We start from the raw sequence: 57671 nt of genomic DNA, 5'->3' as shown, positions 1-57671 counted from the left end.
TTATTCTTGGTTAATACACGCTAAAATGAACCGTTTATTAACCCTAAACCAGTATGAGCATTATATTAATTACTTCAATGAAAAATATGAAGAAGAATTTAGAAAGTATCTATTAAATGAATTAAATTGTCAAGAAATAAATGCTTATTCAAATTTCTACAATGACGCAAATATAAAAGATAATGAACAAACCGAAGAACTTGGAGATAATGAATTAAAAGTACTTTTTGAACAATTAGAGTATAATATAATACTTTCAGAACTTTTAAAGCATAAGGATAGGATAATAGGAGTTTCTAAAACTTCTAAAATGAATATCTACTTTAAAGATAGCCTAAGGTCTGATATGGCGATATTTTCAAGATGTGAACCAGGATATTCAATTCCTTTAAATTTAGCGGAGGAAGATTTAAAATCTAAAAGTACTATTGATGAACTTAGAAAATTTGATATACACATCGATACATTAAATTATCAATTTTTAAAGTTCAAAAAAGGAGCTATGGGTATAACATCGTTTAAAAAATTGGATGAAGAGGTTTTTGACGCTCTTTATAAAATAACAGATACAAATTACCCCTACATATTAAAAAAATGTCACGAAAAAGTAAAGATATCTGAAGTAGAAATGGATAAATATGTTAAATACCTTGGAATTTATGAAGATACTGAAAGAGGTGTTTATTTAGATTAATTTAATAAATAAATTAATAAATAAACTAATAAATAAACTAATAAAAATATAATTCCTATTTTTAAATACTTTAAATACTTTAAATATTCAATTAATTCCTATTTTATGAATTTTCTTTGTCATTCAATTTATATATGAGAATTTAATATATCTATATGAAAAAATATATAATCTTAGAATAGATATACCAACCAATAAGTGGTAAAATGAACTCAGAAAATGAATTAAACAATGATTTAAATAACGAAGAAATAATATTAAAAAATTATGCAACAAATGAAGAAATAAGATATAACAAAAAAGATGTCGAAAAATGGGATAAAACCTTAGTATGGCACCCATTCACGCAAATGCAGGAATACGAAGAAGGAAAACCCATATTAATTGAAAAAGGCGAAGGAAATTACCTAATAGATGTAAATGGCAAAAAATATTTTGATGGCGTTTCATCAGTATGGTGCAACTTCTTTGGACACTCCGAAGATAGGATAGCCAAAGCAATATCGGAACAAGCGTTTAAAATAGCTCATTCAACACAATTGGGTTGCGGAAACACCACTTCAGCAATACTTGCAAAAAGATTTGCAGATTTTGCACCAAAACACCTTAACAAAGTATTCTTTTCGGAAGATGGTGCAGAGGCTGTGGAAATAGCTGTAAAAATGGCTTTTGAATATTGTCTTTTAAAGGATAAAAAGATTAAAAATAGTAAATGCAATGATAATAACAATACAAATAAAGATAACGATAATAATAATAACGAATTTAAGAGAACTAAGTTTGTATCCGTTAAGGAAGGATATCACGGTGATACTGTCGGTGCAATGAGTGTAGGCGGTAGTGAATTATTCCACGGCTGTTTTAGACCGTTATTATTTGATGGTTACTTTGCAGAAGCTCCTTACTGTTACAGATGCAGGCACAACCCTCAATTTAAAGATACTGATGATCGAAACGAGCAAGGCTGTAATATGCAGTGTCTTGAAAACATTAAAAAGCTCATATCCGAGAAAAAAGACGAATTATTTTGCGTAATTCTTGAAGCAGGTGTTATGGGCTCAGCTGGTATGATACCTTATCCAAAAAACTATATCGAAGAAGTCGCAAAAACCTGTAAAGAACACGATATAATACTAATTCTCGATGAAATAGCAACATTCGGGCGTTTAGGTAGTGCATTTTTCTCCGAACGAGAAGAATTAACAAGTATCGAAAAGCCAGATATCATATGTATGGGAAAAGCAATAACTGGCGGTTATTTGCCATTAGCATTAACAATTGCAACCGATGAAATATACAACGAATTTTTAGGGACTTACGGAGAATGTAAACAATTATTCCATGGTCATACCTATGCAGGAAACCAAATAATATGTGCAGCATCTCACGCTACATTGGATATACTCGAAAATGATAAACCTTTTGAAAAAATCGGAGAAACTATAAATTACTTGCATGAAAAGCTCGATAAATTGAAAGAGCTTTCAAAAGTTGGAGATGTTAGAAAATCTGGTTTAATGGTAGCAATTGAGATTGTAAAAGACAAGGAAACTAAGGAAATATACGATTACGGCGATAAAGTAGGTTATAAAATAACCGATAAATTACTTGAAAAAGGTATTTATATCAGACCGATTGCGAATAAATTAATTTATGTATTGCCATTATCTTTAACAAAAGACGAAATCGACTTTATATGTGAAAAAACTTACGAAGCAATTGACGAATCAATAAAAGAAAAAATATTGTACTAATTATAATATCAATAATCATAATATTAATGATATTACTTTTTTTTATTTTTTATCCATTATTTATTTTTTATATATTATTTATTTTTTTAGCTTTTAGTTTTTAGTTTTTAAATAACAATACTATTTTATTTTTTACAAATCTATATATAGTAAATTCTTTTTATACTACTTTAAATTTTACAAATTAGACATCTAGCAAGTATATGAGGGAAATTTTGGAAAATAATAAAAATAATAATAAAAATAATAATCAAATAAAAAACGTTATATTTTTAGAATATACCGTAGCTACAGGTGTACCTGACGAAAATCTTTTAAATGAAGGTAAACTGATGTTCGATACACTTTTAAAACAATTTTTAAATTCAGATTCAAAATATAATGTCACTTGCTTTTTAGATGAAAACATCTATAAAAAACATGCTAAGGACTACAATGTAATTAATAACTCGTCACAAAATCGGTTAAATATTGTTATAACCCATAATAACTGGTCAAAAGATGAAAATAAATCCCTAACTTCAGATTACAAAGAAAAATTAGCCGAAATTTTAAGAAAACATAACGAAAACAGTAAAAATCACAAAAATCACAAAATTGAAACAGCAGGTTTTGTAATTGGCCCTGAAAATGACTGCGAATTAGAACAACTTACAAAAATAATTGAAGAAAATGAGATGGTATTAAATATTGGATGCAGTAGCGAAGGTGTAATGATTGCAGGGGATAAATATCTTACTTATTTGGCAATAAGGGATAATGTACCTACGCCTCATACATTACCGCTTAAAAAATACATTGTAAAAGAAAATCTGGGCTGTGATGGAATACATGAGGTTGTTGGCGATAATTTAATCGTTCAAGAGTATTTTGAGGGCATTCCTTACTCTTATGTATTTATAGTATCGAATAATTCAAATTCAAACGATAATTATGATGAATACGAATTATATCCTATTTGCATGAATAAACAGTATATAACAGACTGTTACTGTGGCGGGGAAATAAATATTAATCATAAATTAAAGGAAACGGCAAAAGAGCTATGTGCTGAAACTCTACGATGTATCAAAGGATTAAATGGATACGTCGGAGTAGATTTCATGATTAACGAAGAAACTGAAGAAATAACTGTAATTGAGGTAAATCCACGTATAACAACTTCAATACATGGTATAAATACTGAACCGCCATTATGTGACCTTTTAATTGGTAATATATCAAATAATAAGCTAAATTATAAAATCAATAAGGGTTTAAAATTCTACAGAGACGGCAGAGGATTTAAATTCGAGGAATTAGACTAATTTAAAAATAAGAATAATATATAAAAAATAATAAATAAAAAGTAAATAAAAAGTAAATAAAAAGTAAATAAAATAAAAAATTAAAGCAATTCTTTATATTTTTTAGCACTTTCTTTTGGATTTTCATTTAAATAAATTGCTCTACCTACAATTACATAATCATTTTCATCCAAAACTTTTAAAACTTCTTCTAAATCTCCACCTTGTGCACCAACACCTGGAGAAATTACAAAGGCATTATTTGCAATCTCTTTTAATTCTTTAAGCCTCGCAGGTCTAGTTGACGGGGCAACAATACCATTTACTTTTAAGTCGCCTGCCATTTTTGCAATTTCATTTGCAATAGGTTGCATAAATGATGTAGCGCCACCGTGGGACATTTCAGTGACCATAATAACTTTTTTAGGATTTTTAGGGTTGTTTTTGTTGTATTCTTCTGCTACATCCATAATGGCTTTAACACTATCTGGACCAACAAAACCTTGGCAAATAATCCCGTCTGCATAATTTAAAGTTAATTTTGCTATTTTTTCATTAGTTGCAGGTATATCAGCTACTTTAAAATCACAAATAACTTCTTTACCGGTTTTATCCTTAATTCTTTTTACTATACCTAAATCTGTGGCAAGTACTAAGGGATACCCTATTTTAATACAATCTACGTATTCTGAAGTCTCTTCAGATATTTTTATAGCTTCGAACTCGTCTAATACATCTAATGCAAGCATTAATTTAGGCATAATTTCACCTTTATCTATAAATCTAAAATATAATTATAAAATCTAATTTAATTTAGTTTAATTTAGTTTAATTTTAATTAATAATTAATTGTGTTATCGATTATTTCGAGAGCTTTTTCAATATCCTCATAACTTGTAGCATATGAAAATCTAACGTTATTATCACCATTGGAACCAAAAGCACGACCTGGGACGCATAAAACACCGTTTTCAATTAATTTTTGAGCAACGTCCATTCCAGTACCGTATTCGCTAACGTCTGGGAAAATATAGAAAGCCCCTTCAGGTTTAATAACTTTAAATTTATCTTTCAATCCATTGTATATTAAATTTCTTCTTCTTTCAAACTCTTTTACCATATCTTTAACACATTGTTGGCTACCTTGTAAAGCCTCTAAGGCACCATATTGCGCAAAAGAGGTCGCACAAGCAAACCCAAACTGGTGAATTTTTAAAACATTGTCTATGATATTGTATTTTGAGTCAAGGTTTTCATTTACTGCCATATATCCAAGTCTCCAGCCGGTCATAGCATATGCTTTTGAAAATCCATTTATAACAATGCAGTTGTCCGTATAACTCGCAGGAGAGTAGTGTTTTTTACCATAGATGATTTTTTCATAAATTTCATCGGAAATAATAATAACTTCATTATCTTCTGCAATTTGCGCAAGTCCTTTAACTTCTTCTTTTGAAGCAACTGTTCCCAATGGATTTGAAGGACTATTGTGGACAATACATTTTGTATTTTTATTTACCTTCTCGTTTAAATCGTCAAGATCTATTTTGAAGTCATTTTCATACTTTAAATCCATGCTAATTGGCTTACCTTCGGATAATTGAACCATATTTTTGTAGGTTACGAATCCAGGATTTGGTATGATTACTTCGTCTCCTTTTTCGGTAAAAGCCATAATAGAAAGCATAATAGCTTCAGAAGCTCCACAAGTTACCATTACTTTATTTTGAGGAATATCTAATTTGTTATCCTTTTTTAATTTTTCAGATATGGCTTCCGTTAATTCCGGGATTCCCATATTTGGCACATAACTAGTAATTCCTTTGTCTAGTGCAGTTTTACAGGCATCAATAATGTTTTGTGGCGTATTAAAATCTGGTTCGCCGATACCCAAATTTATGGAGTCTTTTGAGGCCATATTAAATATTTTCCTAATTTCTGATTGTTCTGTGTTTAATAATTTTTTGGTTATCATTTTTACACCATATTTGCGCATATCACTTATTTTTCGTTATTCGCTATTATCGATTATTATTAAGTCGCAAATGATTAAATAACTATATTAACATAATTTATCATATAATATTGTATGATAAAATAGCATATGATAATAAATTGTTAGTAAATTGTTATTATTTAATATATATTCCATATAAAAATATATGCAACTTTGATATGTTTAAAGTTAATTAAATCATAGAAAACTGATAATTAAATTAAATTTAAATTAAATTTAAATTAAACTAAAATTAAATAAAGTTCTAACTCTAAAAATTAAGTGTGTGTGAAAAAAATGAGAAAATTCCAAATAAACCGGGAAACCAAAGAAACTAAGATTGGATTAGAATTAAATGTCGATGGGACGGGAGTATATAGCATTGTAACAGGTATACCATTTTTTGACCACGTTTTAAATTCCTTTTCAAAACATGGCGCATTCGATTTAAACTTAAGGGCAAACGGGGATTTGGAAGTCGATGATCACCACACTGTGGAAGATGTGGGGATTGTTTTAGGTCAAGCGTTCAATAACATAGAAAAAGCCAATATAAAGCGATTTGGTTGGGCAATGATACCAATGGACGAAGCAAAAGCAACATTTTGTATTGATATAGGTGGTAGGCCTTACGTTGTGGGTGACTACGTACCAAACACTGAAAAAATAGGTAATTTCTCCACTGAAAATGTTGTTCACTTCTTTGAATCATTTGCAAATCACGCAAAAGTTAATATTCACTTTGAAGTGACGGGTAAAAATGAACATCATAAAGTGGAAGCCTTATTTAAAGCGTTTGGGATAGCAATGGATATGGCTACACAAAATGACAGTAGAAAAGGGTTAATTAGTACAAAAGGTACTATTTAACAGAAAAATAAAGAAATAAAGAAATAAAAATAATAATTAAAAAAATAAAAAATAAAAAATAGAATAAGTAAAAACCTAAAAATAAAAAATAAAAAATAAAAATAAAAGAAATAATTATTTAATTTATATTATTTTTATACGTGTATTAATTTTTTATGCCATAACATACAAATCTATGTTTGTTTTGTTAGTCTTATCGTCCCAATAGGTGTTTAGAGAATAATTGCCCTTGTTTTTATTCACTAATACGACGTGGGACATGGTTATATCGTCAATATAATAATCTGGGAATTTGTGGAGAATATCCCCATATGAATATTGCAATTTAGTTATATTTTTATTATTAATATTGTTATTGCCATTATTTGATGTTATATTGCCCATAGTAGTCATATTGGATAAATTTATAATATTATACCCATTATTTGCCAATTTTTTTGCCAAGCTGTTATTTAATTTTATTAAATCACTTTCTAAAGGTTTTTGAACGTTTAATTTTGAAATATTATATTCATAATTAAATTCGTAGGTTCCAAACTCTTCATTTTCAGTTAGTTTCATCACTTTGACTATATTATCTTCACCAGGTTTACTTATTTTCTGCAAATAAGGGGCGAGATAATCTACGTCAGAACCTTTGTCAACTGCCAATAATTGACTATTTCCGCCTTCATTTATTTCCGTAGCTACGAAAAGATGACTATTTTTATCATCGTATATCATGTATATGAAATAAACAGGGTATCCATTTTTTAGCAATTGTGATGCTGTAAATGTTGCAAAATCTCTGCAAACACCTTCTTTTAAGTCCAATAGCTGATTAGGGGAAAGTATATCAAAATATTGACCTTCGTATTTCAAAGTGTTACGATTATAGGTGTAATCAAGATTTTGATTCTGCCATTTTGAAAGTAAGTATAGATAACGATATTTGTCGTCTGCTGAAATAATATTTGGGGTGTTGTTCAATCTGTATTTATTATAATAGGGGGCTATATAATAATTGTACGATTGTAACGATAATTTATTACTATAGTAGTTATTAATTGTAAATAATTCGTCACTATTCAATGCGTTTTCGTTATAATAATCGAGGGGATTAGTATAAACACTCTGAGCGCTTACTGTATTAGTGGACGTTATAAGTATAAAACCTATAATTAGACATAATGTCGTAATCATTACGTTTTTTATTAGGTTGGGGGAATCTAATCTAATGCGTTTGATAATTTCACCAAAATGTCCAAAATATAATAAAAAAGGTATGTTGCAGTTCAATTTTTTTAATTTTAATTATATTTTAAGGGGTGTCATATTTTATTGTATGGTGGACTACACGGGGGAGTATAATCCACACCAGTATAGTATCGTAAAAACTATATATATTTATCTTATTGCAATGGTCAAATAGTTAATAGTCTAATCAGTTGTTATTATCGTGAAGAATTCAAAATATTTATATATAATAAAGTTAAATATAACAATGTGAATTTTTATTTAACTTAACTTTAATAATATCGTAATATTATTAAGCCATTGACAGTCTAGTAATAAAAAAGTCACAAATAATATTATTAAAATATGGTTATTATCTTAAAAATGGGGATTTATATGAGAATAATCGGTCGCGGATATAGATTAAGATTTATAAGATAAAGTTAGTACTATTGTAGTATTGATGGTCTTGTAATTGGGGAATTACGCAGATATATATGCTAGATAGGAAAATAACAAATAAAACGAAATAATCTTACAAAATAATAATGTATCTATCAATATGTAATTATTAATGACATATTTATACTTATATTTGTATTTACATTTATAAATTAAAATACTAAATTATCTAATGCCTCAAATTTATTTTAATATAACATTAACTTTCACATTAATTTTTTTTGTATTTTTAAACCAATATTATCAATTATAATTTAATTATTCTTAAGAATTTACAATTAAGACGTATTTTACTAAAAAAAAGGTATAGTATAAAAATTAAAAATTACATAATATACAATAGGTAATTATATGTTAGCTATCTGAGGGTTATAATATAGATAGTTACAATGTAATTACGTTACTTATATTCTCAAAAATTTGCTATTGTGATATTATGGTAAAAAAAGATAAATGTAAGGCATTATTTCTGTTATTTCTGTTATTTGCAATTACAATAAATGCAGTACCTGCCTATAGTATGGATGTTACTGCGCCGGATGACTTACAAATCGAACGAGGAAGTTCTGAGGAAATATCTATTAAAGTATACTTGCCAAATTCATTTCCTGTAGCTAATGATATAAACGTTTCCCTTAAAGTAGTGAATTGTTCGGAAACCCTATATTCTACAGTTATATCTGCAATGGGTTCCGATAGTACGGTAGATTACGATAAATATATCAATATATCTCCGGATGTTAGAAACATATATCAAATAATGCCTGGTTCTTCAAGATTTGCATATTTTAAGATCTGTACAGCGGGGAATACTCCTAAAAGAACTTACGAAATAGATACTACTGTAAAGTATATGATGGTTAATAAAGATAATGACGCCAAATGCACTGATGACGAATTTATCTACGATACACAGACCAAAAAATTTCATATGACTATTGTCGAAGGAAAAGGTAATATAGAGGTTATAAATGATATAACTCCTTCAATATTACGTAGTTTGAATATTTCAACTTCAAATTCAACTTCAACTTCAACTTCTATTTCAAATGGTACTCAATCAAACGTGGATTCAAAAATAAACCCAAATATTGTTATATATGTGGATGGGGAAAAAATAAGCAATGTTTCATTTAATAAAACTTTAAATGAAGGTATTCATTTCATCGGAATTGATGGATTAGATATTAACCATTCAGATAAACGTACAATAAAAGTTTCAGCAGGAGCGACTGAAAAAATTTATTTATCGAAATTTTTTGAAGATCACTTTGAAAAATACGCTAGTGAACACAATTTAATCGTTGAACACGACTGTGACTCTGAATCCAGTTCAAATGGAATAGTTATTAAAACTACATCTGGGGTAAACAAATCAAGTTCAGATATTTCGTCAGATACTGCGTTAGATGCAGAGCGTGTTTTAATAGGTACTGTAGCAGATAAGGAAGTTACCGTATACATGACCCCGGAGCGTTATTACTTACTAATTGCATTATTGATATTATTTGCAGGAGTTTTGGTAACGGTAGTCATCGTAAATTTATTGAAATCTAAAAAGGAAGAAAAAGATGAATAATTTAAAATAACTAAAAATAACTAAAAATAACTAAAAATAAATTATAATAACTTAAAATAAATTATAATAAATTATAATACTATATAATCTGATAAAATAATTTAGCATTTTACGGTATTGTATAATATATTTACGCTAGTTGTTCAAATATTAAAAACATTGCAAATTTGACTTAATTAGCTATAAATACTTAATAATACATATTAAATGTATAAATATACGTATATCGACAAAAAACGAATCAATATTACATTTATGTAGTATATTTTGATAAATTAGCTATATTTAAGTGTAATCGTTCAATTGTAAAAAATCAAATTTATAAATTGGTGAATTTATGTGGAAAAGATTAGGAACTTTAACAAAATTTTATGTAAAAACCCCAAATCCTAAAAAAGGGACTAACAAGATGGCCTTGTTAATCGATGGGCCGAATATGCTTAGAAAAGAGTTCAACGTGGATTTGGATAAAATAAGAGATGCAGTAGAACAATTTGGTACTATTGTCGTGGGTAGAGTTTACCTAAACCAATATGCTTCCGATAAATTGATTGAAGCAATTGCAAATCAAGGTTTTGAGCCCAGAATATCTGCAGGCGACGTCGATGTAGAAATGGCAGTTGACGGAACCGATTTAGTGCACAATAAAAACATAGACACCATTGTTTATATGACAAGAGATGCCGATTTTTTACCTGCAATGCGTAAAGCTAAGGAAAATGGGGTTGGTATTATCGTAGTCGGTGCAGAACCTGGTTTTAGTATGGCAATTCAAAATATTGCAGACCACGTGATTAAAGTAGAAGAAGATTTCGAGTTAAATAAACAGCAGTTGGAGCAAAAAAAGCGAGAGAGAAATCCTGCAATGGCTGAACTTCACGAATCAACTTTTGAAGAAGAACCTACTGGGGAATTATCTATAAATGTACCCGATAAAACTTCAAACGGAGATTCTGAAGATTTAAAGGATAAATCTGGTAAAAATTTTGAAAAAAGAAAAGATAAAGATGGAAAATCAAAATCTAAAAAATCGAAAACTTCAAAATTTGAAGAAACTATCAGCAATAGAATAAATTGGTTAAAGAAAAACTAAAATCCTTTTTTATTTTTTTAGTATAAGTTTATTATTTTTTATATTTATTTTAAAAAAAGAAGAAATTTTGTGACATGTATTTTATTCTAAGTTATATCAATTTAATTAAAATTTAATTAAAAATATTCCAGTAAATAATTTGTCAACATATTTTTTGTGTTTTGACAGGATTTGTCATCCATTAATTCAACTAACCAAAAATCTTTTTTATGGTTTAATAATTTATCAAGTACGGGCTTTAAATTATCTAGATTTTTAGGAGCAATGTGTTTGCCGTCAATTTCATTTTCATACACATGTACGTTATGAATATATTCGGCAAATAAATCCACGGTATCAAGCCTATTTTCATATTTAATGTGACCGATGTCCATTGTTATGTTACAATCGCAGTACTCCACAACTTTTAGAATATTGTGCGGATTTGAGGAAAAACCTTTTCTAAGATTTTCAACGCAAACTTTGATATTTTTTTCTTTTGCGTATTCAACAATATTCTTTAGATTTTCTACCAGTTTATCATATTGTGGAGGTATGCCATTGTGCAAGTGAATAGTCAAATAGGTTTCAGTAACTGCGGTGTTTTGAATGTTTTGACTATTTTTAACTTGGTTAGATACATAATCAACAGTTTCTAACATCTTATTTTTTCCTTCATTTGACGACATATTTACAATAGGCGCATGAAATCCAAAAATATCCGAACTAACTTCATTGGTATACATATCAAAGTTTGGGTTGAAATGTAATCCCCAATCATTAACATGACTATACTCTGTCGGTTTTTTATTTCTCATACATACGCCTATCAAAAAATCACCAAATTAATTTAAACAATTGTAAATTATAAAATATTATAATATTCTAGTATTATGACGATGAGATTAACCAACAATATATTGGTTATATACTACTTAGCTATTAAGATATATAAACATATCATTAAATTTTCTAATAACTATTCGTTGCAAATTAAATAATTAAAAGATGATATAAATAAAAATAATAAAATAACTAAAATACCATCATAGAATCATAAAAAATCAAATATATACTAAAATAATAAAAAGATAAATAATAATTTAAAAATTATTCTTCTTCTTTAATGTAATTATCGCCATAGTATATTTCAAAGTTTACAATATTTTTATATTGATTACTATTTACTTTAAATCGTCTAGTTAGCTCTTCAATCATATCAATATTTTTTACGTCAAAAGTATTGTATCTATTTTCGTTTTGCATAACTTGAAAGTATTTATTTTTATTACGAGCTACCTTATCGATTACATCTGTATCATAGACTACAGGATATTCTTTTAAGATAATGGCTTTATTACATAATTCCGGTGGGTTATTTTTACCCCCTTCCAATATTTTGCCATCTAACCCCAAGGTTACAGAGGTAATAACCTTTCCATTTTTAGTTTTTATTTCTATATACTCATCAAGTGTTTTATCAACATATCTCAACATTTTCTTTTCTTTTTCATGATTATATCTAAAAAAAGTTTCCCATAACTCTTCTTTAGTTATGTATTCAATTTCTTCATTATCTTGATTATTTTCAATTTCTTTTTCATTTTTTAATGCCATTTTATCACATATTTAAAATTGTAAATTTCATAAGTTGTAATTTAAGCTATAAGCTATAATGTTCATATCGTTAATATGTATCAGTATTATAAAAATTATACTAAGAAAGCCATACTAAACTATTAGTTTGAACTAATATATAAAAAGAATAATGAGTATATTTAGTTATTACATTAATACAATATTAAATATTATTGCCAAAAGCATTGCAATTAATATGAATACTAGCGTAGGCAATTCAATAATAAAGCCATTTTTCCAATCGACTTCAAACATTTCTTTATTCATATATCCGGCAGCAATTATCCCCAATAAACTACCTACGATAGGGATAAGACCAAATAATACATAAGTAAGTGCTTTAATGGCAGAAACATAAACTATCTGTTTAAACTCTACGTTTATTTTAACCAATTTAGTCCCTAGCCACGTGAAAAGCGTCTCAAAAACAACATATATAATATATGTCATTATCAACCAAATTATCATTGTTATTATGTCTATCATAACCACACCCCTAATGAACATCTATACTTTGATTTTAAATTAGTTAACCCCGAATTCCAAACTATTTTATTGTATTTTATTGTATTAAATCCCTTAGTTATTCAAAATATGCTAAATATTTTTACAATAATATATTTGAATATCAAACTTTAAATATTTTGTTAAATGAAATATTAATGGGGCAATTAATAAATTAAATAAAGTATTTTTACTCGTTAAAAGAAAAATACCGCAAGATAGCAAATTAAATAATAATATAAAATAATATAAAATAAAATAATAATATAAAATAATAATATAAAATAAAAAACAAGAAAATAATGTAAGAATATAAATTAATTAAAGCATCCATACGTCAACTAATTCATCTTTATTGTATTTTTTATCGTCCGTAATTTCTACAAGACCATCGGCGTATGCAACGGATTTTATCATATTTGAACCTTCAAAAGTTGGATATGCAACTCCATCTTCAATTCTAACGGGCATATAAACAGTTCTGTCAAATTGAGAGTATAATTCTTCAGATATTTTAAACTGTTTGATATGTTTATCCATGCTTTCATACATAAGACTCTTTAAAAACGGATAAACTACAACTTCAGCGATTATTACGCAAGATGTAACGTTTCCAGGCATACATATCAATGGTTTGTTACAGTTATTTTCATCTAAAGCTTCACCCAATAGAATAGGCATTCCAGGCTTTATTTTAGCCCTATGTACTAATACATCACCTAAATCTTCAATAACTCGTTTTGTAAAATCTTTTTTACCTCGAGAAACTCCGCCAGATGTTATAACTACATCATATTCATTTAATGCTGTTTTAACAAGTTCCCTTAATTCTTCAAAATCATCTTTTGAAACACCCAAAAATTTAGGTTCACAACCGGCTTTTTTAACTGTATTGCCTATAGTTTTTGAATTAACATCGTTTATTAATTTTAATTCGTCGCCTGTTGATATAATACCTACTTTAGGAAGTTTGTATGCAGTTAGCTCTTTCACGCCTGCTGAAGCTAATAATCCAATGTTTCGTTCATTGATTTTAGTACCTTTTTTAAGGAGTAATTGACCTTCATTTATGTCAATACCTTTTTTAACAATGTGGTTTTCTTCAAAGGGGTCATTTGACAAGTATGAATTTTTTAAAATGAGGTTTTCATCTTCATTTAAGTTTAAAACAATTTTATTTTGATTTTTTGTAATGTAGCCAGCCATTTCCTCCGTTTCAATACCTAAATATTCAACAGGGATTATGTAGTTGGTACCTTCAGGTAATTTTGCACCTGTAGCAACCCATGTGCATTCTTTACCTTTGATTTTTAAATCTCTGTTATCTCCTGCATGGATCTCATCAATCATCAAGTATTCGTCTGATTTTTCACTAACTGCAAAACCATCCATATTTGATTTATTGTAGGGTGGAACTGCAATAGTTGAATAAACATCTTCCGCAATAACTCTATTAAATGAGTCGTCGATAACTATCTTTTCAGTTTTTTGGTTTTTAAATTTAGTTTGTAATATTTTGTTTAATTCATCGATTGATATCATTTTATCACATAATTATTGGAATTATTATAGTTTAATTTAGGCATATCCTATTTTCATATCCTATTTTCATTATTATTACTAGATATAATTAGGTATCATTAATTATCATTAATTATTATCCGTATTATCATATTTCTATAGATACACCACATATTTAAGTTAATTATATTTGGTTACGAGATTACTTATAGTTAATTATGTTTTAGATTTACATGTCGAAGTGTAATTACTTATGATTTATATACTATAAAAATGTTAATATATTACTATTACATTTTAACAAATATGGCAAATATAAAATAGAAACATTTATATATGAAGGTAAGTATATTTAATTACGAAATTTTTAAAATGGTAATCTCAAATGATTAATAGCAATAAAAATTTCTAATGTACTGAGTAGTATACAGGTGTAAGGGCATTTGTATATTTGATAATCAATACTTAAAAAATTTAAAAAAATTTAAAAATAAATTTAACAAATTTATCAAATTATCAATCTAAGAATTTACTATTAATTTACCGTAAAATTTAATATATGTTCATATATGTTCTATATTGTACAATACTTACTTTATATTGAAATTAATGCCATATTCGTTAATTATCAATATATCAAATAATTATCAGGGATAATATGACTACTAAACATAATAAAAATACTAATGGCGAAAATATAACACAAAAAAAGACTAATTATGCTAAACTTAGTTTTTTAGTATTATTAGTCTTGTCTGTAGTAACAATGACAGCATTTTCAGGATGTATGTCGGATACGGGCGCAAATGATAACCCCCAAACTCAAAGTACGGGGAGTTCAGAACCTATTAGAGCATTAGTAGGTGCAGGTATGCAGATACCAATGGATGAAATTGCAGAAGTTTACGAACAAAAATATGGCGTTAAAATAGAATATGATTACAGTGGTAGTGGTGCTTTGTATTCAAAAATTGTTGCCTCAAATTCGGGAGACATTTTCATGCCGGGAGACAGTTCATATATCTTCAAATTACAAGAATCAAAAGGTTATGTTGCAAAATACGAGAATATAACAAAACACGTTCCAGTAATTGCAGTACAAAAAGGAAATCCTAAAAATATCCAATGTTTAGATGATTTAGCAAAAGATGGTGTTAAATTATCACTCGGAGAAAAAAGTATTGCGATAGGAAAAACATTCAATAAGATATTAGCTAAAGCTGAAACTAAAGGTTTAAACATAACTTCTAAAGTTAAAGAAAATACTTTGGTAGAAGCAGGTACTGTTAAACAAACATTAATGTATGTATGTCAAAAACAAGCGGATGCAGCTGTTGTATGGAGGGCTGACGCACTTTCAAGAAGTGATGAAGTCGATGTTATCGATATAGACCCAAAATACAATACAATAAAAACAATACCTGTAGCAATCTTAACAACTTCAGACAATCCAAATACTGAAAAATTCTACAATTTCATAGTAACTGAAGGATTGCCAATATTTGAAAAGAATGGATTTATCTTATTAAATGATACAAATAACTAAGAATTAAACAAATTATAAAATATATAAAATAATCATACTAACAAAATTTATATAAAATCCATAAAATCCATACAATATATTAAATGTCACATTAAACAATTCTTACATTTTTAGGGGACTTGTAAGGATTAATCACCGTTATATCTAAATAATTATAAATGAGTTATTATTAGGGTTAATAACATCTAAACATACATCACACTAATTGAATTAACTTAAATTATTCACATATCACACATTATGGTATTAAATAAGATTTAGCAATTTATTTGGTCACTATATCCAAATTAACAAATAATACTGGGAAATAATAACACGATTAATTAACAGATGGTGGGAATAGTCGATATGCTACATTATTGGCTATTTTTCATTTAATTTACTCCATATATTCTATTTGTCTTATTTTTTTATTTTAAATTACGAAATTTATTCATTAAAATTTTTTAAAATTTACACAAACACAAAATATGAACACAAAAATACGATGAGATAAATTAAATTAAAAATAACTTAAGAAATAATCTGGAAATAACGTAATATAACGTAAAATAAAGTAAAACGCTAAAAAACAAAATAATATTAATTATATATTATTGTAAAATGGTAAGGCAAACAGGGATAGTTATGAGATTTATAAATGATTCTTTAAAGTTTTCATCAATGCTTTTAATGTCCGTATTTATATCAATGGTTTTATTCGTATTACTTTCCATACTGGGAAGTGTTACGCCTGAAACCTTGGAAATGGCTATTTTTTCAAGCGAGGTGCAGTTCGCAATACAATTTAGCTTAATGACTGCTTCGATAGCAACCACATTGGGCTTAATAATTGGCGTTCCTGCAGCTTATGCCCTTGCAAGGTACGATTTTAGGGGCAAAAATCTCATAGATGCAATGGTCGAAGTCCCTGTTGTAATTCCTCCATTAATTTCTGGATTTGCACTTTTGGTATTTTTTGGAAACACAATTTTTGGTCAGGCGATATCTGAACAGTTAAAAGGAATATTATTTACGCCAAAGGGCGTCATAGTTGCACAATTTTTCGTAGCAACTCCTTTTATTGTTAGAACCTCAAAATCCGTTTTCGAAAAGATAGATTCGAAATATGAGTACATAGCTCAAAGTTTAGGTGCGGGGAAAGTCGAAAGTTTCTTTAAAATAAGCCTCCCGATGGCTAAAAATGGCATATTAGCAGGAATGTTTTTAGCATGGGCAAGAAGTATTGGTGAGTTTGGTGCAACAATGATGGTTGCAGGAGCTACAAAAATGAAAACGGAAACGCTCCCTGTGGCAGTTTTCTTAAACATATCTCTTGGAAACATAGATATGGCATTAACAATTGCTTTTGTATTCTTGATGGTTGCACTGATTATATTATTGACTATTCGTACAATAGCCAATTATGGTTCAAAATATTAAATTAGTATTATTAATATTAATGATGGCGATAATACCAATAATTATACCAATAATTACAAAAAGGTATAAAACTATCAAAATATCAAAATATTCTATTTTATAATTTTAAATAAAAGTTATTAAAAGTTATTAAAAGTTATTCAATGATTTAACAAATTTAAAAAGCTATCTGAAAAGATACATTAAAAAGCTATATGTATTATGAAAATATAAGATAATATGGTATTTTACACATAAGTGCAAATATGCAATATGCAAAATATGCACCTTATTAGCTAACGGATGGTATTATTATGAAAATTGAAACCCCCCAAATAAAAGATGAGAATTTTGATTTACAAAAAACTTTAAAAGAAGTATTATCAAAATTATGCGAAGAAAACAATCTTTTAAATGAAGAAATTGAAATAAAACCAATAAATGTAAATTTAGATACTAAAAACGTTAAAGATTATCCTCTTTTAAATGGTAAGGAATTTTTATTACGTGCATTCTTTAAAAATTCTGTTGGCGACGCATTCACAACTTTGGAAAATCTAGCTGAATTTAATGGAACGATTTTAGAAGTAATTGAATCCGACGATAATCAAAAGATACTCGCAACTTTTAACGCAGTAATGGAACACTTGAAAAAAACCGATAGAACAAAACATTGTGAAGGTTCTGATCCTGAAAAATGTGCTGAAGAGTTATCAAAATACCTTATAAAGACTTACGATTGCAAAGATAATTTAAAAATAGGGATTATTGGATATCATCCTGCTATAATTAAGCAAATGGTCAAGACTTTCGGCGCTGAAAATGTTATGAACACAGATTTAGATGTGAATAATATTGGAAGGATGAAAAACGAAATATTTGTTATGCACGCAGATATGAACGAGTATTTAGTAAAAAACTCCGACGTAGTACTTGCTACTGGTAGTACAACCGCAAACGGCACCATAATCGAGTTAATAAATTTAGCCGAAAAATACGGTAAGAAAATAATTTTTTACGGTACAACTGTAGCAGGTTTTGCTAAACTATACCCGATAGAACGATTTTGTGCATATGGTAGTGAATAATTACTCATTTACTTTTATTATATTCTCTACCCTCATATTCCATACCTATCACATCTATCTATTTTACAATACCATATATAGAATATGCAGAATTTCTAATTTTTAAAATTTACAATTAAGCTTAATTATTGAAAATATACAAATAATACTACGAACATAATAATACTAAGAATAATACTAAGAATAGTAATAAATAATTAAAAATAAAATAACTTAATTAATTTGATAAATGCAGTAATCGGTGTTTAAATGATACAAATAAAGAATTTAAAAAAGAAATTATCCGACTTTACCCTAACAATTGATAATTTGGAAATAGAGGATCATGATTATTGTGTACTTGTGGGTTTAAGTGGCAGTGGTAAAACAACATTATTGGAACTATTAGCAGGTTTTAGAGAACCTGACGAAGGCATTATATATTTAGATGGCGAGGATATAACCAACAAAGAAATAAACAAGCGAAAAATATTGCTCTGTAACGGAAACTATTTATTTCCTCACCTCACAGTACGAGAAAACATAGGTTTTGGGTACAAACATACCTTAGAGGCTTTATATGCAGATACCTATAACGATATGGCCATGAAAGGGATGGAGAATCCTCAGGACGTTAAAATTCATACTCGAGAGGATACTACAGATAAAACTAAAAATAACGATAAAAATAATGAAACAAGTTCAAAGTCATTAAGTTATTTTGAAAAAATGAAAAGTAAATTAAAATCTAAAAAAGATATTAAGTCAAAAACAGATGAAAAAATTGAAAATATTGCAAAATTATTAAAAATAGAGCACACGTTAGACAGAAAACCAGCTAATTTAAGTTCCGGTGAGAAGCAAAGGGTAGCTCTTGCAATGACACTTTCAATGAATCCTAAAGTAGTTTTATTGGACGAACCATTAAGTTCAATAGATAAATTGACGTATGATAAATTATTGTATGATTTAAAAGAAATCCACGAAAAACTTGACACTTGCTTCATACATGTTACTCACGACTTTAACGAAGCAATAGTCCTTTCAAAACACTTGGGTGTCATTAAAAATGGACGAATTGAGCAATTTGGTACTTTGGAGGATATTTTAGAACAACCTGTTAATACCTATGTAGCAAAATTTATGGGTTTCAAAAACATCTATAATGGAAAATTCTACATTCGTGACAATGAAATAATTTTTAAGAGTAAATCATTATGTGTCAAAATCCCTCAAAAAAAATTATTGGATAGTTTAAATAACACAAATAGCTTAAATAGCTTAAATTCTTTAAATGGTGCAAAGTCATTAGATTCATTAAATATCCAAAAAATAGATATAAACGCAGATATAAGTGAGAATAAAGAATATAATGAACTTATAAATGAACTTATAAATTCACTAAATGGTAAATATGATATTTATTTAAGTATTAGGCCTGAAAACGTATGTTTGGAAGCACAAGGAAAAACCTTAAACTGTACCAAATGTTCAAATTGTAAGGCTCAAGTATTAAATGCTAGAATTAAAAGCGTTAATAACTCCGGTTTAAATTCAAAAAGGATAATTTTAGATATCGGTACTTGCAAAGGAGATAACCAAGACTTAATAATCGAAACTGCTAAAAAAGGATTCCATTTAAAAAATTTAGCCGAAGAAGGAAATGTTGATTTACATATTTGTAATTATGCCTTAGTTTTTGAAGAAAAAGAAAATAATTAATTTTTGATTATTTCTTAATTCTTAATTCTTAAATTTTAGCTCTTATTTTTTTATTTTATTTTATCTTATTTTTATTTTATCTTATTTTTACCCTATTTTTAAAATTATATCCTATAATTTAATATATAATTTAAAAGCATATGATAAGTATAGGAAATTAAAAGGTTAGATTGGTTAAATTATGGCTGATAAATTGATATATTTAATAATTCCCGCTTACAACGAAGAAAAAATGATTAAAAACGTTGTAAACAATTTACAAAATCATAACTACGATAATATAATAATCGTTGACGATGGTAGCAAAGATAACACCTACAAACTTATGAAAGAATTGGAAGAAGAAAGTAAGCAGAAGGGTTATAACGTAATTGCAATAAAGCACGAAAAGAATAAAGGAGTTGGCGGTGCTACAATTACAGGATTAAAAAAAGCTTACGAATTAGGTGCCGATGTAGCAGTTACCTTTGACGCAGACGGTCAGCACGCACCTGAAGATATCGAAAAAGTAGTAAAACCGATATTGGATAATTCAAAAGAGTATGTTGTAGGTAGCCGGATAAAAAATCCAAAAGAATTTAAAAATATGCCATTGACAAAAAAAGTTGGAAACCTCGGACTTAGTTTTATCACTTTTTTACTTGGTGGATATTATGTTACAGACAGCCAGAGCGGACTCCGTGCATTTTCTAAGAGTGCTTTAAAAGTACTCTCAGAGCAACTTAGGGCAAAACGATATGAAACATGTTCAGAAGCCCTTATTATTGCTAAAAGGAATAAGCTTAATATCGGAGAGGTGCCAATTCAAACAATTTACACAGAATACTCCATGGCGAGGGGCACTAATGTGATGATAGGTTTTAAAATTTTTTATAGGTTACTTGTGTTAAAAATGGGCAAAGTTTTGGATTAAAATTTAATAAAATAAGAAATAATAAAAAATAAAATAATATTTAATAAAAATAAGGCTAAATAATAAATTAAGAAATAAAAAGGTAATACTATGAATTTTATTTCAATAATAATTCCTACTTTCAACGAGGAAAAATATATTACAAAATGTCTTGAAAAATGGTTTAACCAAGATTATCCAAAAGAAAATTATGAAATACTAATTTTTGATGGGAAAAGTACGGATAAGACAGTGGAACTGATTAAAGAGTTACAAAAAAAGCATAATTTTGAAAATATAAAGATTTACACAAATGAAAAGCGTAAGCAGGTTTACGCATTTAATGAAGGAATTAAAAACGCAAATGGGGATTTCTTTATAATTTTTGGAGCTCACGCATATCCTGAACATGACTTTTTAAAAAATAATGTGGAGACCTATCAAAAGATAAAGAACGAAGAAACAAAACTCGTAGGTGTTGGGGGTATTATAAACAAGATATCCGAAAACATGAGTGCTGAAGTTGCAAAAGTTATTTACTCCACGCCTTTATCTGGCGGTAGTTCTTTTTGGTATGCAAAAGAAGGATTTTTTTCAAACACTGTTGTTTATGGAATGTATGACACAAAAATGATAAAAGAAAGTGGAATTTTGTTTGACACTGATTTTATAACAGGTCAGGACTTTGAATTTAATTTGCACCTTATAAAAGAAGGTTTTAAACTATACACTAATCCAAATATAGTCAGCCATTATCATACACGCTCGACTGTGAAAAAATTTATAAAACAAACCATAAGCTATGGTGCTGCAAAAGGTTTAATGATTAGAAAAGGGTATTTTAATATATTGTGGCTTTTTCCGTTCGGATTTTTGTTTATGATATTGTCTATGATTATAACAGGATTATTCATATTTATTTACATCATAGCGGTATTAATCGATACGATTAGATTATTGGTTAAGACTCGAGAACCTTTATACGTAGCTTTACCTATATTATTGTTCCTATTCCATTGTTTAATTTCATATGGGTTTTTTAAAGGATTAATAAAAGGAAATTCAACGTTTAAGTAAGAATAATAATAATAATAATAACAAAATATAGAATAATAATCAATATACTTTTATTAATATACTTTTTTATATATTACATATTTTACTTTTTTTTAAAAACGATTTAATTGAAATTGAAATATTATTTTGAAATATTTATCATAATATAATTTGAAAATAATCTGAAAAAATAAAAAATAAGAAAATAAAAGAAAAATTCTTTTATAGATTTGGTTGTCCTTCTTTAATCTCTTTTACCTTAGCAAACAATTGTTTCATTGTGTCTTCGTTGCTTTTGGTGTATGGGAATGGAGATTCAGCAAATGGTCTATAGTGCATTGGTATTTCATCGAATCTATAGAATGTACCGTTACATTCAATTGCATCGATAACACCTGGCAATACAACGTTTGCTGTTGAAGTTGTTGGACAAGGAGCAATATCTAAACATACAACTGGTATTTTGTTTAAATATTTTGATGAGTCTTGTGGTAAGTGGGCACCTAAGTCAGCACACATTACAAGTACTGCATCAACTTCTTTTTCTCTCAACAAGTCGTTTGTAGTAAATTCCCCTGGGTTATATCTAGGGTATCCTCTTGAAAAGTCGATACCGAATGGGAAACCGTATAGGTATGAAGCAAGAACGTTAAATCCTGCAACGTTACAGTGTCCTCTGATTAAACCGATGGTGAATTTAGTGTATCTTTGTAATTCTTTTACTAAGGTCATAACACATTCAATATTTCTGTGTTTACCGTATGATGAAGCTAGACCTAAACCGCCGTAAATTGAACCGAATTTAGCTTTTTTCATCATAGCTGCCATTTCCATAATTGTATCGACAGGTACACCAGTTACTTGTTCAATACTTGGGTGTGGTCTTTTTCCTCTAACTGCTATAAGTAAAGCTGAGAACAATTCGTAATCGGAATTAGGTTTCAACTGAACGTGCAAGTCAGATGCTTGTGCGGTAGCTGACCTTCTTGGGTCCACAGTAATAACTTTTCTGTCGTTTCTACCTTTTTCTGTAAAGTATCCTCTTGGGAATACTGCATACCTTGATAAATGTCTAGGCATTGAGTCCATAGGATTGGTTCCCCAATATATTATCAAGTCGGCTCTGTTTTTGGTCTCCCCTGCTGTTGAACCAGGTTTACCAGCTTCTTGAACTCCCATTAAGGAAGGGCCGTGTCATATTGTGGAATTGGAGTCTACAATACCGCCAAGGTATTCCCCCATGTGTAATCCTACAGTCATCGCTTCACAGGAGGTTTCTGCACCCATGAATAATAAAGGTCTTTTAGCGTTTGCTAATATTTCAGCAGCTTTGGTCAGTGCTTCGTCCCATTCTGCTTCTCTTTTTTCTGCTTTTTCCTTGTCTGCGATTAAAGGGCTCATAATCCTGTGGTGACTAACTATCTCGTTAAATTTAGCTGCACCCATTTTACAAGCGTTCCTTACTTCAATTTTTCTATTCTCTTCATCCCAGACGATTTCAATGTCATCACAAGTACCACCACATACGGGGCACATGATGTCTTTAAAAATCTTTTCAGCCATTATTTCACCTAAGATTTAGCATCTATTTAGTTATTTTATTTGTATTGTTGTTCAATGATGTATGGTGCTTCTAAAATTTCATCATCACTAGGTTGTACGTAAACTTCGCCACCTTTATAGATTGGAGCTCCTGAGTTAACAGACTGAGCATCAACAATAACGTTCGCCCAAACACTTCTTGGTATGAAGATATTTCTTCTTTGAACGTTATCTTTCATTTCTGCTCTTACCACAACTGTTCTATTTCCGTCAGGGCTTGAAACTTTAACTTTTTCAGGTTTGCCCAACAATTGATAGTCATCTGGGTGAATATGGCATACAGCACATACGTCTTTATATTCTGGGCTGTATTTATCCCCACCTTTAATAATTCTACCTTGTTCAATTGTACTTCCGGTGTTCAAGATAACTTTTAAAGCTTCTCCTTTAAACTCGATAGGTCTATCAACTGAACCTTCACAGCTTAATAGGTACTCGTTATTATTTGCAGAGATGTACATTTTTCCTTTAGGTTTATTAAAGAATGCGTGGTCTCCTTTATATTCAACATAGCTTTTTGAATAAAGGTTAGCACCGTAAGGTAAGATTTCTTCGTATAATTCACTTGGAACTTCGTTACTTTTTAATAAGTTTTGTTCGAAGAATCCTGGTGAAAAGTGTTGAATTTTACCTTCTACGATGATGGTACCTTTTTTCATTTCTACACCGACGGTTCTTAAAACATCTCCACCGACGTAGATTAAACCACCGCTTTGTCTAATACCACAGAAAGCTTCAACATTTCCTTTTACAATGATGGTACCTTTAACTAAACCGTCACCAACGCTGCTACCCGCATTACCGTCGATAACAATTCTACCGCCAAGCATACCTTCCCATTTACCTCTGTAGCTACCGCCGATGTGATCGCCAGCATTACCGTGGATTAAAATGGTTCCGCCTTCCATTTCTCTACCAGCCCATGAGCCAGCATTACCGTTTACTTCAATTTCTCCACCTTTCATTTCACAGCCAACGTGGTAGTTTACATCTCCATTAACTGTAATTTTACCGGTGGTCATTGCATAACCGATTAATTTCATTTTTGGTACTGTTCCATCAATTATGATGTGAATGTCTGATGCTGATTGTGCACCTTGACCATCGCCCTTTACATCGAAGAATTCTGATACAGGGTATTGTACAGAGCTTTTCCAAAGTTTTATTTCTTTGATTTCTTCTTCTGATTTACCAAAGAAGTTGTCAGGGGTAATCATGTCACATTCAACAGGAAATTTATCATCATATTTTGGAGTTAATATAATTTCTCCCATTGTTTCACCGTACTTGCAATTACCTTGCCATAAATGCAAATTAAGTAATTTATTTATTATTTTATAATTTATTGAATTTTATCAAGTTATAGTCGTATTTGGAAATATAATCATCATATTTTTAAATATAATATTATAATTTTTCTTCAATACATCAATGCTTAAATTAAATAGTTGTATTAAATAATGAATTAAATTAATTAAATTAATTAACTTATTTTAAATCGATATCCATAGGTGTAGGTCTCGTTAAATACTCGTCTGGAGTTGAATAGTTGTTGAATCCAACGGTATAGTATTTAAAGAAGTCCTTAACATCGTCCATAACTGGCTTTTGGATTTCTTCTTTCATTTGTACGTTAGCGAAGAATGACCTACCACTAGGTGTTTCAACAATTTCGTTTCCTTTTGAAACAATTTGACCGTCTTTGATTGTGTAAGCGGTTGTGGTAAATACTTTTTCGAGCATTTCGTAGTCGTTAGAGTTGTAGTCTGGTGTAATGTCGTAGATTGTAATATCTGCGTCAGCACCTGCTCCTAAGTGACCTTTTCTGTATCCCATACCAATAGCAATTGCAGGGGTTGACCTTGTAATTTGTGCTAATTCGTAAAGGCTTAACTCTTTGTCAATACTTGCAAGTGTACTTCTTTCAGATGCCCACTTGTGGCATTCATTCATAGTATCTTGTCTAGCTTTGTTAGAGAGCAACCATTTCATGATTTTTGGGTACTTTGTAAATGGTCCTGCGTTAGGGTTGTCCGTAGTTAAAATTGCTTTAGCTGGATCAACTAATAACAATAACTCAAGTCCAATTGCCCATTGAACGCTGTGTACTTTGTTTTTTATGCTGTATGTGAATGGAACAATACCTGAACCACATTCTAACTCAACGTCACAGTTTGTCCATTTTTGTCCATTCATTGTAGCGATATCGTATAAACCTGGACCGTCTCCAGTCATACAAATAGCTTTACCGAATGGAACGCAACCACTGTCAATAACAACGTGGTCTGATTTGTTTACGTGTTTTGAAACATCATCTGCTTTTGATTCAAAGTCTTTCCAGCTTGTACCACCGAATGAGTGGAACTGAACGTGTGTCATATAAACAGATTGTTTTCTCCTACTATCGAATTTTGTTTTAACTTCGTTGTAGATGTTGTCTTTTACGTTAACTTTGATGTTTTTGGTTACATCCATTGTTTCCTTGGTAATTTCCCAGTTTCCAGGGTGACCGAGGTTGTTAGCGTGCAAGTGAATTGACATTGGAAGACCTAACATTTCGTTAATTTGAGCCAATCCGTCAACAATTTGTCTTGCAGAAACGTCAAAGTGGATGTTTTTCTCATCTAAAGAGTTTACGTTTTTACCCCAAGCCCAGTTTTCAACACCTGCTGGGTTAACACACTTAATACCGTAAGTTTTTGTAGCATCTAAAGCCCAAGCAACGTATGATGCAGCTTTTTCGATGTCTCCTTCTCTTAAGTACTTCATAACAAACCAGTTGTTACCTAAAAGTAAGTAACCAGCTTTATCGAGAATAGGGAGTGCTTTTAATTCTTCGTGTGTGTGTCTTGCAATCATAGGCGGAACAGCTGCCTCAAAGGTAGTTGTGTAACCCATAGTTGCGTATTTGTAACCTTGCATGTAGGTTGAAGGTACGATTTCACCAGTTCCACAGTGTGTATTGTGTGTTTTAGGTCTTACGCACTTGTAATGGTCTTCTGGGAACATTACCCTACCAACGGTTACTTTAGGTCCTGCAATGTGAGTGTGTGCATCAACACCACCAGCCATTACAACCTTATTTTTTGCGTCTAATACTTTTGCTTCCTTTATTTCGTCACTCGAAAGGCTTTCGACAATCTTGCCATCTTTGATGTAGATGTCCATTACCTCTCCGTCCACACCATTAAGTGGGTCGTAAACATGACCTCCTTTAATAATCATTTTGGTCATTGTACCACCATCTAAATTGAATTTTAGATATCATTATATATGATTAATATTAGGGTTATCGATTCCTTATTTATGGTAATTATTCAAATTAATCAATTATTTATCGATTAATTATCGATTAATTGTTAATTATAATTTATTGATTAAACAACTGTTAATTAATTAGTTAGTTTTTCTTTTTAGCGCATGTTTCACAAATTGGACTACCATTATAGCTAATGAACGATTCTTTACATACTTCACAGAGTTTTACGTCCTTTTTATTTTTTGGAGGTACTTCAACATCTACATACTCCCATGAATAAACGGAATCTCCTGCTTTAATTAAATCGAAAATAGCGTCAGTATGTGGAACTTTTTCAATGTTCATGTACCAGTTGTATAATTTAGGGTAGTCTTGCATTTTGTTAGCGTCTAATATTATTCTTAAACCTTTAACATTGTCGCCAACTGTTCCAAATGTGTTAAATGTAGCGGCCATTTTGCCGATATTGTATATTTTTAACTTGTTGTTACCTATGGTAGCACCTGCTAAAATTTGGAATGGGTCAGGCATACAGTTTTTACACTCACACATTACGTATACGGTTTCCCCGTCTTCAAGGTTCATTTCTCTTTTAGCGATTCTGTACATTTGAAGACCGATAAACGCTCCAGTTGATATATGTCCGTGAAAATCGAATACTTTTTTTATTTGTTCTATATATTCATCGTCAGCGATATTTTCTAAAACAACTTTCATTTCAGGTAAGTCTTCAATTTTTACTGCTTTTGCATTTTTGTTCATATAAACACCATAGTTCATTGAGTAATACTATTTTACCATATGCTATTTTAATAATTTACAATTTATTTAATATATACTCGCAGAATTACGAAATAACTATAAATACTAAGATTATGTGTTATCAATGGTAATTTAGCGGTTATTTAGATATTTAGTTATATATTTATTTTTGACATCTTATTTTATCCATATTTTATAAAGTACAATACTAATAATTTCAATATAATATGACAATATATTGATATTATTGAATATAACACGTTATGTAACATTTTAATAACTTTAAAATTCCTAATAACGATTATTTACCTAATTATTTAGCCCTGTGGTATCTAATCCTTAGTTAAGATATTTTTTAAACCTATTATGTCCCATACTGGTTTATTTGATATTATTATCAATTTTAACGGATATTTATGTTAACTAATATTACTTAATATGTTGACATTATATAATGTATGTAAATTAATATGATTACCTTATCTCTTTTTAATAATGATATTTCTTTGCATTTAAGTTAAGAAGAAAATTATATATATTAGAATTGAACATTTGGATTTTTAAATATAATTTTGGGGTAAAATTGAGTTTAGCACTCTTAAAAACCTTCATATTAAAAATAACATTACAAGTAACTCTGTATTATATAATTTTTAAATTATTTTAAAACAGTAAAATTTAATTAAATGGTATAATGGTCTTTTAATAAGTTTTAATTAAATGACGAGGTTTTAAATTAAAAAATACTCTATTTTTATAGTTTTTTACAAAATATTATATAGATTATACAATATATTATATATTGAAGAGGTGTGAAGAGGAAGATTGATATTTTTAACTAAATTTTAGTTAAATATGTATCATTAACTATCCAGTATGTTTATAATATCGAATAAAATGACACCAACTTAAAATTTAGGGCCAAACATTAGATTAAATAGGAATAAAGTTAAATTAGATTAAATAAGGTTAACTAAATAAATAAATAAATAAACAAAAAAATAAACAAAAAATTATAATAGCCAATAATTTCTATCCATAATACTTATTGGCTATTAAATCAATAATTACCTATTATTCTATTTTATTAATTTTTAATTTCTTATTATGCCATAGAATTATCGTTAAAAACTCATTAAAATAATGGGGATTTTTATGATATTTGAATACACGATACTCCAATATCTCGTATTTCCAAGTTTACTACTATTAGGCACGGTATCGGGATATCTATTTGATGATATTTTTAAATATATCGTGAATATATCAATTGTTATTATAATATTACAGGTTGCTATACAATCTATCGACGTGTTAAATGCCATAACTTCGTTTAATATAGTTTTAGCACTGAATTTGTTTCATAATTTTATATTGTATAGTGCAATGTTTTCAATAGCAGGAATTGGGCTTTTTACATTGGGCCTATTTTTCGGTAGATTGTTGCGGATAAAGTTAAACTATAATTATAAAATACAATAAAAAATTATTCTTCTTTTCATTTTTTATTTTTATTTTTATTTTTTTAAATTTTTTTTAAATTGTTCAGATTTGTCATGATTAATAATTAATTATAATGATTAATAATGATAAATTGCATAACCTTTATATATTATGACGTATTTTATTATACTGTTTTAGTGTCAAAATATAGTACAAAATATAATAAAAAACAGTTTTTTAAAAAAACAAAACTGAAAATACATGGGAATATATAAAAATAATAAAGAAGAGGCGCAAACATGCAAAGATTGAAGGCTGAAGAGAAAATAGTTACAAAATCCATTTTAAAATCTACATTTGAAATGTGGATGGATATGGTAGATGTCGATGTTGTAATCGTAGGGGCTGGACCAAGTGGTTTAACAGCAGGTAAATACTTAGCAAAATCTGGATTAAAAGTTGTTATATTAGAAAGACACTTATCATTCGGTGGCGGAACATGGGGCGGAGGAATGGGCTTCCCTAACATCGTAGTTGAGAAACCAGCCGACGAAATCTTAAGAGAAGCAGGAATTAACTTAAAACCTGTAAATATTGGTGATAATCCGGAAATCGAAGCAGATTTATTCACTGCTGATTCCGTGGAAGTCCCTGCAAAATTGGGTGTAGCAGCGATTGACGCAGGAGCTAAGATATTAACAGGTATCGTCGTAGAAGATCTTATTTTAAAAGAAGGTAAGGTTTCAGGTGTAGTTATTCAATCCTATTCAATCGAAAAGGCAGGTTTACACGTTGACCCGATAACAATCAGTGCAAAATGTGTCATTGACGCTACAGGGCACGATGCTTCAGTTGTACACACACTCGCAAGGAAAAACAAAGAGTTAAACATCGTAGTTCCTGGTGAAAAATCAATGTGGGCGGATGTTGGGGAAAATACTCTCGTAGAAAACACAAATGAAATATTCCCTAACTTTTACACTTGTGGAATGGCTTCAAACGCTTATAACGCAGGTTACAGAATGGGTGCAATCTTTGGTGGTATGTACCTTTCAGGAAAAAAAGTTGCAGAATTAATCATTGAAAAATTAAACAATGAGTAAATAATAATACTAAAATACTAAACTACTAAAATAAAAATAAAATAATAAAATAAAATAATAAAATAAAATAATAAAATAAAATAATAAAATAAAATAATAAAATAAAATAATAAAATAAAATAATAAAATAAAATAAAAATAAAATAAAAATAAAATAAAAATAAAATAAAAATAAAATAATAAAATAAAATAATAAAAATAATTTAATATACTTTTTTTAATTTTTTTATATGGATTATATGGTAATACGAAATACGTATCTATCGTACGAAATACCCTTAAAATTTTAAATTAACTCCTTAAATTCGGATATATTGATTTTTACGTCTTAATTCAATCCGAATAGTATATATAGTTTAAAATATAAAGGTAGATTAAAAATAAAACGGTGATTTCATGGAATTAGTGAATGAACATAAAATCGGAGTTTCAAAAGACACCCCTATGGAAAAAGAGGTAATGGCTAACTTTAAAGGAGAATGTGCAGAAGTAGGTATGTACTTAGCTATGGCAAGACAAGCTCAGAGAGAAGGTTACCCAGAAATCGCAGAAGTTTTAAAAACAATGGCATGGGAAGAAGCAGAACACGCTTCAAAATTTGCTGAAATGAACGAAGTAATTAAGCCAACATTAAAGGAAAACATCGAAATGATGTACAAAGGCGAAATGATGGCTAACAAAGAGAAAAAAGCTGCAGCAGATTTGGCAGAAAGCCACAATTTAGAGCATGTACATGATTTCTTTGAAGAAAGTTCAAGAGACGAAGCAAGACACGCTAAAATGTTAAAAGGAATACTTGACAGATATTTAAACGAATAATATCATCAAATAAACTATAAAATAAAATATAATAACATTACTTTTTTTTATTTCTTTTAAAAAATTTAAAATTAAGATTTATTAAGATTTATTAGTATTAAGGGTTTACGACACTTTCTTTTACTTGATATAATGCAGAGCCTATTGCAGTCATGCCACAGAATATACCTTCGTATCCTGCCACTGTTTTTATCATGGCACTTCCTGTGTAGTCACCAAGTGCAAGTAGGAAAAATAAAAGTGCTAAAGTTCCAAAAATTAACTGTAACTGTTTGTTACTTCCTTTTAATGTTATTAAAAACATTCCTAACGTGAATACGCCCCAAATACCTAAATAGGATACCATCGCAATGTTTTCAGGGGCGTGTCCTAATCCTAAGGTTGGTAATAATATTAAACCTATTAACGAAAGCCAAAACATACCGTATGATGTAAAAGCAGTAGTTCCAAAAGTATTTCCTTTTTTAAATTCCAATATTCCAGCGATAACCTGTGCAAGTCCACCGTAAAATATGCCCATTGCTAGTATCATCGAACCAAGTTCAAAAAGACCCGCATTGTGAAGATTTAAAAGTATAGTTGTCATTCCAAAGCCCATAAGACCTAAAGGTGCAGGGTTTGCTAATTTTTCATTTAAATTCATAGTATTACCTCCATATTTTAAGGGATATAAACGATATTTATCATTAATAATAATGATAAATATTTACAGAAAAAAGATAATTTTTTTTATTTATATATTTTTCGATAAATGACAAATGGTTTTACGTTTATCGTCGAAATTTGAACTAAGATATATTATAGTACTTAATTAAAAAAAGCTAATATGAGCTTTGTTTTAATTTTTAATGGAAATTATTTTAAAAAAATAGATTATAATGTATTTTTGAAGTACATTTATTCGTGTAATCTTTTAATAATTTTAATAATATGCTCTTTTCATCATCTGTTAATTAAAAAAAGACCTGACAAACATAATAAAATCCCCATTATTTTAAGAGAGGATATACCTTCGTTGTAGATAAATACGCCGATAGGCAATAATAATAAAGCAACTACGATGTATGTAGTTAGTGCCGCAATACTAATATTCCAACCTGCCCGGTAAGCTAATAAAAAACCCAATTCTAAACCAACTATTACAAATCCTAGTCCGTAAGAAGCCCAATTTAACCCTTTAAAAGCAGTTAACACATTTGAAAAGTTTAATTCGCCGGTATGGCATTGATATAGCATTATTACAATACATGCAATTAAAGACATCACATAGGTTACAAACAATGAAATAAATGGGTTAACGTCTTGAGAAATTGACTTTTGAAATATGTGGTAAAATATATTTGAAATTATAACAATAGCTATCGAGGTATAATACATAATATCACCAAATTTATGCTTTTTTAGAATTATATCGTATTGTATTTTAAATTATTAATTTAGTAAGTAATTTGATAAATAATTTGTTAAATAATTTGATAAATAATTTTTTTATTATTTTTTATTATTTTTAATATATTGATACAGTTAACTACATTATGTTTATATTTAATTAAAAAAATAATATTTAATGACATATGTTACATATCAATCAATTGACAATGTCAATTGTAACATATCAATTTTAAATTTACATATGTATATTTGACATAAATTAATTATTTCAACTTCTAATTTTTATTTGGTACTTAATTAGTTAATAATTCATATATGGGGGAAATTATGAAAAAGAATCATTTTTTAGGGAGTAATTTAAAAATTATGGCGTATATCGTATGTTTATTGTTTATACTTAACGTATGTATGGCCGTAGACCCAAATTATAATCCAAACCCTGCGCCTGCGCCTATTTATTCAGACGTTTTAAAGGTAACAGAATCAAATTACTCATGGATAGACGAACATGGCAGTATTATTAATACAACAAGTTCAGCAACTCCTTTAAAGGATGCAATAGATGCTGCACATAGTTATAACACAATTTACGTAGAACCTGGATTGTATACTAGTGACATAACAATTTACAAACCTTTAACGGTTTTAGGTGCTACACACGATATTCCAAAGAACGATAATTATGAATTACCTGAAAATCACAACTGGAATACTTCTGTTGAGAGTGTTATAAGGTCAGATTATGGGGCAAGTAGTGGTTCTATTGTACATATTATTAAAACCGGCGATGTGACTTTTAAAGGTTTTGTAATAGATAATTTGAATCCAACTGATAAATATAGGACCTTAGTCCAGGTTTTTACACAATATAATCCTGTTCAAAATAATAATATAAGTAATATTACAGTTCAAAATAACGTGATTGGACCAAATATCAATTTAAATAATGATACGGAGGGCGGTACTGGGCTTTCTATATCTTCTAGTATGGGCGTATGTTCAATAACAAATAGCACATTTTCAAATAATAAAATATTTGGCTCCTGCGGAGATTACTCTAATATCTATGTGTCTGGCGGTGTCAATGCTTATGGGGCTTTTGAGTGCGATTTATCCGGCACCGTGATTGAAAATAACGATATTCACAACAGTAGGTGTTCGGGTATCTACATTAAAGGGATTTTAAAAAATCTTGTAATAAGAAATAATAATATCCATGATAATGGTAACGAAGGAGACGATGCAAAAGAATCTAATTACACATACGGACATGGAATTACCTTTGTAAGGGCACCCACGGATAAATCAATAACTAACCCATTGCCCCCACGTAATATATCCATCTATAATAATTCCATCTATAATAATATGAAATTTGGTATATACGCAGGTCCTTGTGTAAAAGACTTTACAATTCAAAATAATATATTTGCATATAACAAATGGGACGATCTACAGATAGATTTGGAAGAAAAATACACTGATGAAGCTCGACCTTTGTACAATGTTACAAGCAACATAACATTTACAGAAAACGACATGACCGAATTTACCAGGGTAACTGTAAATGGTGTACCTACAAACAATTTCATATTAAATGCAACTCATTGCTATTGGGGAACTATAAATTACGAAGAAATAATTAAGAAAATAAACGGAAATGTTGAAATACTTCCATATTACCTTTCAAAAAATATGAATACTCTTGTAAGAATCACCGATAAGGTAAATTATGAATTTACAACTATTTCGAAAATTTGTGAAGAAAAAGGTTATGAAAATAATTTGGATGAAGTAACTAATGACAATTACCAAAATTTCAGTAATTTATACTTTAAAAATGAATATGGGAAATTAACAATTACCGATTCAATTAATATGACTACAGACTTCAAAAATCAATTAAAGAACATAAATGAATTAATAAAAATTGAAAATCAGAAAACGACCTTATTAAAAACTTCAGATTTCGAAAATAAGTTTGAAAATAAATCTGCAAATATTGAATTTTACAATGTAGATGAAATATTGTATGAAATGACTGATGAAGAAATTAAGCAACATATGGCAGTAATATTACAAAACGGTACGTTATTAAATGATGAAAGAACGGGAATAAGTAATGTCACCATAAGTGAAAAAATAAAAGATAATCCACTTACATTTACAATTGATAAGTTTAATACGGTACTGATCGATACAGAATCGCCAGTAATAATTGCTAACATATTGCCAAATGGTATAAATATCACAAATACAGTCATAAATCTAACTTGTAATATAAATGACAATATAAAAGTGAATAATCAATCCTTAAAGGTGACCGTGGAAGGTTGTGAAACTTGGGATATTACAAATAGAAATGGTTTAACACATTGGATAACATTCACTTCTGATAAACCAACAGGTAGTTACAAAGTTTCCTTTGAAGTTTTAGACATATTTGGAAATAAAGGATACGATAACATAACTTTTAACGTAATAAATACTACAACAGCGGAAAAACTTGGAAATATTAATTTAAGCAGTGAAGTTTGGGATGAAATTGAAAACGAAACCGAAGATATTGAAACAGAAAATCATACTGAGTATACAACTACGAAAATAAAATTTAAGATTAGGGATAATAAAACAAATTCTAAAAAGAATAGAACGTTGGTAATTCCAAATTTCGAAAATGTTTCGGTGAATGTTACAAATGAAACATTATTAAATATAAGCAGTGTGGCAGAAGTTGCATCAACTATGAATTATTCAAATGTCACTGAAGAATCTCAAATGGAGAACGTCACGAAAAATTTAACGAAGAATATTAAAATTATATTGAACGCAGGATTTAATGTATCAAATGTATCTTCAGAGACTAAAAAAGAAGGTAACGAATTAAAATCAAAACTTAAAATAATTGCAAACACTACCGCCGACAAAGGATTTTTAATATTCCAAATTCCAAAAGGTGATTTAGAAATCGAAGGTATTTATGCAACACAAAATGCTACTACTCACGAATTAAAATTAAACGATGTGGGAAGTACCATAGGTTGGTACACAATAATTGATGATACCATCGTAGAAATAACGGTTGTACAAGACCCTGAAATTGATGTAATCTTCAAAAAGGTACTAGAATCTATAATTCCTGATTCTAAGCCATCAGAATCCTATGGTTCAGGTAGTAGTAGAGGCTCAGGTATTGTAGACGAAATTTCGGGTCCTCAATTACAACTTTCAAAGATGATAACATCATTCATGGCTGACTCCATAGTAGTTGCTGGTTCTGAAATAGATGTGGGCTATGGTAAATATTTAACTAACAACATATGTCGTACTCAAGGTATGAGTATATCGAATATAACCATTAATTCGGATATGGTAATTGTGGGCGGTCCAGTAGTTAATTTATATGCCAAAACGTACCAAAATAGATTTGCAGAGCGAATAACTAATGAATACCCAGGAGTTGGGAAAGGATACATTCAAATTCAAAAAATAAATAACCATACAGTATACTATATTGCAGGTTCGGATAGAACCGGTACCAAAGTAGCCATAGAATACTTTAGACAAATGGAAGAAGAACCAAGTCTTCCTTTATTGGTAGAACGATATGGTGATACTTACAAAGTAACATATTATTAATAATAATAATAATAATAATAATAATAATAATAATAATAATATACTAGTAAAAAATAAAATTAATAAAATAATATATAATAAAATAAAAAAATATTTACTTTCTCTTTTTCAAATTTTTAAAAAATATTAAAAAACATGTTAAAATAGAATAATATGGCTAAAAATAAAAAATAATAAGGTTTAAATCAATTATATCTATTTATAATGGATAATATTTAATAGTCAATTTCTATGCCTAAAATATCTTTTGCACCATTGTAGATATCTTTTGCAATTAAAACACTTCCTTCTGCAGCACTTTCGCCATCTAATACTGAAATGTCTATTTTTTTACTACTAATGTTATTAACGTTATCCTTATTTTTAATTTCTTTATTTTTATTTAACATTTCATCTATCATAATTGATACATCGATATTTTCCTTTTCATCTTTCCATGTTCCAATTGAACCTGCTAGAACAACTTTATTTGACGGATTTAAAAACATTAAGGAATTTATCTCCATACAAACACTTAAAACAAGGCTATCAAGTGCCAACTTACAGTTTTCATCAATATTGTATCTTCCCATTATGGCTTTTTTGGTATCTTCAACGCCTTCGTATAATTTAGCAATTTTAACTACTCCGGCCTTTGAAAAAGCACTATTGGCGTCAATTTTACCTAAGTCAATTTCCCTAATTAATTCTAAGTCTAAAGGACCGTGCAAAATACCTGAAGCACCAACACAAGCGTCAAAGCCCCCAAATATTTTACAGTCCTTTATTAACAAAGTCACAGTATTTGAGGAAATATCCGAAAGTACAAAATCACTGTAGTCAAAAGTTTTAAAAGCATTGTATACAATAGATATTTTTTCAGGTGAAGCAATATGTGAGTAGAGTGCATTGAATCTTTTATCCATTGAAGCAATGTTTTTATGTAATCCAGGTATTAAAACCGCAGGTATTCCAGAATCTTTTATTTCATCATATACGATAGTGCCCCCGCCCACTTTTTCGCCGATTCCTTCAAGATTTAAAACTCCTCGATTTAAAACTTTTTGTATGTCTGTTATTTTATTTATTCCGTCCCCCATTGAATAACAAACACCCATTAATTTAATTTCCTTTAAATCCACATACTTTTTTAATTCTTCTATGTATGATTTTGATTTTGATTTAAGTTCGGTTCTTTTTAACTTAAAGAATTTCTTTTCCCCGTTATTGTATTCGATACAGGTTGTTACGCCAGATGTGCCGTGGTCTATTCCTACAAATGCCATTTTTTCACGTAAAACTAAAATTAATACTATTTTTATTTTTTTTATGATATATGTATTAAATGAAAATAATTATATATAAACAATACTATTTATTTTATTAAAAATATATTTTAAAAACGTGTTAAAGTATTTTAGTATTTAAAATTGAGGATTGTACATAATCATAGACTTAAACTTATAGCATAATACTTATAACTTAATAATTATAACTTAAAAATTATAAATTATAAATTAAAATTATAAATTAAAGATTTGTAAAATTTTATTCTGATTTTTAGGTTTTAGGATATATTATTTTTGAATTAGTAAATAATTACGAATAATTTCTAAATTTATACATGTTGTATAATTCATGTATTCATGTTGTACATATACATTATATTATATCATATTATCAGATTTATTGTTTATTATATGTAGTATCGGTGATTTAATGACTACTGACGTATGGATTGATTTAACAAATTCCCCTCATATACATTACTTTTCAAGGCTAATAGAAAAGTTAGAGAAAGAAGGATTAGAATATATACTAACAGCCCGTAAATTTCAAAGTTTAGAAGATTTAATAAACATTTACGGTTATGAATACATTTCTTTCGGGGAACATTCAAGTACTTTAAGTGGAAAGCTCTTAAATTCTACAAACCGGATAATGGAGCTTACAAAATTCATTTCAAGGGAAGAAAATATGCCTAAGGTAGCTATAGCTAAACACTCCGTAGAACTTCCCCGGGTTTCTTTTGGATTAAATATACCGTCTATATTCGTTTTGGACAACGAAACAGCTTTAGCTCAAAATAAATTAACTTTGCCCTTGATAGACGAATTAATATGTCCAATAGGTACAAAAAATAAGTTAGATGAAATACAAAAACATAATAATATTTCTTATTTTGATATAAACAATATTATATCGTTTGAAGGTACCTGTGAAGTTGCAAATGTAAATTCCCGGTCTAAAAGTGATAAATATCCGATTGATAACGCTATACTCTATGAATTAGATATTGATAGAGAATTACCAACAATCGTGTTACGTTCATGTCCTAATTCTTCATACTGCACGGGAAAAACGGATTTGTTACCAAAAATCATTGAAGAATTACTTGACAAAATAGGTTGCAATATTGTTGTATTTCCAAGAACTAGGAGACAAAGGGAAGTTTATTCAAAATATGACAATATTATTATTCCTAAGACTATAGACGCACTTTCCTTATTGCATTTTTCAAACATGATGATAGGAGCGGGCGGTACAATGAATAGGGAGGCTGCGGTAATGGGTATTCCTACAATTTCATGCTATCCAGAAACTTTGCTCGGTGTAGATGAATATTTAACCGAAAAGGGCAACATGGTTCATACAACCGATTTAAGCGAGATTATCGATTATGCAATAACTAATATCGGCGTTAAAAATAAAGTGGCTGATTTAGAGGATCCTACCGAGTTAATGTTCCAAAAAATTTGTGAAAAAATGAGTAGATAATTATTAAAAATTAATATTGACTTTAAAATTAAATTTAAAAATAAAATATACTACATTATAATAGAATGTACTAAAATAGAATAAAAAGAAGAATAAAATTAAAAAAATAAATTTAATTATTTCTTATTTCTTATTTCATTATTTCATTATTTCATTATTTCTTTTCTGTTTTTTTCAAAATGGCTTCGATTTCTTTTTCAGAGTATAGTTTTACCCCGTTTTTATCGATTTTAGCAAGTGAAATTCCGTTTCCTGAGTAAGCATCTCTTTTCATAGCTGAGGATATGGCTTTTACAGCTAATTTTAAAGCACCTGCTGTTTTTATTTTAGGAGCGTATTCAGCTTCTAAAACACCGTAAGCGGTAGGTGAACCTGAACCAGTTGATGTAAAGGTTGTTTCTTCGTTAATACCACCTACTGCATCAAGTGAATATAATTGTGGTTCATCGTTACAAACATCGTAACCGCCAACAATGAGCTGGTTCATTAATGGGAAATGTCTGTTTCCGTGTAAAACATTGCTCATTAAGGTTGTACAAGCCAAAGGTGACATGTTGTTACCGGTTCTCATTTTGTAGATTTTTGTTTCTGCGGATATAATTCTTACAAGTGACTGAGCATCTCCAACGCTACCTGCAATTGTCATTGCAATATACTCATCGATAGGGTACAATTTTTTAGCTTCTTTATCTGCAATAAGATTTCCCATTGTCGCTCTTTTATCTGTTGCCAATACTACGCCATCAGTACAAGCAATACCCACTGTTGTAGTACCTTTCATGTATTTGTATTCTTCAGACATTGTAAAATCACCCGCTGTCTTTTTAAATAATTTTTTTAAATATTTTGAACTATTTTTAAATAATTTCTTATAAATTTTATTTATTGTTATATACTGTACTTTGTATTATATAATAATCTATATTTTTAAACTAATATATTACTTTTGATTTAAAATTAAAGAGAGTTATATGTTAAATAATCTATTGATACATATTATCATATAATTAACATATAATTAACATATAATTAACATACTTAGTATGTTTTTGCAATTGAAATATATTTTGTTCCTTCAAATTCGCATTCTCCAAGTATTGAAGCACCAATTTGCTCTTCAAATTCTTCATTGTACAATTTTTCAGCGAATGGAATTAATACAACTTTTCTATTGTTTAAAGCTTCTTGGATGGTTTCAGCTAATGCTTCAGTTTCAATACCTTCGATACTCAATATTTCAATATGCCCTAAGAATGCGTCATAAGCTTTTTTAGCCATATCTGATGTCACTGTTTCCATTAAATCAGCGAGATATTCTGCATTTAAGTCTTCAATAGCTACATCGAATTTTTCGTTTGTATCTCTTCTAAATATCATTACTTTGTCATTTTCCAAGTCTCTTGGACCTAATTCGATTCTTAATGGAACACCTTTTAATTCCCAATCGTTAAATTTACGTCCTGGTCTAATATCTCTTGTATCTAACTCAATTCTTACGAACTTTTTCAATTTGTCGTATAATTCATTAGCTTTCTCAAGAACCATTTCTTCTTTGCCTTTGAATAATAAAGGAACCATTGCAATTTGAACAGGCGCAACTTTTGGAGGAATTACGAGTCCGTTTTTATCGCCGTGAATTGCAATAATTGAAGCAATAACTCTGTCAGAGATACCGTAGCAAGTTTGGTAAGCGTAATCTTTTTCTCCTTCTGCAGTTTCAAACTCTAAGTCAAAGGTTTTAGCAAAATGTTGACCTAAATTGTGTACGGTACCGATTTGCATAGTTTTTCCGTCTGGATATATGGTATCGTAAGCGGTTGTGTACTCTGCACCAGGGAATTTGTCCCATTCTGGTCTTTTTGAGATTAAGACTGGGATTGCGAGAGATTCAAAGAAAGTACTGTATACGTACATTCCTTCTTTAACCTGAGCTTCACATTCTTCTTTGGTGCTGTGAGCGGTGTGTGCTTCGTTAAAGGTCATGATTTCTCTAAGTCTTATCAAAGGTCTTGTGTGTTTTGTCTCGTATCTGAATGTGTTAACGGTTTGATATAATTTAAATGGTAAATCAGTGTGAACTTTAAGCCATTGTTTCATCATATGGTAAATAGCTGTTTCTGATGTAGGTCTTAAAGCTAATCTAACATCTAATTCGTTTTTACCGCCGTGTGTTACCCAAAATACTTCATCTTCAAATCCTTTGATGTGCTCGCCTTCTTTTGCAAGTAAAGTTTCAGGTATTAACATAGGAAATAGTGTTTCGTCGTGGTTTGTAGTATCTAACAAATCTCTAAGTATTTCAAATGAATATCTTCTTATTTTAAATCCGTATGGTAAATATACTCCGCAACCTTTAATAGGGTACCTTAAATCGTATATTTTAGCAGTTTCTAAGATTTCACCATACCATTCGGAGAATTCCAAGCTATCCATGTCATTTAATGATATGTCCTTATCCTGTTTTTTGACTTTTTGTGTTTCTTTACTCATTTATTCACCATAAAATTTTATCAGTATATGATACTATATGATATTAATAATATTATTAATTAGAATAATTTTTGTCGTAACTTAAATTAAAACTATTTTTGTGAAATACCACTATTAAAATATAATTATATCTATATAAAATAAGTTTATATAATTTGCGTATTTTGCATTAAAGAATAGAATATTAAAATAAAACTAAATCTAAAACTAAGTCTAAATCTGATATTAGACTTAAAAATAAAATTAAAAATATAAAAAATAACTAAAATATAAAAAATAACTAAAATATAATGTATAAAATTAAAAATATAAAAAAATAAATTTTGTTATTTTTTTTGTTATTTTATTTCTTATACATTCTCATTAATAAGTAAAGGAACATTGGAGCACCCAAGAATGAGGTTAAAATACCCACCGGTAATACTATCGGTGAAATAATTGTTGTAGCAATCAAATCTGAGAATGTTACAATTACTGCACCCACTAGTGCAGAAAGTGGTATTAAATACCTGTAATCTCCACCCACTGCAATTCTAACCAAGTGAGGACAGATTAAACCAATAAACCCGATTATTCCCAAGAATGAAACACAAATAGAGGTTAAAAGTGATGCCATCACCATACCTAATAATCTTGTTCTTTCCGTGTTAACCCCTACTGATTTAGCTGTTTCTTCCCCACTTTCAAGGGCATTGTAGTCCCATCGCTTATATATAAAGTAAATCATGGAAATAACTGCAATGGCAAACATAATTGTTATTTCGGTCCAACCTGCACGACCTAAATCTCCGAAGGTCCAATAAACCATAGCCGCAAGTTGCATTTCATCTGCAAAGTATTGCAATAGTGTCGTACCGGCAGTAAATAGGGAACCCATTGCAACACCGGCTAAAATCATTGATTCTGGAGTTAATCTTCGCAATTTTGCTAGTCCTAGCACAACGAAGACACCAATTAATGAGCCAATGAAAGCAAATACTGAAACTGCTTGGAAATTATCTACTACAATTGAACCGTGACTATCTGCACTTCCTACGCCCAATAACATAATTGCTACACACGCACCAAACATTGCACCGTGTGAAACACCCATTGTATATGGTGAAGCAAGTGGGTTTCTAAGTACACACTGCATAACAGCACCAGAAACAGCAAGGCTTACCCCTGCAACAGTTGCTGCAAGAACTCTAGGAATTCTAATGTTCCAAATAACTAAATCTGAAGCCACGCTACCGTTTCCGAATATCGAATTTATTATGTCCATAATCGAAAGCTGATATTCTCCCGTGCATATCGAGTAAATGCTTATGATTATTAACAATAATATTAAAATTAATCCAAGGATTATTTTTTGTAAATTTTTCTTTTTATACAAACTTACTGTATCGTTTGAATTATTAGAGTCCATAATACCCCTTTTCTTAACATAAAGAATTTAAACTAAATTTATTAATTTTATTTAAATTTATTAATCTTATTTAATATTATTAATCTTATTTAAATTTATTTAAATTTATTTTATTAATTTATCTAATTAACCAATATAAAAATAATTAATGAAAAAGTAAATAATTAATTATTTTAATTTTTATTTACAAGTTCATCGAATTTAGCAAATCCGCCGTAAGTTTTTGCCATGTCACTGTAAACTGGTTTACCTACGATTGCAGTGTAGATTTCATCTGCTTTTTCTTCTGGGTTAACATCTGCGAACTGTTCAGGGTAAACAACTTTACCAATATAGTACGCATCTACTATTGCAGTACCGTAATTAGTACTGTAGTATGTATATGGTAAGGTACAGTAAACTTTTCCATTTTGGAACGCGCCTAATGAAGCATAGTACTCAGGGTTTTCGTTATAGTCTTTTTCAATGTTTTCAAAGCTACCTTCATCCACAAATATAAAGTCAGGGTTTTCAGCAACCAATGTTTCAGGATTAATAAAACTGTGTCCTGGTTTAGTTACGATGTTATGTAAACCTATAGCTTCGAATGGTGGGAAAATACCTTTTGTACTGTCTATTCCGTGTGAACCTCTATTACATATACCTCCAACATAAACAGTTGGTTTTTCAGTAATATTCTGAGTTCTTTTGGTTAAGTCTGCTTGATATCCTTTAAATGTATTAATGAGTTCTTCAGCCCTTTCACTTCTATCTAATATTTTACCTATTAATGTAAGGGAAGTGAATAATTTTTCATCTTTAAAGTCTACTATATCGCCATATGATAAAACTACAACTGGAACGCCCAATTTTTCTTGAATACTGTCTGCTTTTGTAGCATCAATATTTACTACGAATACTACATCAGGTTGTACAACTAATGTAGCTTCTGGGTAAGGTCCATTTCCTACGTCTTTACCGCCACCTAATCCGGTGATTGGTAATTCTTTAAATGTATCGTAATTTGCAATAGTATAAGGTCTACCAAAAGCGCTGTCATGGTCAATTGTTTCAACACCAACAACCAAATCGGTAGCTTGTAAATATGATATTTGTCTTAAAGCACCTGCTCCGGAACAAACAATTCTATTCACTGTTTTAGGTACTTTTACCGTTCTTCCCTGCGTATCTACAATTTCTATTAAATCGCCTGAAACATCCGCGCCAACTTGTTTATCTCCGTTATCAGTTCCATTAGTTGCAACGTTTGCATCTGCACCTCCTCCGATACAGCCTGCCATGCTAACTGTTACCATTAAAAGTGCCATAATTACTGCAAACACAGATAACTTGGATATATTTTTACAATTATTTTTAAAAGATGGTAATTTCAAAATAACCCTCCGTAATCAAAATTTTAGCATTATATTATATAATAATCATTATTTTCAATATATGGGAAATAATAACACAAATAAATTATTCGTAATACTAACTATCTATGAAATTTTATCATTTTACTTACGTATATTTCGATACAATTGATGAAAATAGGTATCATAATAAAATAAAAAATGATAGTATTATAAAATTAGAGTTATTATTGTTCCATATGTACTATTTTATTAAAGCAATCTTTACATACTACTTTACCGTCAATGGTTCTTCCTTTAATTTCCATAAAGTATTCACCACAGTTTTCACATACTAAAGAGTTGTATATTCTTGCTTTTTTAGGTTCTTTAATTGTTACTTCTTCAATATTAAAGATTTCATCAGTTTCAGCTTTAAGAATTCTTGCAATAACATCTTTTCTAAATTCTGCTAATTCTTTAGCTTCTTGCTCATTCAATTCTCTTCCAAGATAGTAACTATATTTTTTTCTTTCTTCATCGCTTTCAACGCCTTTGACGTATATTCTTAAACCTTTACCAGTTTCTCTGCAGTAAAATGTAAATGCCATTTTACCGTGGTCTACAAACTTAATGTTACCTTTCCCAAAGGTACAGCTAAGCATTACTTGGATAGCATCTACACCACAAGCGTTATTTTCAACAATAGCAACTAACTCTTCGTCTTCAGATTCTTTACTGAAGTTTTCCAATACGTATTTTGCTACCCTATATCCTGTAGCAATTCCCGGACATTCGTGACCGTGGAATTCTAAAACTTTTTGGTATATTTCGTCCATAATTCACCATTCTCTATTATATGTTTAACTCGTAATATTTATTTTATATGTAGTATGGTAATAATAATAAAAATTAGTTAATCGTATTACTATATATAATTTCCGATACATTTTCAACGTAAAGCTAAAAATAAAAATAGGGACTGAATTGAAATAATAATACATAAATAAATGTTTAAAAATAAATTAATATACATATTGTAAAAATAAAAATAATAAAGAGGGATTAAATGACTGTATTACTAGTAATTGCACAAAAAGACTTTAGAGACGAAGAATTATTCGAACCGTTGCAAGTTTTCCAAAGTAAAAATAACATTGCTACACAAGTAGTTTCTAATGAATTAGGCGAACACGTGGGAATGTTGGGGCGTAAAATAACCACTAATAAAACAATTGATGATGTAAAATCGTCAGATTACAATGCAATCGTAATAGTGGGCGGTTCAGGTTCAAGAGACTATTTGTGGAACAATGAAACCCTTTTAAAACTTATAAATGAATTTAACGACGATAAAAAAGTTGTTTCAGCTATTTGTATTTCTCCGGTAGTATTGGCACATGCAGGCGTTTTAAACGATAAGAATGCAACTATTTTCGAAGATGATGAAAGTATCGAAGAGATGAAAAAAGCAGGGGCAAAATTATCAAATGATGGCGTTGTAGTTGACGGAAATATCGTAACTGCAAAAGGGCCTCAAGTTGCAAAAGAATTTGGAGAAAAGGTTCTCGAATTAATTGAAAATTTATAATTATAACTGTAATATTAATACTTAAGGTACTACTTAACGTAATACTTAAATTTTTTATTTTTTATTCTATTCTATTTTAGTTTATTCTATTTTATTCTATTTTATTACTTTTGATTATCTTTTTATTACCTTTTATTATATTTTATGTTAAGGATATTACTATTATTATTTTTATGTATTGTTCGTAATACAAAATTATAAAAAGTATTAATGTATAATATACAATAATAGTTATTACACTTATACTTATAACATTATAACTTAACTTTAATTGAATTCAATATTAAGTTAATTCTATTGAGTTAATTAACAGTATGGTTAAAATTAAAACTAAAAAATTAAAATTTAAAATTTAAAGCATGGGAAATAACAAATAAGAAATGTCAAAATTTTTTTATTGGGAGATTGATATGATAGTTTCAGTAGATGGGGTAGAATTTAAATACAAATGTTCTAAAATACTTGAAAATATACAATTTGACGTAGATGAAGGACAAGTGGTTTCAATATTGGGCGTAAACGGTGCTGGAAAAAGTACTTTATTAAAATGTATAAACAGAATCATAAGCCCTAAAAAAGGAACCATTATGATTGATAATAACAGTTTGGATACATTGGGTAGGTTAGATCTTGCCAAAAAAGTTGGGTATGTCCCACAAAGGTCAGAAGGTAATTATATGACCGTATTTGATACTTTACTATTGGGTAGAAAACCACACATAAAATGGGAAGTTTCAAACAATGATATAGAAATAACCGAGAGAGTTTTAAAACTTTTGGATCTTGAAAAGCACGCTTTAAGAAACACGAATGAATTAAGCGGCGGGGAATTACAAAAAGTGATCATCGGAAGAGCATTGGTTCAAGAACCTAAAGTAATTTTATTAGATGAACCTACAAACAATTTAGACCTTAAAAATCAGCTTGAAGTTATGAAAATTATTAAAGATATCTCAAGGACTCAAAATATAACCTCCATAATTGTTATGCACGATTTAAATCTTGCTTTACAGTATTCGGATAAATTTTTACTTTTAAAAGATGGTAATATTTACGCAGAAGGTGGCAATGAAACCATTAATAGTGAAAGTATCGAAAAAGTGTACGGTGTCGAAGCCGGCATACATGACATAAACGGCGTAAAAATGGTTATACCACTTTACTAATTTAATTCTAAGTTAATTTAACTTTTTTATTATTATTTTATTATTATTTTATTATTATTTTATTATTATTTTATCATTTATTATTTTTAGTTTATTCGTTATTTTTTTATTTTAAATTCTGCAGTATTTAAATACTGACTAGATACTAATTTAATACCAAATACTTAGTAATTGCCGAATAATTAATTATTTATACTATATTTTTTATTATATTCATAGATGGCAATATACTATATTATCCAAATATACGGTACATATATAGTATACTACAATTGTTATCGATTAATCAACATAAATAAACATAGAAACATAAAATAAACATAGACAATAGACAATCAAAACAAACCAAAACCAAATGGTGATTATAATGAAAAGCAATATTAAAGATATTATTTTAAGGATTATTGAGTTTAGAGATATTACAGGAATTAGCATTGATGAAATGGCAGAATATTTGCATATAACTTCAGAACAGTATCGTGCCTACGAAAATGGCGACGCTGACATACCAGCGAGCATGCTATGCGAAATAGCACATAAGTTTAATGTAGATTTAAGTCTACTACTGACTGGTAAGGATACGAAAATGCACATATTTTCCGTAACACGTAAGAATCAAGGCGTAATAGTAAATAGGCGTAAAGAATACAAATACGAGAATTTAGCATCTAATTTAACACATAAAAAAGCAGAACCGTTCATAGTAACTGTAGATCCGCGAGAAGACGGCACAAGACCATCAGATAACTCACATTTGGGTCAGGAATTTATCTACGTACTTGAGGGTGTGCTTAAAGTTTACATTAATAATAATGAAATTGTATTAAATGAAGGCGATTCAATGTTCTTTGATTCAACATATGAACACGCAATGGAAGCTTTAGAAGGTAAACAAGCTAAATTTTTAGATTTACTTGTATAAACACGAATGAAATAAAAAATAAAAAAATAAAAAAATAGAAAATAGAACATAAAAAAACAAACGGAAAAAACGATTAAAAGATTAAAAATTAATTTTAAAGGAAGATGGATAGTATAAGATATTTAAAAATAAAATAGGTAATATCTAAGTATCAATATATTTAAAAATATTAATAGTCAATACTATCTTCATTTTTTAAATTAATTTAATTAATCCTATTAATCTCATTAATATTAATTAATTTTGATTAAATTAATATATAAAAGGTGAATTTATGGTTTCATTATTAAAAGAATATGTAAACAAATTAGATTTTGAATCATACGAAGATTTTAAGGAAAATTTTAAAATAAACGTGCCAGAAAACTTTAATTTCGCATACGATATAGTAGATAGGTATGCAAAAGAACATCCTGATAAAAAAGCTTTAGTTTGGTGCAATGACGAAGGTGTCGAAAAAATATACACATTTGCGGACATAAAAAAGTACAGTGATAAAACAGCAAACTTTTTCTTGAGTAAAGGCATAAAAAAAGGTGACGTGGTAATGTTAACCTTAAAAAGCCGTTATGAGTTCTGGTTTTGTATACTAGCACTCCATAAAATAGGTGCAGTGGCATTGCCTGCTACACACATGTTAACAACAAGAGACATCGTATATAGGGTTGAAGAAGCTCAAATGAAGATGGTTGTTTGTATAGACGATGAAAGCGTTTTACAATACGTAGATGAAGCGTACAATGAAGTTAGCGACGATTTGAAGTTTCAGAGAGTTTCTGTTGGAGATAAAGATGTTGAAAACTGGCTTAATTTCAGAGAAGAATTTGAAAAAACTTCTGAAGATTTTGTTAGGCCAAAGGACTGTGAAACAGAAAACGGAGACACAATGGTAGGTTATTTCTCATCAGGTACATCAGGGTTCCCAAAATTAATAAAACACGATTATTTGTACCCCTTAGGTCATATATTGACTTCTAAATTCTGGCAAAATGTCCAAGAAGATGGTTTACACTATACCGTAGCAGATACTGGCTGGGCAAAGTGTTTATGGGGTAAACTCTACGGTCAATGGATATGCGGTTCAGCAGTATTTGTCTATGACTATGAGAGATTTGACGCTAAACACATGCTTGATAAAGCTTCAAAGCATGGTGTGACTACATTTTGTGCACCGCCTACGGTATACAGGTTTTTAATAAAAGAAGACCTTACAAAATATAATTTCTCAACTTTAAAATATGCCGTAACTGCAGGAGAGCCTTTAAACCCTGAAGTTTATAATAAGTTTTATGAATACACCGGTTTAAAATTGATGGAAGGATTTGGACAAACCGAATTAGTTGCAGTAATAGCTAATTTCCCAGGTATGGAGCCAAAACCTGGTTCTATGGGTAAAACATCACCTATGTACAATATAAAATTGTTAAACTATGCTGGAGAAGAATGTGACATCGGTGAAGAAGGAGAAATAGTAGTACTAACCGATAGAGAAAATAAACCTGTAGGGATGTTTTCAGGATACCACGATGAAGAAAAAACAAACGCAGCTTGGTATGACGGTGTGTACCATACCGGTGACACAGCTTGGAAGGATGAAGACGGTTATTTATGGTTTGTAGGTAGAACAGACGATATAATCAAAAGTTCAGGATATAAAATAGGTCCTTTCGAGGTAGAAAGTGCTTTAATGACACACCCTGCAGTTTTAGAGTGTGCAATAACCGGTGTACCTCACCCAGTTAGGGGGCAGGTTGTAAAAGCTACAATCGTTCTTGCAAAAGACTACACGGCTTCAGACGATTTGATGAAAGAATTGCAGAATCACGTTAAAAGTACGACCGCACCGTACAAATATCCAAGAATCGTTGAATTTGTGGAAGAATTGCCAAAAACAATAAGTGGAAAAATAAGAAGAAACTGTATAAGGCATAAAGACAAGGATTTATGCAACGAATAACTAAAAAAATAAATTAATAATAAAAAAATAAAATACAATAAATAAATTAAAAATTTTATTTTTAATATTTTAGTATTTTAGTATTTTAATTTTTAACCCATTTAAGATGGACTAACTTTGAAAAAATCATGAAATATGAACTTTATTTTCTTAAAATTTATATATAATGGTTTTATATTATATCTTGAAATTAATTATAATGATTAAATATGATAAATTAAATTAAAGAATATTAAAAATATTAAAAATATTAAAAATTACTATACTAACTTAAAGAGTGAAAATATGAGTAATCCATACCCTGTTATAAATACATTAGAATGTAAAGCGTGCGAAAGATGTATCATCGCTTGTCCAAAAGACGTACTTTACATGAGCGAAGAGTTCAACGAAAGAGGCTACCATTTTGTAAAATACACTGGCGAAGGTTGCACAGGTTGTGCTAACTGTTACTACACATGCCCAGAGCCTTTAGCAATTGAAGTGCACATACCACTTAAATGTAAAAAATAAGAAAAAATATAAATTAAAATTGAATTAAAATTGAATTAAAAAAATAAACTAAAAAATAAACTACATATTACAAAATATTAAATTAAACTATATAAAAATACGATTTAAACAATTATAATTTAATTAATTGCATAGAGGTAAAATATGGCTACTCAATTAATAAAAGGAAACACAGCAGTAATTATCGGGGCTATGTACGCAGGATGTGACTGTTATTTTGGATACCCAATCACTCCAGCAAGTGAAATATTACACGAAGCTTCAAAATACTTCCCAATGGTAGGAAGAAAGTTCGTACAAGCTGAATCAGAAGAAGCGGCTATTAACATGGTTTATGGTGCAGCTTCAACAGGACACAGAGTCCTTACAGCTTCATCAGGTCCGGGTATCAGTTTAAAACAAGAAGGGGTCTCATTCTTAGCCGGTGCGGAACTTCCTTGCGTTATCGTGGATATTATGAGGGCAGGACCTGGTTTAGGAAACATTGGTCCAGAACAAGGTGATTACAACCAGGTTGTTAAAGGTGGCGGTCACGGAAACTATAGAAACATAGTATTGGCACCAAATTCAGTTCAGGAAATGTGCGACTTTACAATGAAAGCATTCGAATTATCAACAAAATACAAAAATCCAGTTGTAGTTTTAGCAGATGGTGTTTTAGGTCAAATGGTTGAGCCGTTACAATTCCCTGAAACAGCAGTTGAGCCAAAAATAGATAAATCCTGGGCAGTATGTGGAACAGAAGATACAATGGATAATTTAGTAACTTCAATTTTCTTAGATTTTGATCAGTTGGAAGAATTTAACTACAAATTACAAGAAAAATACACTAAAGTAGAGGCTAACGAAGTACTTTACGACGAATATATGGTTGAAGATGCTGAAATTATTTTAGTATCTTACGGAATCAGCAGTAGAATCGCGAAAAGTGCTGTAGATACTGCAAGACAGGAAGGTTTAAAAGTAGGATTATTTAGGCCTATTTCATTATATCCATTCCCAAAAGATAGATTAAAAGAATTAGCAGATAGAGAAGAGTTTGAAACAAGATTTATTTCAGTTGAAATGAGTAACGGACAAATGATGGAAGATATAAAACTTGCTATTGAATGCAATAAACCAGTATCTTTAGTTAACAGCATGGGCGGTAAATTAATGGATATTGAAAAAATAATGGTAGAAATTAGGAAATAATTCTAATTATAATATAATTATATTATGGTATATTATATTAAACTTATATTATAGTATATTAGACTTATATTAGACTTATATTACAATTATAAGCTGATAAAACAAGAATATTTACAATTTAATTTAAATAATATAACGAATGAATAATTAGGGGAAATTATGAAGACAAACACAGAAAATATGTGCGAAACACCTAACGAAAAAGTAATAAGAAACCCAAAAGGGCTTTTAGAAGAATTCCCAAGAAAAGGCGGTTCAGCACCAACAGCAACCCACTACTGTGCAGGATGTGGTCACGGAATTATACATAAATTAATCGGCGAAGCAATGGAAGAACTAGATATAATGGACAGATGTGTAATGATTAGTCCTGTGGGCTGTGCTGTATTTGCCTATTATTATTTTAACTGCGGAAACATTCAAGTAGCACACGGTAGGGCTCCAGCAGTTGGTACGGGTGTATCAAGAGCTCAGGATAATTCCATCGTATTGTCCTATCAAGGAGATGGTGACCTTGCTTCAATCGGTTTAAACGAAACAATGCAAGCTGCAAATAGGGGCGAAAAGATGGCAGTATTTTTCGTAAACAACACTGTTTATGGAATGACTGGCGGTCAAATGGCACCAACAACTTTAATTGGAGAAAAAACAACCACCTGTTTAAACGGTAGGGATCCAGATTATACGGGATACCCAATTCACATGTGTGAATTATTAAATAATTTAAAAGCACCGGTTTATATTGCTAGAGTGTCCGTATCAGACATTAGACACATTAGGAAAGCAAAACAATCCATTAAAAAAGCTTTAACTATCCAAAAAGAAGGAAAAGGTTATTCATTCATTGAAATATTGAGCCCTTGTCCAACTAACTTAAAACAAAATAGTAAAATGGCAGAAGAATTTATAAACGAGCAAATGGAAAAAGAATTCCCATTGGGCGTATATAGGGATAACTACGATGAAGCAGTACCTTATAACAGACCAGAAAGTGATTTCTCAACTGAATCTTTGAATAACATATTTGAAGTTGAGAACGGTGCAGAAAATGCTATATATGACCCAGAGTTCAATGAAAAACACGTTAAAATTGCAGGATTCGGTGGTCAGGGTGTTTTAAGCATGGGTTTAACTCTTGCAGAAGCAGCTTGTAGTTCAAGAAACAATGTGTCTTGGTATCCTTCATACGGTCCAGAACAAAGAGGTGGAACCTCAAACTGTTCCGTTGTAATTTCTGGAAAGGATATCGGTTCACCAGTAGTTTATGCTCCTGATTTATTGGTTGCATTCAATAGGCCGTCATTAGAAAGCTTTGCAAAAGATGTAAAAGAAGGCGGAATCATATTATGTGATGAAAACATCGGAAATATCAATGAATTAAATTTGGAAGTTCCAAAAGATGTTAAAATTATAAGCGTACCTGCTTTAAAACTTGCAAGAGAAATGGGTAATGAAAGAGCTATGAACACGGTTATGTTGGGCGTAATCATGGCATTAAATACAACAGGATTAACAAAAGAGACTTTTGTTAGTGCAATTGAAAAAACGTTTGCTAAAAAGCCTAAATTAATACCTATGAACGTTAATGTATTAGAAGCAGGCGAAAAATGGGCAAAAGAGAATTTAAATTAAATTAATCTAAATTTAATTTATTTATTTATTTATTTTATAGCATTATTTTATAATATTAGTTTTTTATTTTTAATATTTTATTTTATTAAATTTTTATTTTTATTTTTTTAGTTAATTATTTTTTCTATCCAAATACCAATTAATTAATGCAACTATTAAAAACAAGCTTAAAATACCCAAAACCCATTGCGATGAGTACATTAGCATAATAAAGAAGCAAATGGAAATTAATATTGCACCAAATCGTGGAAGGCTATTTTTAAATACTTTTATAGATGCTAATAATGACAACAAGGCATTACCAATTAAAAAGGCGTTTGTCATCGTAATTATGTCTGTTAAGCTTAATAAATTGAAAGCAAGTATTCCTATTGTCACTATATTCGCAATAAACAAAAATCCAATACCGCCTACTGGGACATTTGTTTCATTCCGCAAGGACAATGGTTTGCACAAAAAACTAGGGAAAGCCCCATTTAACGCTTGAGAAGTTATTAATCTACTAACTCCACCTATTATCATCATATATGAGCAGAAGCAAAGCCCTGTAACGGTTATTGTCAATAAAGCATTTGCACTATCGCCGAATAGGGGATATAAAATCACCGATAGCATAGAAACCATATTTGGAGGATTTACTAAATTCGTGTCTATGGTTTGTATCGCAAATGAAACAACGACATAAACTAATGAAACAATTAAAACCGCCAATAAAGCCGATTTTGGTATTATTTTTTTAGGGTGCTCTACTTCTAAGCTATAATTTCCTAAAATTTCCCATCCTAAAATTGACCAGAACATTATTAAGAACGAATGACCTATATCATAGCTCGTTATTGCTGTAGGTACAAATACTGGGTCCTTTCGATAGAATGCAATTGTGAACAACCCTCCTGCTAACAATACTACAGTTATAATACTAGATAATATCGTAGAAATCTTACCGACCTGTGCAATATCTTTTAAAAGGGTTATAAACGCTAAAGAAAGCAATAACAGTGCATAAAACTCAGGTGGTAGGGACAAGCCCCAGTTTGAAATTAAAGCTGATAGGTACTCGCCTGAAACCATAAGTATTATAACAGGTCCCAAAAATGCTGAAACTATCAAATATGTAGCTGTTAAATTCCTAAATGATTTTCCAAAAGAATATTCAACAACATCCGCTAAACCGGAGTCTCCAGGGAATAATATACATAATTTACTTGCAATATATGCAAAAATTCCACTTAGTATCATCATAAATATCCAACCAAAAACGGAGTAATCCCCGAGTGTTTCATAAACTAATGGGGGCATTATTACGATTCCCGAGCCTAGTAATGGACCTATAATAAGTCCCGTAAGTGTAAAAATTCCTAATTTTTTCCCGTTTGTAGTGGTATTATTATTAATTTTATTAGTGGTCTTATCCATATTGGTCACGTGTTTTATTTTTTTAGTTACTTTAAATTATTTTGAAAGTGCTATTTAAGGTTATTATTATGTATTATTACTATATAACTATATTTTTAGTTACTTTAAATTATTTTAAATTATTTTTTAAGTTACAAACTATCGATATTTTGCTTTGTTTTTTTGTAAAAATTAATCTACTTACTTAATATAGTAATAATTTTATAAATAATATCATAGAATAAAAAATCAAATTAACTATATTTCCTAGAAATACAATCAATATGTAGGTAATATAATGGATAATATATAGATAATATCAACGACCAAATATTATAAATTAATAGTAACTATTTTTAAATTTCAATCTACATAACGCCTCATTAAGTTGAAAAAATTACGTTATAAGACTTTAAAAACCTTAAAAACCTTAAAAATGTTATAATATTTTAGGGGTGACATTTTGAAACTAAATCTATTAAAAAAATCCAAAAAGGGGCAAATATCTTTGGAGTTAATACTGCTACTATTGGTCATATTACTTTCTGCATCAATTTTGGCATATATATTTTTAAATGACGTTGCCGAAAGCTCGGGAATTTTAAGCAATATTGATATTTTAGGTGGTTATTCAACCGGAGACGTTCAAAATGCTACAAATAAAACCGTTTTGGGTCCCTTAGTTGGTAATGTGCGTATAGGTGCGTGTTGGATTTACGACCCTTCGAACCCACAAACTGCTTATGAATCGGGTTTTATGGCCGTAGATACAAACGGTGTTGCATATACATTAAATAGTGATGGTTTAGTCCAGAGTAACGGAACCATTCAGCCGGAATTAATAGGAAACGATACAAGTGTTCCGGGCAGTACGGGTGTAGTTTACAGATTGCATAATATTAAATATTTCATGGTAAAACCAATAGATAACGTTAATCAACCATTACCTCAAGCTAATTATGTGTTAAAATTAAATAACACGGATTTAGTCGACGATTATGGTACAAATAGGTATTTAGCCACTGCAATAAACGAAGATGGTACGGTGGATGTTAAAATATACCCGCAATACGGTGTTTATATTTACACACTACCGCACGACTTTTATGGTTCGCTACTATTCTATGAAACTTAAGAATGGTAAAAATAAATAAAATAAATAAATAAAATAAATAAAAAATAAAAAATTAATATTATGGAATAAAATAATGCTATAAACTAATATTATAAACTAATATTATAAAATAATGCTATAAAATAAATAAATAAATAAATAAATTAAATTTTTTTTTTATTTTCACTTAGTTTTTTGTTGATTATTGGATATTAATCACTATTAAATCTCAAAACCCATTTCTTTTAACATTTTTATATCCTTATCTGGACTTTGACCGTCAGTGGTTAAATAATTACCCACCATAAGACCGTCAAGCGAATAAAATGCTAAATTTTGCAAATCTCTTAAGACATGTTCTCTACCGCCACATAGCCTTACACTACTTTGCGGGTAAATTATTTTCGCAATTGCAATGGATTTCAATGCTTCTATAACCCCAATTGGCGTATAAACTTTATTATCTATTAATTCATAGTTTTTAGTACCTTTAATAGGATTTAACAAGTTTAATGCTATACTATCTACACCAAGTTCCTTTAAATCATATATCATACTATGTCTATCCTTTTTAGATTCGCCAAGACCAAAAATACCGCCACTACATACGCTAACCCCGTATTTTTTGGCTTTTTTCGTAACTTCGTACTTATCTTCATAGCCATGGGTGGTACAAATTTTATCAAAGTACTCTTTTGAAGTTTCTAAGTTATTATGTAATCGTATATCGTTTTCTGCAAAAGCTTTTATTTGATCTTTTGAGAGTATACCTAATGACGCACAAGTTTTTAATCCTGTTTCTTTCTGTATGCTTACTAATGTTTCGAGAATTGTTTCAAATTCTTCGTCAGATACCTTTTTACCACTCGTAACTATCGAGTATCTGTTACAGTATTGTTTCATTCCTTTTGCGTTTTTTACTATTTCCCGAGGGGTTTTTAATCCATATTCATCTATCTCACAGGTATTATGGATAGATTGAGCACAAAATGAACAATTTTGTGTACATTTGCCAGATTTTGCATTTATTATCGAACATAAATCCATTTTTGGCTTTTTACTGTTTCCACAGATAATTTTTAAATTATTTGTTGTATTCAATAACACATCTAAATCTAAATCCCATAATTCTAAAGATTTTTTGTAGGAAATACCTTCTAAAGAGGAATTTAAAAGTTCTTCGTCAATTATATTTAATTTGGAAATATCTATATCCCCATTTACATCTTCTGAATTTTCTACGTCATCATTTTCGTTTTTTAGTTCTTTATTCATGTTATCTCATCTTTAAATTTTAATTATTATTTGTATTCGTAATTCATAATTCGTAATTTGATATATAATATGTAATTATACTATATAAAATTAAAATAGTCATACAATGTTAAACAAATATAAAACAAGTAATAAATCAAAAACAAGTAATAAATCAGGTGATAAATTAACTACCCTTAAGTTAACTACTTAATTAACTACTTAATTAACTAATTAATTAACTAATTTAACTAGCTAATTATTGATTAATTTAATTAACTAATAAAAAAAATTAAAATAAAATAGAATAGACTATACAGACATACATAGTACAATATATAACTCAAAATACATTAAGTATATTTACATAATACATTAATTTAAGTACATAATTTAAGATATAGCATATAGATATTGAGGTATTATTATGCTATTAGATAGTTAATAATTTTGCAAAAGCAGTTTTAAGTTCTCTCTTTAATAATTAGGTATTTATTATTTTACGTCTCTAAAATTATTTAATTGTTTTGGGTGTCGCATATTATATAAGTATATATAGTTACCATACTTATAGATTTATAGCATACACAAATATGTATCCCATTTTGGAGTATTTCAAAATGTTTTACACATATGTGCAAATATATTCCTGT

44 protein-coding genes and 2 pseudogenes (1 of these 46 only partly in view) are annotated in these 57671 nt (G+C 29.3%); 25 read left to right on the top strand and 21 right to left on the bottom strand.

Translation table 11 applies throughout. The features are described from left to right. The 3 genes from J2127_RS07125 to J2127_RS07115 form a co-directional block, all read left to right on the top strand. Positions 1-694, top strand: partial view of a DNA double-strand break repair nuclease NurA gene (locus tag J2127_RS07125; protein ID WP_209732877.1) — the 3' portion only. The gene continues 452 nt to the left of window position 1, outside the view; the window shows 694 of its 1146 coding nt (coding positions 453-1146); its start codon lies beyond the left edge, outside the window; it ends in the stop codon at positions 692-694. Positions 695-900: 206 nt separating this feature from the next. Beyond that, on the top strand, positions 901-2448 hold the full coding sequence (locus tag J2127_RS07120; RefSeq protein ID WP_209732876.1) for an aspartate aminotransferase family protein: 1548 nt from the start codon (positions 901-903) through the stop codon (positions 2446-2448). Positions 2449-2663: 215 nt separating this feature from the next. Further along, a complete protein-coding gene (locus J2127_RS07115) occupies positions 2664-3755 on the top strand; it encodes an ATP-grasp domain-containing protein (RefSeq protein WP_245326507.1) in 1092 nt (363 codons plus the stop codon). Between the two features lie 80 nt (positions 3756-3835). On the opposite strand, the gene pyrF is transcribed toward J2127_RS07115, so the two are convergent. Both pyrF and J2127_RS07105 read right to left on the bottom strand, forming a co-directional pair. Then, positions 3836-4495: an orotidine-5'-phosphate decarboxylase gene (gene pyrF, locus J2127_RS07110; RefSeq protein ID WP_209732874.1), complete on the bottom strand. Its 660-nt coding sequence runs from the start codon at positions 4493-4495 to the stop codon at positions 3836-3838. A gap of 77 nt (positions 4496-4572) precedes the next feature. Continuing rightward, positions 4573-5709, bottom strand: coding sequence for a pyridoxal phosphate-dependent aminotransferase (locus J2127_RS07105; RefSeq protein WP_209732873.1), 1137 nt, complete (start codon positions 5707-5709; stop codon positions 4573-4575). 318 nt (positions 5710-6027) lie between these two features. Here J2127_RS07105 and hisB point away from each other — a divergent pair, with 318 nt between their 5' ends. Then, positions 6028-6600, top strand: a complete 573-nt coding sequence (gene hisB / locus J2127_RS07100) for an imidazoleglycerol-phosphate dehydratase HisB (RefSeq protein WP_209732872.1) — start codon at positions 6028-6030, stop codon at positions 6598-6600. 153 nt (positions 6601-6753) lie between these two features. On the opposite strand, the gene J2127_RS07095 is transcribed toward hisB, so the two are convergent. Then, on the bottom strand, positions 6754-7782 hold the full coding sequence (locus J2127_RS07095; protein WP_209732871.1) for a transglutaminase-like domain-containing protein: 1029 nt from the start codon (positions 7780-7782) through the stop codon (positions 6754-6756). 931 nt (positions 7783-8713) lie between these two features. Here J2127_RS07095 and J2127_RS07090 point away from each other — a divergent pair. After that, a complete protein-coding gene (locus J2127_RS07090) occupies positions 8714-9856 on the top strand; it encodes a hypothetical protein (protein WP_209732870.1) in 1143 nt (380 codons plus the stop codon). A gap of 337 nt (positions 9857-10193) precedes the next feature. Further along, positions 10194-10727: pseudogene (locus tag J2127_RS07085) on the top strand (TIGR00288 family NYN domain-containing protein); the annotation flags it as partial. 338 nt (positions 10728-11065) lie between these two features. Here J2127_RS07085 and J2127_RS07080 read toward each other — a convergent pair. From J2127_RS07080 to J2127_RS07065, 4 genes are all read right to left on the bottom strand, one after another. Then, positions 11066-11746, bottom strand: coding sequence for a sugar phosphate isomerase/epimerase family protein (locus J2127_RS07080; protein WP_245326506.1), 681 nt, complete (start codon positions 11744-11746; stop codon positions 11066-11068). A 292-nt stretch (positions 11747-12038) separates the two neighbouring features. Further along, positions 12039-12545 carry a hypothetical protein gene (locus J2127_RS07075; RefSeq protein ID WP_209732867.1) on the bottom strand — a complete coding sequence of 169 codons (507 nt, stop codon included), beginning with the start codon at positions 12543-12545 and terminating at the stop codon, positions 12039-12041. 168 nt (positions 12546-12713) lie between these two features. Next, positions 12714-13052, bottom strand: a complete 339-nt coding sequence (locus J2127_RS07070) for a hypothetical protein (RefSeq protein ID WP_209732866.1) — start codon at positions 13050-13052, stop codon at positions 12714-12716. A gap of 339 nt (positions 13053-13391) precedes the next feature. Beyond that, positions 13392-14612 carry a molybdopterin molybdotransferase MoeA gene (locus J2127_RS07065; RefSeq protein ID WP_209732865.1) on the bottom strand — a complete coding sequence of 407 codons (1221 nt, stop codon included), beginning with the start codon at positions 14610-14612 and terminating at the stop codon, positions 13392-13394. A 745-nt stretch (positions 14613-15357) separates the two neighbouring features. Here J2127_RS07065 and modA point away from each other — a divergent pair. The 6 genes and pseudogenes from modA (at position 15358) to J2127_RS07035 (ending at position 22296) form a co-directional block, all read left to right on the top strand. Beyond that, positions 15358-16137, top strand: coding sequence for a molybdate ABC transporter substrate-binding protein (modA, locus tag J2127_RS07060; RefSeq protein ID WP_432442931.1), 780 nt, complete (start codon positions 15358-15360; stop codon positions 16135-16137). 627 nt (positions 16138-16764) lie between these two features. After that, positions 16765-17559, top strand: a complete 795-nt coding sequence (locus J2127_RS07055) for an ABC transporter permease (protein WP_209590701.1) — start codon at positions 16765-16767, stop codon at positions 17557-17559. Between the two features lie 293 nt (positions 17560-17852). Further along, positions 17853-18626, top strand: coding sequence for a Rossmann-like domain-containing protein (locus J2127_RS07050; RefSeq protein WP_209732863.1), 774 nt, complete (start codon positions 17853-17855; stop codon positions 18624-18626). A 249-nt stretch (positions 18627-18875) separates the two neighbouring features. After that, positions 18876-19766: pseudogene (locus J2127_RS08485) on the top strand (ATP-binding cassette domain-containing protein); the annotation flags it as partial. A gap of 742 nt (positions 19767-20508) precedes the next feature. Further along, positions 20509-21240 carry a glycosyltransferase family 2 protein gene (locus J2127_RS07040; protein WP_209732861.1) on the top strand — a complete coding sequence of 244 codons (732 nt, stop codon included), beginning with the start codon at positions 20509-20511 and terminating at the stop codon, positions 21238-21240. 90 nt (positions 21241-21330) lie between these two features. Continuing rightward, the gene (locus tag J2127_RS07035) at positions 21331-22296 is read left to right on the top strand and encodes a glycosyltransferase (RefSeq protein ID WP_209732860.1); all 966 of its coding nucleotides are present in this window, start codon (positions 21331-21333) and stop codon (positions 22294-22296) included. A 201-nt stretch (positions 22297-22497) separates the two neighbouring features. Here J2127_RS07035 and J2127_RS07030 read toward each other — a convergent pair whose 3' ends face one another. The 4 genes from J2127_RS07030 to J2127_RS07015 all read right to left on the bottom strand — a co-directional run bounded on the left by J2127_RS07030 (position 22498) and on the right by J2127_RS07015 (position 27898). Beyond that, positions 22498-23838, bottom strand: a complete 1341-nt coding sequence (locus J2127_RS07030) for a formylmethanofuran dehydrogenase subunit B (protein ID WP_209732859.1) — start codon at positions 23836-23838, stop codon at positions 22498-22500. Positions 23839-23873: 35 nt separating this feature from the next. Further along, positions 23874-25151 (bottom strand): formylmethanofuran dehydrogenase subunit C, encoded by a 1278-nt coding sequence (locus J2127_RS07025; RefSeq protein WP_209732858.1) that lies wholly within the window; start codon positions 25149-25151, stop codon positions 23874-23876. Between the two features lie 214 nt (positions 25152-25365). Then, positions 25366-27111: a formylmethanofuran dehydrogenase subunit A gene (locus tag J2127_RS07020; protein ID WP_209732857.1), complete on the bottom strand. Its 1746-nt coding sequence runs from the start codon at positions 27109-27111 to the stop codon at positions 25366-25368. Positions 27112-27277: 166 nt separating this feature from the next. Further along, positions 27278-27898 (bottom strand): FmdE family protein, encoded by a 621-nt coding sequence (locus tag J2127_RS07015; protein ID WP_245326505.1) that lies wholly within the window; start codon positions 27896-27898, stop codon positions 27278-27280. 1155 nt (positions 27899-29053) lie between these two features. Between J2127_RS07015 and J2127_RS07010 the strand changes: the two genes are divergently transcribed. The 3 genes from J2127_RS07010 (at position 29054) to J2127_RS07000 (ending at position 31263) form a co-directional block, all read left to right on the top strand. Beyond that, positions 29054-29380 (top strand): hypothetical protein, encoded by a 327-nt coding sequence (locus tag J2127_RS07010; protein WP_209732855.1) that lies wholly within the window; start codon positions 29054-29056, stop codon positions 29378-29380. A 260-nt stretch (positions 29381-29640) separates the two neighbouring features. Continuing rightward, positions 29641-30444: a sulfide-dependent adenosine diphosphate thiazole synthase gene (locus J2127_RS07005; RefSeq protein ID WP_209732854.1), complete on the top strand. Its 804-nt coding sequence runs from the start codon at positions 29641-29643 to the stop codon at positions 30442-30444. Positions 30445-30840: 396 nt separating this feature from the next. After that, a complete protein-coding gene (locus tag J2127_RS07000; RefSeq protein WP_209732853.1) occupies positions 30841-31263 on the top strand; it encodes a ferritin-like domain-containing protein in 423 nt (140 codons plus the stop codon). 97 nt (positions 31264-31360) lie between these two features. Here J2127_RS07000 and J2127_RS06995 read toward each other — a convergent pair whose 3' ends face one another. Together J2127_RS06995 and J2127_RS06990 are read right to left on the bottom strand one after the other, a co-directional pair. Then, on the bottom strand, positions 31361-31906 hold the full coding sequence (locus J2127_RS06995) for an acetate uptake transporter (RefSeq protein ID WP_209732852.1): 546 nt from the start codon (positions 31904-31906) through the stop codon (positions 31361-31363). A gap of 299 nt (positions 31907-32205) precedes the next feature. Continuing rightward, entirely contained in the window at positions 32206-32640 is a 435-nt protein-coding gene (locus J2127_RS06990; protein ID WP_209732851.1) for an EamA family transporter, read from the bottom strand. 342 nt (positions 32641-32982) lie between these two features. Here J2127_RS06990 and J2127_RS06985 point away from each other — a divergent pair, with 342 nt between their 5' ends. Further along, positions 32983-36294 carry a right-handed parallel beta-helix repeat-containing protein gene (locus J2127_RS06985; RefSeq protein ID WP_209732850.1) on the top strand — a complete coding sequence of 1104 codons (3312 nt, stop codon included), beginning with the start codon at positions 32983-32985 and terminating at the stop codon, positions 36292-36294. A 215-nt stretch (positions 36295-36509) separates the two neighbouring features. Here the strand turns inward: J2127_RS06985 and J2127_RS06980 are convergent, their stop codons facing one another. After that, positions 36510-37559 (bottom strand): methanogenesis marker 12 protein, encoded by a 1050-nt coding sequence (locus J2127_RS06980; RefSeq protein WP_209732849.1) that lies wholly within the window; start codon positions 37557-37559, stop codon positions 36510-36512. Positions 37560-37992: 433 nt separating this feature from the next. Between J2127_RS06980 and J2127_RS06975 the strand changes: the two genes are divergently transcribed. Beyond that, positions 37993-39051 carry a DUF354 domain-containing protein gene (locus tag J2127_RS06975; protein WP_209732848.1) on the top strand — a complete coding sequence of 353 codons (1059 nt, stop codon included), beginning with the start codon at positions 37993-37995 and terminating at the stop codon, positions 39049-39051. A gap of 154 nt (positions 39052-39205) precedes the next feature. Here J2127_RS06975 and psmB read toward each other — a convergent pair whose 3' ends face one another. The 5 genes from psmB to J2127_RS06950 form a co-directional block, all read right to left on the bottom strand. Further along, a complete protein-coding gene (psmB, locus tag J2127_RS06970; protein WP_209732847.1) occupies positions 39206-39853 on the bottom strand; it encodes an archaeal proteasome endopeptidase complex subunit beta in 648 nt (215 codons plus the stop codon). Between the two features lie 236 nt (positions 39854-40089). Further along, positions 40090-41475: a proline--tRNA ligase gene (proS, locus tag J2127_RS06965; RefSeq protein WP_209732886.1), complete on the bottom strand. Its 1386-nt coding sequence runs from the start codon at positions 41473-41475 to the stop codon at positions 40090-40092. 409 nt (positions 41476-41884) lie between these two features. After that, positions 41885-42949 carry a FecCD family ABC transporter permease gene (locus J2127_RS06960; protein WP_209732846.1) on the bottom strand — a complete coding sequence of 355 codons (1065 nt, stop codon included), beginning with the start codon at positions 42947-42949 and terminating at the stop codon, positions 41885-41887. Between the two features lie 173 nt (positions 42950-43122). Continuing rightward, entirely contained in the window at positions 43123-44322 is a 1200-nt protein-coding gene (locus J2127_RS06955; RefSeq protein ID WP_209732845.1) for an iron ABC transporter substrate-binding protein, read from the bottom strand. Positions 44323-44528: 206 nt separating this feature from the next. After that, complete coding sequence (locus J2127_RS06950) at positions 44529-45119, bottom strand: FmdE family protein (RefSeq protein WP_209732844.1); 591 nt, start codon at positions 45117-45119, stop codon at positions 44529-44531. Positions 45120-45349: 230 nt separating this feature from the next. On the opposite strand from J2127_RS06950, the gene J2127_RS06945 reads away from it, so the two are divergent. The 7 genes from J2127_RS06945 to J2127_RS06915 all read left to right on the top strand — a co-directional run bounded on the left by J2127_RS06945 (position 45350) and on the right by J2127_RS06915 (position 53255). Beyond that, positions 45350-45871 (top strand): DJ-1/PfpI/YhbO family deglycase/protease, encoded by a 522-nt coding sequence (locus tag J2127_RS06945; protein ID WP_209732843.1) that lies wholly within the window; start codon positions 45350-45352, stop codon positions 45869-45871. Between the two features lie 410 nt (positions 45872-46281). Then, positions 46282-47037 (top strand): ABC transporter ATP-binding protein, encoded by a 756-nt coding sequence (locus J2127_RS06940; RefSeq protein ID WP_209732842.1) that lies wholly within the window; start codon positions 46282-46284, stop codon positions 47035-47037. 367 nt (positions 47038-47404) lie between these two features. Further along, entirely contained in the window at positions 47405-47959 is a 555-nt protein-coding gene (locus tag J2127_RS06935) for a helix-turn-helix domain-containing protein (protein WP_209732841.1), read from the top strand. A gap of 274 nt (positions 47960-48233) precedes the next feature. Further along, positions 48234-49916 carry an AMP-binding protein gene (locus J2127_RS06930; protein WP_209732840.1) on the top strand — a complete coding sequence of 561 codons (1683 nt, stop codon included), beginning with the start codon at positions 48234-48236 and terminating at the stop codon, positions 49914-49916. Positions 49917-50201: 285 nt separating this feature from the next. Continuing rightward, positions 50202-50429, top strand: a complete 228-nt coding sequence (locus J2127_RS06925) for a 4Fe-4S dicluster domain-containing protein (protein WP_209732839.1) — start codon at positions 50202-50204, stop codon at positions 50427-50429. Positions 50430-50573: 144 nt separating this feature from the next. Next, positions 50574-51623, top strand: coding sequence for a 3-methyl-2-oxobutanoate dehydrogenase subunit VorB (locus J2127_RS06920; RefSeq protein ID WP_209732838.1), 1050 nt, complete (start codon positions 50574-50576; stop codon positions 51621-51623). Positions 51624-51782: 159 nt separating this feature from the next. Next, complete coding sequence (locus tag J2127_RS06915; protein WP_209732837.1) at positions 51783-53255, top strand: 2-oxoacid:acceptor oxidoreductase family protein; 1473 nt, start codon at positions 51783-51785, stop codon at positions 53253-53255. Positions 53256-53366: 111 nt separating this feature from the next. Here J2127_RS06915 and J2127_RS06910 read toward each other — a convergent pair whose 3' ends face one another. Next, on the bottom strand, positions 53367-54671 hold the full coding sequence (locus J2127_RS06910; RefSeq protein ID WP_209732836.1) for an APC family permease: 1305 nt from the start codon (positions 54669-54671) through the stop codon (positions 53367-53369). A gap of 442 nt (positions 54672-55113) precedes the next feature. On the opposite strand from J2127_RS06910, the gene J2127_RS06905 reads away from it, so the two are divergent. After that, positions 55114-55785: a class III signal peptide-containing protein gene (locus J2127_RS06905; protein WP_209732835.1), complete on the top strand. Its 672-nt coding sequence runs from the start codon at positions 55114-55116 to the stop codon at positions 55783-55785. A gap of 201 nt (positions 55786-55986) precedes the next feature. Here the strand turns inward: J2127_RS06905 and bioB are convergent, their stop codons facing one another. Continuing rightward, on the bottom strand, positions 55987-57039 hold the full coding sequence (gene bioB / locus J2127_RS06900; RefSeq protein WP_245326504.1) for a biotin synthase BioB: 1053 nt from the start codon (positions 57037-57039) through the stop codon (positions 55987-55989). Positions 57040-57671: the final 632 nt, after the last annotated feature.

The sequence above is a fragment of the Methanococcus voltae genome (assembly GCF_017875395.1).
Classification (GTDB): Archaea; AGJL01; Methanococci; order Methanococcales; family Methanococcaceae; genus Methanococcus; species Methanococcus voltae_C.
The sequence above is the reverse complement of the archived record's forward strand: the minus strand, read 5'-3'. Positions and strand labels throughout refer to the sequence as shown.

What these genes read in the sequence shown, in the direction of transcription:
- J2127_RS07000 (WP_209732853.1), top strand. Translation starts at nt 30,841, where the DNA reads ATGGAATTAGTGAATGAACATAAAATCGGAGTTTCAAAAGACACCCCT.
- J2127_RS07035 (WP_209732860.1), top strand. Translation starts at nt 21,331, where the DNA reads ATGAATTTTATTTCAATAATAATTCCTACTTTCAACGAGGAAAAATAT.
- J2127_RS06930 (WP_209732840.1), top strand. Translation starts at nt 48,234, where the DNA reads ATGGTTTCATTATTAAAAGAATATGTAAACAAATTAGATTTTGAATCA.
- J2127_RS07105 (WP_209732873.1), bottom strand. Translation starts at nt 5,709, where the DNA reads ATGATAACCAAAAAATTATTAAACACAGAACAATCAGAAATTAGGAAA.
- pyrF (WP_209732874.1), bottom strand. Translation starts at nt 4,495, where the DNA reads ATGCCTAAATTAATGCTTGCATTAGATGTATTAGACGAGTTCGAAGCT.
- J2127_RS06920 (WP_209732838.1), top strand. Translation starts at nt 50,574, where the DNA reads ATGGCTACTCAATTAATAAAAGGAAACACAGCAGTAATTATCGGGGCT.
- J2127_RS07010 (WP_209732855.1), top strand. Translation starts at nt 29,054, where the DNA reads ATGATATTTGAATACACGATACTCCAATATCTCGTATTTCCAAGTTTA.
- J2127_RS07025 (WP_209732858.1), bottom strand. Translation starts at nt 25,151, where the DNA reads ATGGGAGAAATTATATTAACTCCAAAATATGATGATAAATTTCCTGTT.
- hisB (WP_209732872.1), top strand. Translation starts at nt 6,028, where the DNA reads ATGAGAAAATTCCAAATAAACCGGGAAACCAAAGAAACTAAGATTGGA.
- modA (WP_432442931.1), top strand. Translation starts at nt 15,358, where the DNA reads ATGACAGCATTTTCAGGATGTATGTCGGATACGGGCGCAAATGATAAC.
- J2127_RS06910 (WP_209732836.1), bottom strand. Translation starts at nt 54,671, where the DNA reads ATGGATAAGACCACTAATAAAATTAATAATAATACCACTACAAACGGG.
- J2127_RS07005 (WP_209732854.1), top strand. Translation starts at nt 29,641, where the DNA reads ATGCAAAGATTGAAGGCTGAAGAGAAAATAGTTACAAAATCCATTTTA.
- J2127_RS06975 (WP_209732848.1), top strand. Translation starts at nt 37,993, where the DNA reads ATGACTACTGACGTATGGATTGATTTAACAAATTCCCCTCATATACAT.
- J2127_RS07070 (WP_209732866.1), bottom strand. Translation starts at nt 13,052, where the DNA reads ATGATAGACATAATAACAATGATAATTTGGTTGATAATGACATATATT.
- J2127_RS07090 (WP_209732870.1), top strand. Translation starts at nt 8,714, where the DNA reads ATGGTAAAAAAAGATAAATGTAAGGCATTATTTCTGTTATTTCTGTTA.
- J2127_RS06980 (WP_209732849.1), bottom strand. Translation starts at nt 37,559, where the DNA reads ATGGCATTTGTAGGAATAGACCACGGCACATCTGGCGTAACAACCTGT.
- J2127_RS07075 (WP_209732867.1), bottom strand. Translation starts at nt 12,545, where the DNA reads ATGGCATTAAAAAATGAAAAAGAAATTGAAAATAATCAAGATAATGAA.
- J2127_RS07065 (WP_209732865.1), bottom strand. Translation starts at nt 14,612, where the DNA reads ATGATATCAATCGATGAATTAAACAAAATATTACAAACTAAATTTAAA.
- bioB (WP_245326504.1), bottom strand. Translation starts at nt 57,039, where the DNA reads ATGAATAAAGAACTAAAAAACGAAAATGATGACGTAGAAAATTCAGAA.
- J2127_RS07015 (WP_245326505.1), bottom strand. Translation starts at nt 27,898, where the DNA reads ATGAACAAAAATGCAAAAGCAGTAAAAATTGAAGACTTACCTGAAATG.
- J2127_RS06915 (WP_209732837.1), top strand. Translation starts at nt 51,783, where the DNA reads ATGAAGACAAACACAGAAAATATGTGCGAAACACCTAACGAAAAAGTA.
- J2127_RS07020 (WP_209732857.1), bottom strand. Translation starts at nt 27,111, where the DNA reads ATGACCAAAATGATTATTAAAGGAGGTCATGTTTACGACCCACTTAAT.
- J2127_RS06990 (WP_209732851.1), bottom strand. Translation starts at nt 32,640, where the DNA reads ATGTATTATACCTCGATAGCTATTGTTATAATTTCAAATATATTTTAC.
- J2127_RS06960 (WP_209732846.1), bottom strand. Translation starts at nt 42,949, where the DNA reads ATGGACTCTAATAATTCAAACGATACAGTAAGTTTGTATAAAAAGAAA.
- J2127_RS06950 (WP_209732844.1), bottom strand. Translation starts at nt 45,119, where the DNA reads ATGGACGAAATATACCAAAAAGTTTTAGAATTCCACGGTCACGAATGT.
- J2127_RS07055 (WP_209590701.1), top strand. Translation starts at nt 16,765, where the DNA reads ATGAGATTTATAAATGATTCTTTAAAGTTTTCATCAATGCTTTTAATG.
- J2127_RS06925 (WP_209732839.1), top strand. Translation starts at nt 50,202, where the DNA reads ATGAGTAATCCATACCCTGTTATAAATACATTAGAATGTAAAGCGTGC.
- J2127_RS07095 (WP_209732871.1), bottom strand. Translation starts at nt 7,782, where the DNA reads ATGATTACGACATTATGTCTAATTATAGGTTTTATACTTATAACGTCC.
- J2127_RS06940 (WP_209732842.1), top strand. Translation starts at nt 46,282, where the DNA reads ATGATAGTTTCAGTAGATGGGGTAGAATTTAAATACAAATGTTCTAAA.
- J2127_RS06935 (WP_209732841.1), top strand. Translation starts at nt 47,405, where the DNA reads ATGAAAAGCAATATTAAAGATATTATTTTAAGGATTATTGAGTTTAGA.
- J2127_RS06995 (WP_209732852.1), bottom strand. Translation starts at nt 31,906, where the DNA reads ATGAATTTAAATGAAAAATTAGCAAACCCTGCACCTTTAGGTCTTATG.
- J2127_RS06945 (WP_209732843.1), top strand. Translation starts at nt 45,350, where the DNA reads ATGACTGTATTACTAGTAATTGCACAAAAAGACTTTAGAGACGAAGAA.
- J2127_RS07050 (WP_209732863.1), top strand. Translation starts at nt 17,853, where the DNA reads ATGAAAATTGAAACCCCCCAAATAAAAGATGAGAATTTTGATTTACAA.
- J2127_RS07080 (WP_245326506.1), bottom strand. Translation starts at nt 11,746, where the DNA reads ATGAGAAATAAAAAACCGACAGAGTATAGTCATGTTAATGATTGGGGA.
- J2127_RS06985 (WP_209732850.1), top strand. Translation starts at nt 32,983, where the DNA reads ATGAAAAAGAATCATTTTTTAGGGAGTAATTTAAAAATTATGGCGTAT.
- J2127_RS07120 (WP_209732876.1), top strand. Translation starts at nt 901, where the DNA reads ATGAACTCAGAAAATGAATTAAACAATGATTTAAATAACGAAGAAATA.
- J2127_RS07040 (WP_209732861.1), top strand. Translation starts at nt 20,509, where the DNA reads ATGGCTGATAAATTGATATATTTAATAATTCCCGCTTACAACGAAGAA.
- psmB (WP_209732847.1), bottom strand. Translation starts at nt 39,853, where the DNA reads ATGTCTGAAGAATACAAATACATGAAAGGTACTACAACAGTGGGTATT.